The organism is Alkalihalobacterium sp. TH-98 (assembly GCF_057473385.1).
This window is the reverse complement of record NZ_JBYCKM010000001.1, coordinates 1-57,671: the sequence shown is the minus strand read 5'-3', so window position 1 is coordinate 57,671 and position 57,671 is coordinate 1. Positions and strand designations below refer to the sequence as shown.

The following is a 57,671-nucleotide window of genomic DNA, read 5'->3' as shown; positions in this document are numbered from 1 at the left end:
ATAAACAGCTGGTAGATTTATTCTGTATCTTTGGCTTCCAATGTATCAATCGCTTCATTTAATGCTTCTGTATAAAAGACTTCAACTACTTCATCAAGTAAGCCGCTGATTTCCTCTTTAAGCCATTTGAAATTTTCAATGACAAGAGTTGTGCTTACGTTTCTAGAAGTTAAAACTTCATTCAACCATAGAGAGTAGTCTATAAATACTTTTTTATTCTGTAACTTCCATGCCGTATCTAAATACTGAAGGTGGTAATGGTTATCTTCTCTCGTTCGCTTTTTCCCATTTTCACCAAATTGCTCTACTAAGCTTGGGTATTTTGTGTAAAACCTCTTAACAATTTCATCTACAATCTTCTCTTTAACCGCTAAATCGATCATGTCGCAACCACCTTAAAGCGTTGTACGATTGGTTTTATTGAAGCTAATTCATAGTCCGGATATTTCTTCTCCAGTTCATGTATTTGTTTAAAATTATCACTTCTAATCCATTTGAAATAATGTTCTTCAGATTCCCACTCCATTTGTACGGTTAATTCTCCTTTTTTAACATCATTTTGTAATAATTTAAACGAAATAAAACCTTCTTCACGATCTACGGAACGGGAACGATTTTGATATAGTGATATAACTTCTTGTATCTTATCGTCCGGAACGACAACAATAGAATGTACGATATACATATCCATCTCTCCTTTCATAGACCTCTTCACAATTATAGGAAAAGAGTATATTTTAAAAAGCTCTTTATAGTATACTAATAATATTGGAGGAGGTAAAAAAATGTACCCAGAAGAGGCGAAAAAATTAGCTCTCCAATTATTAAAGGGGGATATCCATTCTTCTTGGAAATTAATCCATAATCTTGACCAAATAGGTATGAACAGCTGTTTTATTTATGATCAAGTTTTGCGAAATGCGATGTACTATATAGGTGATTTGTGGAAAAACAATGAGATAACTGTTGCTGATGAGCATTTAGCTACGGGAACAGCGGATATTATATTAACCCGTTATATATTGGAGAAAAAAGGGATGGAACAGAGCAAACGCGCGCTGTTCTTCTGTATAGAAGGGGAGGAGCACGTACTAGGCTTAAAGATGGTTTCCTCTTTCTTTAAGGAAAAGGGATGGGATACGCAGTTTTTAGGTGCGAATTTACCTCTTGAATATGCAGTGTATAGTGCAAAAAAGTGGAAACCTTCTTTGATAGGTATTTCCGTATCGATGGTGCACCATTTACCATTGTTACCTAACTATATAATGGAACTAGAGAAAGTAAATCCAGGCGGAATGATTATGGTCGGGAGCCGTTTGAATGAACAATATGATTTAAGACCGTATTGTTCTCCTAATACGTTACTATACTCTAGTATTCAACAAATTCAATCCTCATTTGTTGAACAATTTATTTTTATTTGATAATAAGGTGGTTTTATCGTGAGTACTCCAAATATTCCAGTTCCTTATTTTATAGTGAATCAAGAGTTAGAGATACTAGAAACATCAAACACAGCAGAAAAAGAGTTTCCCGTTGTTGCCAGTTTCTTAGATTTAATTGATCCTGACAGTAAAGAGAAAGTTATCCAATTGCTTGAAAATGATGGTGAGACGTCTGCAGAAGTAAATATGGAAACACTAGAAGATAAAGCAGTATTATTTGAACTTTTCTTTAAAAAGCAACAAATGAAATATCATGTTGTTGCCATAAAAAAGTCAAAAAACTATTATCTTGTTCAGAAAGAAATTAATCAACTACGTGAACAGTTAGAATTAACGAACTCTCAAATGAATACTTTTCCTTTTTTTGAGGACCCAAAAGGTGATAGCTTTAATAGTAAAGATATGAACTCTTCGATTATTCGTAATAAACTAAATACGATTGAAGAAGTCTTACGAATGGTGAGACCAGACTTTATTGAGAATTATAAAAGTGATTATATTGATTTATTACTAGAACAAGTGAATGAGATTAAAGATTTAATAGAGTAAAAAGATGTCCTAGGAGTTGTTAAACTTTTAGGACACCTTTTTGTTTTCTATTATTAGTATATAGGAAGGCGAATCGTAACCGTTGTTCCTTTTCCGATTTCACTATCAAAGTACATTTTTCCACCGTGATTTTCAATAATTTTTAAACTGACCATTAAACCTAGGCCCGTACCTTTTACTTTTGTGGTATAGAATGGCTGTCCAATTTTCTTCAGTCGTTCTTTTGGGATGCCGTCACCAGTGTCTGCAATTGTGATTTTTAAGGTGTCATTATATTCAACTTCTGTCGAAAGGCGAATTTGACCACCATTGGTAATTGCTTCTATTGCATTCTTCACAACGTTTATGATGACTTGTTTAATCTCATTCGTAACACAACGTATTTCAGGAAGTGTAGGTGAGGTGTCTGTTTTCAACTCAATACTTTTTAAATTTGCTTGAGTTTCGAGCAAGATGGAAACCTCTTCAATAATTTTGGAAAGGTCACAAAAATCATACTTGACATCCTGAGGTCTTGCTAAAAGAAGGAGTTCGGAAACGATCGATTCGATTCGTTCAAACTCTGAAATCATGACAGTGCCATACGTAGTATTATAACTTTGATCTTGATCCATCAACTGTAAAAAGCCTTTTAAAGAAGTTAGAGGGTTTCTGATTTCATGAGCTATGCCTGCAGCAAGTTGGCCTAATGCAGCAAGGATTTCTGAGTCCTTTAAAAGATTTTCTGCATTTTTTCGGATGGTAATATCCTCAGCTATACGCAGGATTTGAATCTGCTGGCCCCATTCATCGACTATTGGTGTAAAAGAAACAGACTCCCATTTCTCATTTCCTTCTTTATCTTTAACCTTTAATTCGCCGCTCCATTGTTTTCCTTGCATGAGAACATTCCATATTTTCGTATAGGGAATGTCACTTGCCATGTTATTATAAAAATCTTTTATATTGGTTTTTAAAATCTCTTTAGTAAGGTAACCGAATGTTTCTTGGAATTGGTGGTTGGCATATTCAATGGTTCCTTCATGGTTTGCAATAAGAATATTAGCTGGGCTTTGTTCCAGTGCAAAAGAAGTAATTTTTAAATCCTCGTTTACTTTCTTGATTTCGGTTATATCCATAAAAGTAATAACAATACCGCGAATGAAATTCTCACTTGTACGGTAAGGCATAATTTTTACATTGTACCAGTTTCCTGTCTTGTCTCGCACTTGACGTTCAATTTTAATTGCTGTGTCCAATACTTTAGTCGCATCTTCTATTATATCGTCGTATTTAAGGTTGTTAGAAATATGAAAGAAAGGTCGTCCAATATCCATTTCAATTAAATTCACTACTTTAGTTACTTCAGGTGTAAAACGTTTAATACGTAACTCCATATCTAAAAAGATCGTTGCAATGTTCGTACTGATCAGGAGGTTGTCCATATCATTTGTTAGAGCAGTTAGTTCGTTAATTTTTTGTTCATGTTCATTGTTGACATTCATTAATTCTTCATTTACAGATTGTAATTCTTCATTAGTACTTTGCAGTTCTTCGTTAGCAGCAATTAACTCTTCATTTGTAGATTGTAATTCCTCGTTTGATGTTTCTAATTCTTCAATTGTCGTTTGCAAGTCTTGTTGTGTGTAATAAAGTTCGTGTTCTAAGTCAATGATTTGTTGATTTAAATCCTTATCACGATGAGTCGGTATGCGTTCATATGGTTGTGCAAGATGTTCAGTAGTTGTCACTTCATTAATTAAAATGATAATAAGCTCTTTTTGGTTTTCCATAAGAAAAGGTTTTGCTGTAAGTGAAATATCCTTTTTTTGTTCTCGGTGTTTAATGGGAATAGATGGATAATGAATTTCTTTATTTTCACTTCTTACTTTTTTAAGAGCGGTACCAATGGCAATTGATAAATCAGTTTGTACTAGTTTATATAAATTAGAACTTCTTAAACTTTTTTGTATTTTAAAGTACTGTCTGACATTTCCTCCAGATAGAAGAATATCATCTTGCTCATTTACAATTAAACAAGGAGTAGTATATCTTTCAATTATTTTGTGATACATCGTATCGAGTGTAGTTTTATTTTTTGAGTCCATATACTGTTGGTATAAATCAACTTCAGGAAAAGCAGACTCTTTTTTGGCGTATTTAGATACGTTAAATGTATTAGCCATATCCCAGTCGCTACTATCAACATATCTAAAGATTTTCCACTTAGAATGAATGACTTCATAAAGGTTTGAAAGTTTACCTATCGTTTCACTTGGACCTAAGAATAAAAAGCCATTTTTATTAAGAGAAAAGTGAAAAAGTGATAACACTTTCTTTTGCAGCTCTGGCTGGAAGTAAATCATCATGTTTCTACAGCTGATAAAGTCTAAATGAACAAATGGAGAATCTTTAGCGATGTTATGTGGCGCAAAGATAATCATATCACGAATTTCTTTTTTTACTTTGTAACTTCGATCTTGTTGCTCAAAGTATTTCGATAATCGCTTGCTTGAAAGCGAAGAGACAATACTGTCTGGATAAACGCCTTGCATCGCTATCTTGATCGAGTTATTGTCTAAGTCGGTTGCAAAAATTCTTATGTTAAAGTCTTCTTGAATATCATCCATATATTCTTTAAACATAATAGCTACGGAATATGCTTCTTCCCCGGTGGAACAGCCAGCAACCCAAATGCGAATGTCTTTTTCTTGTTCTTTTCGCTTTTGTTGAAAGATTTGTGGTAACACTTCTTTTTTAATTAAATGGAAAGCGTCTGGATCACGGAAGAAGTGAGTCACACCAATTAACATATCATGTTGTAGTTTTACAATTTCGTTTGGATTGTTTTCTAGAAACTTACGGTAATCTCTTAATGTTAGACACGTTGAATGAAATAGGTTGACTCGCCTTTCGATCCGACGCAGTACACTATTTTGTTTGTAAAGTGAAAAATCAATATTGCATTTATCTTTGACAAGCTTATAAATTTTAATTAATTCATCTTCTTCTAGTTCAATCTTCTTGTATGTACTATATTTAGAAATGAAGCTTGCCATTTCAATAGGTGATAAAATATAGTTTACAATACCGGTTTCTTCAGCACTTCGAGGCATATCCGGAAATTTTGCGGTCTCTTTCTTTTGCGTAAGGATAATACCGCCTGTTTCGTGGATCGCTTTTACCCCTTTTGTTCCGTCCGTTCCTTTTCCAGATAATATAACGCCAATTGCCTTTTCTTTCTTCATTGTGGCAAGAGATGAGAAGAGGGCATCAATCGGAAAAAATAAGTTTTGTTTTGGATTACTAGATGTTACGAGCAGTCTGCCGTCTTTAACTGTAACCTCGGTACGTGGAGGATTTAAATAAATGCAGTTTGGTTTGATTTCCATCCCGTTTTCCGCTCTAATAATTTCCATGTTAGTATGTCTAGAAAGTAATTCAGGCATAAAACTTTTATATTGATCTGACAAGTGTTGAATTAAAATAAACGCCATGCCGCTAGTTGAACTACTTTCTTTAAAAAATTCTTCAATTGCTTCAAGCCCGCCAGCTGATGCGCCAATACCAACAATAAAGAAATCATTGTTAGGTTTTGGACTATCCAACTTTGCGGGGCTATTCATCACAGTCAATTTTCCCCCACCTCGAATATATAAGAATAATTTTATGAACGCTCATTCATTCAAACGCACAAAAAGGCCCATTGGCCCTAATTATTTCGTGCCTCTATTATATATGTAAAACCCGTTTTTTTTAAGCGTTTCGACAATAAATGTCATTACCAATTCTATAATCGTTCGTTTATGCTTATTAGATTGATATAACATAGTATAAAAGTAATGTAGTGTTACCAATTCAATGGTAAAGCTTTTTAATACTTTGATTAAAAGCAGCATAGGGTAAAAGAGGAAAGGGTAATCATGTAATCTACTAAACTAGTCTTTTACTAGATTAATATGAGGTGAATGGAGTGAGTAAGGAAAAACAGTCGAATGTCACGAAAGTAGATCATCTTATTTTTATTCTTGTAACAGTTATGTATTGGTTTACGATTTATAGTTACGTTCCTATATTATCAGCCTACTTAGATTTTTTAGGAGCGACCTATATGTTCATTGGTGTTGTAGTAGGAAGTTATGGCTTGTTACAAATGCTTATTCGGCTGCCACTTGGGATCTATTCTGATGTCATTAAACGTCGGCGACCTTTTATTATTTTTGGAATTGCAATCGGGAGTATGAGCTGTTTTGGGTTTATATTGACGGATCAATTAGGGTGGACGTTACTTTTTAGAGCCTTGGCTGGAGTAAGTGCTTCAACATGGGTGGCTTTTACTGTTTTATATGCGAGTTATTTTTCAAAAAATGAAATTACGAAGGCGATGGGTTGGATTAGTGTCACAATGGTTCTCGGTCAGTTGGTGAGTATGATTTTCAGTGGAGTTGTTGTTGATAAATACGGTTGGATGGTTCCATTTTGGATTGGTGGTATCGCAGGAATTATTGGATTAGTTTTATGTATTTGGCTGAAAGAAGAAAAGGAGGGTGTTAATAGAAAGCCTATAGATGTAAAAGAGCTAGTTATGATTGTTAAAGAGCCACAGTTAATTAAAGTAACACTTCTGTCCGTTTTAGCCTACAGCATCATCTTTATTACAATCTTTGGGTTTTCACCAAATTACGCGCTGCAGCTCGGTGCTTCGACTGTAGGATTAAGCTACTTAGTTATTGTTTTTGTCGTTCCACATGCTTTTGCCGCAATTGTTATTGGAAAGTGGTTAAGACCTCAGCTCGGTCATTGGGGAACGCTATTTGTTGGCTTCATGTTAAGCGCTTTGATGACAGGGATAATTCCATTTGTTTCTTCCTTTAGTCTATTACTTTTCACACAAGCTATTAATGGTTTTGCGTTAGGGGTTGTACTTCCGTTACTTCTCGGGATGTCGATTGAATCAGTCGAGGACGAAAAACGAGCAACTGCGATGGGATTCTATCAAGCCGTATATGCTGTGGGGATGTTTGTCGGACCTTTTGTAGCAGGATTGTTAAATTCTATATTTGATCTTTCGGCTGGCTTTTATTTTGGTGGCATAATCGGAATTATAGGCGTTCTATTAGTAGTTGTTTGGAAACGTGCCGAGGAAAATAAAGTAGAAGCAAAAAGACAGAACGCTGCAGTAAAGTAGTTTTATAAAGGGTTATTCAAAAGAAGAAACTGTTGTTTTGTATGTGATTTGGTCAAAAAAGCATAATCCCCTGATCAACTAGCTGGCCCATTAGTATAGCAGGGGACACTCTAATTTAACTAACTTCTTTATATTTATCTTCCCATTTTATTCGCCATTTATTTCGTCTTTCCATTCGATTGCCTTTATAAAGGTGTTTGTACTTTTTCCAATGTGTTTTCCATTTGCTTCTTCTTTCTGTTCTCATCTTTTTGTCTTCCCTTCTGTCAATTTTCTTAGGTCCCTTTTTAGTTTCTACAGTTATTGGACGTTCCCTTTGACAAGGATTGTCTGTTATCGTCTAATTTTGCAGACTTGCCTTGAGAAAGGATAAATTAAGTGATAAATTGCCAAATTGTGATGTATTTGTTTAGTGAAAAAAGACATTCTAGGTCACAATATAAGGGGTGGCTTCATGAAGAGTGAAGACGATTAAGTTAGTTTAGGGAGGTGTGTCCATCTGTTTGTGCCTGTACAAGCATCATTTTTTCAACAAAGTACTCTTGAGTTATCGAAAGCATTGCTTGGAAAATTACTTATAAAGGAAACACTCCAAGGAGTCGGCGCTGGCTGGATTGTTGAAACGGAAGCATATATTGGGCCGGATGACCGTGCTGCACATAGCTATAACAATCGACGCACAAAACGAACGGAAGTTATGTTCGGACCACCCGGCTATGTATATACATATGTAATGCACACTCATTGTCTTGTTAATGTTGTGAGTGGTAACGTTGGTCATCCTGAGGCTGTTTTAATTCGAGCCATAGAGCCCCATGTAGGTATTGACTTAATGTACAAGCGACGAAGAAAGGCCAAAAAAGACCGAGACTTAACGAGTGGCCCCGGAAAATTAACGAAAGCACTTGGGATTGTTAAAGAAGATTATGGTCGTCCGTTTTTTAAGCCACCATTGTGGATAGCTGAAGGTAAATCATTAGCAATGGAGGAAATTGCAGTTGGTCCAAGGATAGGAATTGATAATAGTGGTGAAGCAAAACATTATCCGTGGCGGTTTTACGTGAAAGAAAACCCTTTTGTAAGCCGGTAGCAGCAATTTAAGTGCCAGGTACCTTTAACGCTTCAGTGGGATAAAGGTACCTGGCACCTCTCTTTTTATAGGAGGATATGGAGCTTGAGTGAGCGGCAAAAGCCTTCAAGTCCGGGGTAAATCGTTTCGTGGGTAATGTTCATTTGTGCGAGCTTATACCAATAATCTTGAAGGTTTTCTTTGTTAAAGATCAGTTTGTACGTTACATCTTTCCCATTCAGCTTGTTATCTTTAATGTTATATACTTTTAGGATATCATCCATTGTCTTATTGATAACACTCGGTACGAGAAACACACCTTGTTGAATTCTAAGTCGTTCATTTTTTTGATAAGGATCGTAACGAAAAATAAATAATTCTGAGATCGTTTCTGGAGAAAAAATGGCTCGTTTATATTGATAGAATTCGTCACCATAACGGTCTTTATCGTATTTCTCAAGTTCTCTGACATTTAATGCATAAATACTAAAGTTATCCTCAGCGCCATCTAAAGCAAAAAAGGCTGCTATGTAAGGTGATCGTGTCCAATCCAGTAATCGAGTGGGCGTCCCATAATCCTGCATGACAGACAGAGGTTCCAGCCTGAAATTAACCCAGTCTTTTTCGCTTTCTTTACTGGGTACTTGGAATTCTAAAGAAGAATATAAGTGCGCAGACGAATAAAATTCGTTCACCATTTTATTTTCTATCGTGACACAATCTTCATTAGTTGGTTGTTTATTAACTTTTTGAATTTCTCGAAACAACGAAGATTGTAAATCCCAAACAGAATTTCTCTGACCTCGAAAAATCCATTCATTATAATGTAGATGAGAGATGACCTCATTAAACTCATGCCAGCTTTCAATCTTTATTTCTTTCCACATAAGGATAGCCTCCAAAAAAATCTATGGGGGTAAGGTGAATAGTTCAGTACATCTTATTTTGTTCTTGTAAGTAAAATTACATACAGTACGAATGGCAATTAAAACACCATCACCATTTAAACTGGAGAAACTAATTTTAAACCGATCGTGGCACCAATAATAATAAATATGAAGAATAGACGATACACGTTTTTCGGTTCCCCGTAATAAATAATCGCTAGGATGGCTCCTCCAGCAGCCCCAATGCCAGTCCAAACCGCATATGCTGTAGACATCGGTAGAGTTTGCATCGCAAGGGCAAGAAATAGGAAACTTCCGCCAAAAGCAGAAAGTAAATATACTAATGCTCGCCAATTGCGATCTCTATGAAGTTTATTGATCATTACAACTCCGATCATTTCTGATATTCCAGCTATAGTCAGGTACACCCACTCCATTATGCTTCGTCTCCTTTCACTGTTGTCTCACTTGTACTAACAACTTTGAGACCAATGACACCAATTAATAAAAATAAAATAAGAATGATTGTTACAGGTTGAAAGGGTTCATTAAAAATGATGATATCAGCTACTACTGTACCAACGGTTCCTAACCCTACAAAAACAGCATAAACCGTACCAACAGGAAGTCTGCTGGCCGCCATTATCATTAAATAAAAACTAACAAAAATAGCAATGGCTGTTGCAATCCAAGTCCATAAATTATAGGAATGCTTCAAGCCAATGACCCAAAGGACTTCAAAAAATGCAGCAATAAAAACCGTAAACCATACTTTTGACATCTAATCACCTCTTATTGTTCAATATAAAAAACCCGAGAAGATATTAAAAAGTAATATCCTCCCGGGCTTTTGTCCCTCCGTGAACACAGTTACAAGAACTGTGCGTTTTCTCTCGGACCAGACCAGATTGCCTGCGGAACCCTAGAAACCACTTCATATAATTACTTTAATTTTACCTTAAGATAGAAGGGTTTGTAAATGTAGAAATAGTATTTATGTATTGATATCCGATATATATGGTTAACTGAAATCTTAAATGTAAGCGTTTGAATACTATTAATTCTGAAAATTAATAAAATTTAATGTTATTTTTAGAAATTTATAGTATACTACTTGATAGTTGTTACAATTAGCAAGCTTTGGTTATAAAAGGGAATAAGTAGATACGACCTTATTCACTACGAGGGGGAGTATGTATGGGGCGGAACGCTAAACGAGAAAATGGAGACCTACATGTAATTTTGTATTTTTTTGACCATTGCATACTAACCGGTTAGTTTGTTGATTGTGTAACTACTCGTATTACATTTAGGAAATTCTTTAAATTTTCGAAGGAGAGTGAATGAAATGGGAAAAACGTATGAAAACTTTATGTCGCTAGAGGATCTCTTGCCAAAATTTAAAACGGTGGAAGAGGAGCGCAATCATTTAAAAGAACGTCTTGCAGCAGCGTTTCGATTGTTCTCTAAGTTTGGTTTTGATGAGGGGGTAGCAGGACATATTACAGTACGTGATCCAGGGGAAAAAGACCATTTTTGGGTAAATCCATTTGGAATGCACTTTAGTCAAATTAAAGCATCTGATCTTATTCTAGTTAATCATGAAGGAGACGTAGTTGAAGGAAAACGCCCTGTTAATCGCGCCGCCTTTGCCATTCACTCTCAAATTCATGCAGCTCGTCCTGACGTTGTCGCAGCAGCTCATGCTCATTCGACGTATGGTAAAACGTGGGCATCTTTAGGGAGATTACTAGATCCTATTACTCAAGATGCATGTGCTTTTTACGACGACCATGTTTTATTCGATGATTACACAGGAGTTGTCTTAGATACGGAAGAAGGCGAAAGAATTGCAAAGGCATTAGGGCAGCATAAGGCTGCAATTTTGCGAAACCATGGCTTGTTAACGGTAGGAAAAACAGTTGATGAAGCAGCATGGTGGTTTATTACGATGGAACGTTCTGCTCAAGCACAATTGATGGCCGAAGCAGCAGGTACTCCAGTTTTAATTGATAAGGATTATGCAAAGATAACAAGTAAACAAGTAGGTTCGGACTTAGCCGGATGGTTTAGTTTCCAGCCGCTTTGGGATCGTATTATTAAAGAGCAACCTGATTTAGTTGATTAATAATCATAAAAATTAGTTACCAATCATACTTAAAGGAATTCGTTACTCAGTGGAAGCTCAGTTAGCTTTGCAGTATGAAGTGGATAAATTATTGTATCCAACCATGGAGACTAGACTGATAAGTCGATAATTTTATCACTAATATGTAAGCGCTTCCGTGAGCTTCTGATGTTGTAAAGGGACGAATTCCTTACACTTTTAGAGTAAACTACTCAGCAGCTTATCATACCTAGTAAGGGAGGAAAATATATGAATCGATTTAATAAAACTACATTAGTAATGTTCATAACAATAATACTTCTCATTATGGCAGCTTGTTCGTCTAATGAAAGTTCTGGAGATAATGAGATTGGAGAAGGTAATAGTAATGGTAATTCTAGTAATGGAGAAACCTACACAATCACAATGGCACACGTAGCTTCCGAAGCTATTGGTTTACATCAAGCATTTCTCAAATTTAAAGAGGAAGTGGAAGAACAAAGTGAAGGGCGCCTAAAAGTCGAAATTTACCCTAATGCTCAATTAGGCGGGGAGCGCGAAATTCTGGAAGGGGTTCAAAACGGGGACATTACAGCAACAATAACTTCGACTGGAGTAGGAGCAAACTTTGTTCCTGAAGTAGCAGTTTTTGATATCCCATACTTATTCACATCTAAAGAACATGCCAGACACGTATTTAGAACAGATGGTCCTTTGTTTGAAAAGATAGCACCATACTATGAAGAGAAGGGTTTTAAGTTGATGAGTTTTACTGACCAAGGGTTCCGTATCTTATCTACAAATGGGGTCCAGGTTACGTCAGTAGAAGATGTTAAAGGATTGAGAATTAGAACGCTAGAAAATTCAAATCATATAGAAGCTTGGAGAGCGTTAGGCGCGAATCCAACACCGATTCCTTTTAATGAAGTGTATACTTCATTACAACAAGGAACCGTAGATGCACAAGAAAACCCGTATGAGCTAACAGTATTAATGAAATTCCATGAAGCACAAGAACACGTAACGAACATCAAGAGTATATTCCAATCTCTTCAAGCTGTCATTAACAAAGATTTTTATGATAGTCTTCCAGACGATCTTCGAGCTCTTGTTGATGAAGGGTTTGCATCAGCTGTCCAATTTGGAACAGATTTCTTAGATGAAAAAGATGCAGAGTACATCCAAGTATTAAAAGATACTGGTTTAACAGTTAATGAAATTTCTGATGATGAGTTAGAGAAATTCAGAGAAAAGACAAGCCCTGTTATCGAAACGATTCGTGGACAAGTTGGAGATGAGTTAGTTGATTTAATGATTTCAGAGGCTGAAAACTATTAATATTATTAGTTGCAAATAAAATATGGGGCTGATTGTTGTTTAATAGGAAGCAAAAGTTTATTAGGGGGATCCTTTTATAAATTTTGTGCGCACTATTTACGATCAGCCTCATATTAAAACTTTCGAGTTTGGATGTGATCCTAATGAAATACATCAAGTGGATAGATAAACATTTTGAAATGGTACTTATTTCTATTACCATGTGTAGCTTAATTGTTATTATGTCCTCTCAAGTTTTTATGCGGTATGTGATGAATGCTTCCCTTTCTTGGCCGGAAGAGATTAGTAGATATTTATTTATTTGGATCGCTTTTATCGGCATAAGTTATGCGACAAAAGGAGATCTTCATTTAAAAATAGATATCCTGTTAGAATATGTAAGTCCTAAAATTCAATCCATGTTTGCCGTTTTACGAGATATTGCTATTTTTTTATTTAGTGTAATTATGGTAATTGGCGGGATTGACGTTTATAACAATCTTTCTGGTACGATGCAAACGAGTGCAGCGTTAGGAATCCCTTTTAAATATGTCTACTTGGCCCTGCCGGTTGGTTTTGGATTAACGGCTTTACGAATCATACAAAAGTACATCATAAAAGTCACACAGAAAAGTAATCTAGCACCGGAAAATAAGCAATCTGTAGAACTATAAGAAAAAAGAAAGGGAGATTCTATGATTATATTATTATTTCTACTCTTAATAATTTTATTGGCATTAACAATACCCATTGGAATATCCCTTGGTTTTATTACCATTTTATCAGGGTCTGTTTTAGATATTAGTGTCAACCTTTCTTACATCGTACGCAACATGGTCTCATCCTTAGATAGTTATCCATTGTTAGCCGTCCCGTTATTCATTTTATCCGGTACAATTATGGCTAAAGGTGGAATGTCAGAACGGTTATTTAATGTATTTATTTACATGTTCGGAAACCGTACAGCCGGAATTCCGATTGCAGCGATTACTACATGCCTCTTTTACGGAGCAATATCGGGTTCAAGTCCGGCTACTGTGGCTGCGGTTGGAGCAATGGCTATTCCGATTTTAACTAAACTCGGCTATGATCGAGGTTTTAGTACAGCGATGATTGCTACGTCTGGCGGGTTAGGCGTTATTATTCCACCTAGTATTCCATTTATTATTTATGGGATGTCGGCCAATCAATCTGTCGGTGACCTATTTATTGCTGGGATTTTACCAGGTATTATCATTGGGTTAGCGTTAATGATTTATGCGTATATTTACTGTAAAAATAAAGGAGAAAATAAAGAGCAAATTATGGCTGTCTATAATGATATGAAGAAAAATGGTTTCTTTAAGACGTTTAAAGATGGCTTTTTTGCCCTAATGGCTCCAGTTATAATTTTAGGCGGAATATATGGTGGGATTGTTACACCGACAGAAGCGGCAGTTATCGCAGTTGTCTATGCACTCGGTATAAGTGCATTTGTGTATCGTACTGTCAATTTAAAAAATTACTTATTAATTCTCCAGGAGTCCATTAAGGTTACCGTACCTGCCATATTAATAGTAGCAGTGGCGAGTGTTTTTGGTAGAGTTTTAACTTTATTGAAAATCCCTCAATCGGTTGCATCTATGATGACATCTTTAACAGAAAATAAAATTATAATTCTTCTTTTAATTATCCTTTTTTTATTGATCGTAGGAATGATTATGGAAACACTTGCATCTATTTTAATCCTGACACCAATCTTCTTACCTGTCATTATGCAAGTAGGAATCGATCCAATTCATTTTGGTGTAATCATGATTATTGCTTTAGCGATTGGTTATGTAACACCACCAGTCGGCGTTAATCTGTATATTGCTAGTGCAATGACGAAAATTCCAATTACTGTTATTGGAAGAAAAGCTGTTCCTTTTATTGTTGCGTTTATTATTTCGTTATTGGCGATCGCGTTTATCCCGCAAATTAGTCTTTTCTTTATTTAGAAAATGAAACATCTTAAAACTGGAGGGGAAATTATGAAAATATGTGTTGTTGGTGCAGGTGCAGTTGGCGGATATTATGGTGCAGCCCTAAAAAATGCAGGGTTTGACGTGACGTTCATTGCTAGAGGTGGCCATTTAGAAAAAATGAATGAAAAAGGACTTGAAATTCGATCACCTCAAGAGACATATACGGTTTATGGAGAATTTACAAATGATATTAAAGCTGTTGAAAAAGCAGATCTTATATTATTTACGGTAAAATCCACAGAAACGAGAACGTTAGCTGAAGAGATTGCTCCTTATTTAAGAAAGAATGCGTCTGTATTAACACTTCAAAATGGGGTAGATAATGAAGAAGTGTTGGCTGCAGTGTTAGGAGAAAATCGGGTCGTTGCTGGAGTTACATACGTATCGACAAAAGTGGTTGAACCAGGTGTAATTCAGCGTTTTCATGAAATACAAACCATTGTTATGGGGGCGTTATCGGATACGAATAGTAGTGCTACGACATGGAAGGATTTATTTCATCAAGCAAACGTAGATGTTGAAATTGCTGACTCCATTGTAGAAAAAAAATGGGCCAAATTACTTTGGAATGCCACATTTAATCCATTATCTGCAGCTGCATTAGCTTCTGTAGGGGATATCCTTGATGAAAAACATCTACGTGCGACAGCTGAAACTATTTTAGAAGAAGCACTTAGTGTAGGGCGAGCTTTAGGTATTACTTTTGAACAAGAATGGGTGGATCAAATTTTTCCGTTGTCCGAAGTGGCGAGAGCCCATAAAACGTCCATGCTACAAGATCGGGAAAGCGGAAAGAAGATGGAGGTTGAATCCCTTTGCGGATATTTTGTCCGTAAAGGAAGCGAGTTAGGTGTTCCAACACCGACTATACGCATCCTTTATGCAATCCTCTCCTCAATTAATGAGCAAGTTGGAAATAAAGTTTCAACGACGAAATAATAATTGATGAGTAAATACCCATATCAGAAGATTTGGGTATTTTTATTTTTTACTCTAAGATAATATAAGCTCTGTTTTTATGAATAAGGAGTGTTTTGTTAAGTGGTATAGCTCATTTACATGATAGGTAATACTAAGACTACTAATTCCAAGTGATTGAGGAGTGTAAATAATCATGCCACGTAAACCGAAACCAGCAGAAGAGGATACAGAAGAAGTAGTAGAAAGTTTGGAAGAGAAAGGTGATGAAGTTAGCAGGCTTACGCGTTTGTTAGCAGCAGTCCTTAATTATCTTTCTGATGATGAGGTTGAAGAGATAGATATTGAATACCTTTTTAATCACACTGAAGGATTGCGAGAGTGGTGGGAACAATACCGTGAAAGTAATCGTAAAATAATTGAAGATGACATCAAAAATTCTTTAGGTGAACTGTCTTTGAAAGACTTAGAAAGCATTTATGAGAAGATCAAAGAAAAGGAAAAGTAAGTGTGCTTGGATACCGGGATGTATGAGTAGCTGAGTGATTGAGATGGAGCGATCTTTCTCCTAGTTAAAAGTAAGGTAATCTTATCAAGCACTTTTTTCATTCTATATGAGCTGCTAATGGTCTCATTAAGATGGGATTAGATATGATGTTCTCGATATGGTAAAATTATCAAAATGAGAACGAGATAGGAGTGACCCTAAATGTCAATGACTTGTATGTCTATCCAAATTGGAAAACCAATGACAATTAATCATAACGGAAAAGAATTAAAAACAGGTATATATAAAGCACGAGTTGAAGGGTCAGTTTTTATAGGAAAACTGAATGTTGAGGGCGATGGACAAGCTGATTTGAAAAATCATGGTGGAAAAGATAAGGCTGTATGTGTCTATCCTTACGAGCACTATGCTTATTGGAAGCAAGATCTTAATAAAGAAATGAAAAATGGTGCATTCGGTGAGAATTTAACGGTCAAAGGAATGGTAGAGAAAGAGGTATACATAGGGGATACATATAAAGTTGGCGACGTCGTCGTTCAAGTGAGTCAACCGCGCCAACCTTGTTTTAAGTTAGCTAAAAGAAATGAAGTTGATGACCTTGTCGTGCGAGTCCAAGAAACGGGCTATACTGGATACTACTTCCGTGTGTTAGAAGAGGGTTTTGTGGAAGAAAATGATCCAATCGAATTGATTGAACGTCATCAAAATGCTGTAAGTATCGACTTTGCAAATACAATTATGTTTAAGGAAAAAGATAATATTGAAGGGATAAAAGCAGTTCTAGCTGTAGACGAACTATCAGATAGTTGGAGAGAGACATTGCAGAAGCGGTTATAGAGTAAGTGGGTGAAATGGTCAATTGTAAACGGACTTGAGGGTTTAATAGTTGTAATTGATGTGTTTCTTTTAAGTTTCAAGCAAATTGATGTATTCAATTTTTAAGCGGTTTTCTACAATAATTATAATCAAATTTATTTCAGAAAAGTGTTTAGATGCTGCAGAAGTCGGGTACTTGTAATATAACGTTACAATAAATTCTATTTTAAACGATAACTTCCTAGATCCAACTATAAGGGAAAATGATATAGCATTAGGAACGGGAGGAAAGAGTTGTGTTATTTAAGGTACGCGAATGGAGACGGTTATCTAAAAAGGAGCAGTTACTCATATTGTATGGACTTGTTTCACTAAATGGGAAGAAAAAGCAAGAAGCTTAAAAAAGTTCTAGATATAAAGAAAAAGAGATTGACCTTCTTGTAGAAGGTCAATCTCTTTTCTTATGCCAACAGCTGTTTAAGTTTTTCATTTCGGTTTTGTTGCTCTTCTTTTGAAGCTAAATCATATTTTTTTAGTAAATGAAACATTTCATTCAGTTGAGTTTGACTAAGAGGCTCATTTAAAAATTGTTCAGTAACCTCATATAGTTCAGTGGGTAAAAACGCTCGTTGTTGCTCTAACTTTTTACGCACATCTTCTAAAGGATGATCCAATTTACACGAACTCATAACATCCACTCCTTTTATTTGCTGAAATGCGGTGCCAGGCACCTTTAATACGTTACTGTAATGATGGTGCCAGGCACCTTTAATACTGTGATAGAATAAAGGTGCCTGGCACCGGGTGTTAACCGCCGATGTGGGACATTTCGATTTTTTTTCGTTTGTGTTTCAGGCGGCTGCGATCGACAGAATATTGATCTTTACGCCCTTCCCAAATATTTTCAATATGTTTTGATACTTCTTCATCTGAAAGTGAAGAGCGAACAACTTCACGTAAATCGTGACCGCTTGAAGAGAACAGGCACGTATAAAGTTTTCCTTCTGCCGAGATTCTGGCACGGTTACAGCTTTTACAAAATGCATCGGTCACTGAAGAGATAACACCAATTTCATCCACTGAATCAACGTAGCGGTATCGAGTTGCAACTTCACCGACATAATTTGGATCAATAGGTTCGAGTGGCATAACTTCATGGATATCGTTAATAATTTGCTTTTTTGAATAAACATCATCAAGGCGCCACTCATTTGTATTTCCAACATCCATAAATTCTATAAACCTAAGAATATGGCCATGTTCTCGGAAAAATTTAGCCATAGGAACAATTTCTTTATCGTTCATACCGCGTTTAACGACCATATTGATTTTAACTGATAAGCCGGCCTCCTTAGCTGCTTCAATACCATCAAGAACAGCTTTGACCGAAACTCCTCGACCGTTAATTTTACCGAATAAATCGTCGTTCAACGAGTCTAAACTGATAGAAACTCGCATCAAGCCAGCTTCTTTTAAAGCTTTTGCATATTTAGGTAAAAGCACACCGTTTGTTGTCATTGCAATATCTTCGATGCCGTCAATTATATTAACCTTCTCAATAAGTTGAGGCAAGTCTTTCCGCATTAACGGTTCGCCACCGGTAATTCTTATCTTTTTAACACCAAGAGAATTCACGAACAATCTAGTTAATCGTTCAATTTCCTCAAAGGATAAAATCTCATGCCGTTCTAAAAATGGATAGTCGGGTCCAAACAGTTCGGCAGGCATGCAATACGTACAGCGAAAGTTACATTTGTCTGTCACTGAAATACGTAAATCTCGCAATGGCCGTTGTAATTGGTCATAGACACTTTGGCTTTTACTCACGATAGCAGCCTCCTCTACAAAAAATTATAAAAATATGAGTGTTTATCTCAGTACACACTTAATTTAAGAGCTCACATAGCTGGTTAAGACCTGATGTATAGTAAAATGAAAGTTGATTTAACTTCTAACCTTCAACAATACGATGCGGATGAGAATAGACGTTAAAAGAAGATCCGCGGATAAACCCAACCGCTGTAATATTTAAGTCTTGTGCAAGTTTAATTGCTAAGTCAGTAGGGGCAGATTTCGAAAGGACAATACCGACACCGATTTTTGCCGCTTTCGTTAAAACTTCAGATGAAATCCTCCCGCTAAAAACAAGTACTTTATCTCGAACTGGAATTCGATTTATAATACAGTGACCAAAAAGCTTATCAAGTGCATTATGACGCCCGATATCTGAACGTTCAACAATAATTCCATTAGGATCACAAATTGCAGCATTATGAACACCGCCCGTTGTTTGAAAGACAATACTATTTTGTTGCATTTTTCTCATTAAGTCTAAACATTGTTTAGCTGTAAGCGTAGTAGTCGAAGTTGACGTTTTCGCTGTACGAACATCATTATGAAAATAAAACTGTCTACTTTTACCACAACAAGAACCGATAAACCGCTTTGAATAGTATTGTTGGCTTGTTATTTGATTTGCATGCAAATCAACGTAAGCAAAGCCTTTACTTTCATCGATATTCATACTTTTTACATCATCTTTTGTACGAATAACTCCTTCAGAAGCAAGAAATCCAATGACCATTTCATTAAAATGAGTGGGGCTACAAACCATCGTTGCAAATTCATCATTATTCACATGAATCGTTAACGGGAATTCAGTAACGATTTCATCATCTGTATGGTTGAGTTGGCCGTTTTCATATTTTACAATGGGCCATTTTGTACTCATTTGTCCGTCCATTCCGTTCCACCCCAAGTATTTTCTTAATTACTAAACAATATAAACACATTCTTATCTATTAGACAAGTTAAATGTATTACCATTAATCTATGTAAATGTCACCCGACATTATTAAAGATTTTTTTAGAAATTATTACATGATGTGCTGAAATTGTAATAAATAATTGTTGAAATTGTAATGAAATCGAGTTATATTATTACTGTTCATAAATCTGTAACATTTAAGATCTGAGATAGCGATCCTGTCATCGGTTTAAATGTTAACTAGATTAACGCGAATACGTTGGTTATAAAGTAGAGTTCCTGCTTGCCACTAACCGTCGCTGTATACTTACTTAGATTGAAGTGTTTCGTTGAAAACGTTTTCGATCAAAATGTAAGGTACTTGCGGCGGTTTTATTATTGTCAAAAATAGATGAGAGAGAAGCGAAAGGAAGATGAAAGTGGGAAAGACAAAAAATCGTTGGTTAATCGCTTTAGCCGCGGTAGGGATCCATATTTCTATCGGGTCGGTTTATGCGTGGAGTGTATTTACAAATCCACTTCAAGAACAGTTCGGATGGAGTTTAAGTGCAATATCATTAACATTCAGTATTGCTATTTTATTTTTAGGATTATCAGCAGCATTTATGGGGCACTTTGTAGAGAGGCACGGACCTCGTAAATCAGGGCTCGTTTCAGCAACATTCTTTGGAATTGGCTTAATCGGTGCTGGACTAGCAATTAACATGGAAAGTTTAACTATGTTTTATATCACTTACGGAGCTTTAGGTGGTATCGGATTAGGTGTTGGTTATATTACACCAGTTTCAACACTTGTAAAATGGTTCCCTGACCGTCGTGGTCTTGCAACAGGCCTTGCGATTATGGGATTTGGTTTTGCCGCTATGATTGCCAGCCCGATTATGGCGAACTTAATTGGTTCAGTTGGTATAGCGAATACGTTCTTTATTTTAGGGGCTGTTTATTTTGTAATTATGACCGCTTCAGCACTTTATCTTGAGCGTCCGCCAGAGGGCTGGATGCCAGAAGGATTTAAACAACAAGTCGCCTCGGGTGCTAAAAAGCCAGCAACCGACTTATCTCAATTAACAGCAAACGAAGCTATTAAAACAAAACGCTTCTACTATTTATGGGTCATGTTATTTATCAATGTAACATGTGGTATTGCAGTTCTTTCTGTCGCATCTCCGATGGCACAAGAAATTGCAGGTCTATCAGCGGCAGCTGCAGCAACAATGGTAGGTTTAATGGGATTATTTAATGGAATTGGCCGTCTTGGTTGGGCATCGATTTCTGACTACATTGGAAGACCAAATGTTTACACAGCATTTTTTGCTATTCAAATCGTAACATTTTTATTGTTACCGAGTATTACTCATGCAATTTTATTCCAAGCCGTACTATTTTTAATTTTAACTTGTTACGGTGGCGGATTTGCTTCTATTCCGGCCTATATCGGCGATCTTTTTGGAACAAAGCAACTTGGAGCCATCCACGGTTACATTTTAACAGCATGGGCTGCTGCTGGACTAGCTGGTCCGATCATTGCTTCCTATGTACGTGAAACGACAAATAGTTATGCAGGAACACTCTATATCTTTGCAGCGATGTTTGTTGCAGCATTAGCCGTATCTTTAATTATTCGCCTAGATATTAAGAGACTGAGAGAAGAACAAAATGCAGCTCAAAACAAGCTGGCAAGTTGACATTTAATGTACAGAAGACTACTCTTTTAAATAGAATAATTAAAAGGGTTGACGTTCATGAACAAATATGAAGCTGAATTTAGTAATTTAGTACGTTCTTTTCGAAAAAAACATATGGGGAAAGGGCCAAGCAAAATCAATACAAAGTTTTGCAAAAACTGGGCGATTTGCGAGATGGAAGGAAACCTTTCTCCAATTGAAAAATTTATCGCAACAGCGGACGAAGGTAAGCAAATGCTTCGTGCTGCGAGAACAGAGATGGTCAAAGAAATGTACCGTAAAAACCCGCCAGCTGAGATGGAAGAGTTTTTAGAATGTAATTTTGTCGAACTCTTTGTTGATATTAATATTGAAAAAGATTTAGGCATGTCCATCTTTGTATTTGATGAAGATATAGAAGAGAAGTTTTGTAAACCGAATAGCTAGGTTTGGTACTTAGCAGCGATCCTGCCGAAGACTCAACCACCGATTTACCTTTTTCATTATAGAAATAGGAATTTCGGTGGTTTTTTATTTCTAAAATACAATGAATTTAAATAAGTAATAAATAATAGGTTATGCAAGAATTTAAGGAGTGTTAATCATGGGAAAAACAAAACATCCAGGACCAATGAAAAAAGCGAAAATGCCAGACCCGAGTCTTTGGGTAAGTCCAGTTCCTTTTGGATTAGGTAAAATAAAACCAAAACATATTCGCGATTCTATTAAAGTGGCTTGGGAAAATAAAGACAATTTAGGTTATGCTTCAAGGATTATATCTAAGGGAGTATGTGATGGCTGTGCATTAGGAGTTGCTGGATTATACGACCAAACCTTAACAGGCCCCCACTTATGTACAACAAGATTAAACGTTCTTCGTTTAAATACAATGCCAGCTATTAAGGAAGATATTTTACATGCTGATATCGACGAGCTAAAGAAGTATGACAGTACAGAGCTGCGTAAGTTAGGTAGAATTCCATATCCATTAATCCGAAGAAAAGGAGAGAGGATGTTTTCACGCTTAACTTGGGATGACGCTATGGATATGATTGCGGACAAGATGAAAAAATTAAATCCGAAACAGTATGCGTTCTATTTAACTTCACGTGGTATCACTAATGAATCGTATTATGTAGCGGGTAAAGTAGCGCGTTTCTTAGGAGCAAATAATATTGATAATGCATCACGTATTTGTCACTCGCCGAGTAAAACGGCTTTAAAGCGTTCGATTGGAGTAGGAGCATCTACTGTAAACTATCAAGATTGGATTGGGACAGATGTTCTTCTATTCTGGGGAAGTGTAGCGTCTAACGCTTCACCTGTATCTTCAAAATATATGTTAGAAGCGAAGAAAAGAGGAACAAAGATCATTGTCATCAATCCATATCGAGAGCCAGCGATGGAAAATTATTGGATTCCTTCGAATATAGAATCAGCACTTTTTGGAACGAAACTTGCTGACGATTTCTATCAAGTCAACATCGGCGGAGATATTGCGTTTATGCACGGTATTATGAAGCATTGGTTCGAGATGGAAGAATCAGCTCACGGTTCTGCGATTAACCATGAGTTTGTTGAAACGCACGTGAACGGTTATGAAGAGTTAAAAGCAAATGTTGTAGCACAAAACTGGGAAGAAATAGTTAAATCGTCTGGTATTTCGAAAGAAAGAATTATTGAACTAGCAGAGTTACTAGCAAAAAGTAAGAATGCCGTATTTGCTTGGGCACTCGGGTTAACAATGCACTCGTTTGCAACAGATAACATTTCACAAGTAGCCAACCTTGCACTATTACGAGGGTATTTAGGGCGGAAACATGCTGGTTTAATGCCATTCCGTGGTCACTCTAGTGTACAAGGTAGTGGAGAAATGGGAGCGGATCCTTTCGTTCTTCCTGGTGGAGACTTTTATGGTGACAATATTGAACGTATTGAAAAGCTGTGGGGTTTTACGCTTCCGAAATGGCAAGGAGATACGGTAGGGATTACACTTGAAAATATCGTTCTTCCAGAAGGACACGAGCGAAAAGTGAAGTTATATTATATGTCGGGTGGTAATTTCTTAGAAACGATGCCAGACCCTAACTTTGTTGAAAAAGCTTTATCTGAGCTTGATATCCGAGTGCATCAAGATATTATCTTAAATACTTCCACACTTATTGATGCAAAAGAAGCTGTTATCGTATTACCTGCAAAAACACGCTATGAGCAAGAAGGTGGCGGTACTTCAACTTCTACTGAGCGAATGGTTTATTTCTCTCCTGAAATTGAAGGAAATAAAAATCAAATTGAAGAAGCACGTACCGAGTGGAAAATATATATTGATTTAGCGAAACGTGTAAATCCGATGATGGCACATCTAGTAGACTTCAAAAATGCTGACGAAATTCGTGCAGAAATTGCTAAGGCAAACCCAAGCTATGAAGGCGTACAGTATTTGAAAAAACAGGGAGATGTGTTCCAATGGGGTGGAGCATGGTTATGTGAAGATGGAATTTGTCCAACTCCAGATGGTAAAGGAAGCTTAATTCCAGTCGAAATACCTGATCTCGGTAAGAACAAAGGCCAATACTTGTTAACAACTCGTCGCGGAAAACAGTTCAATTCAATGGTATACAGTACAAAAGACTCATTCAATAATGCAGAACGATATGATGTCTTAATGAATGCTGAAGATGCGAAAGAGTTACGTGTTACGGAAGGTGAAGGTGTTGTCGTTTATAACGGATTCGGAGTATTCCAAGGAAGAGCAAAACTTGTAGATATAGCGCGTGGAAATGTTGAAGTCCACTTCCCTGAAGGAAACTTCTTACTTCCAAGAGGACGTTATGAAAAGTATGCTCGTATTCCAGATTACAATATTGTCGTTTCTGTTGAAAAGGCGGACCGCTTCAATGCTCGAAAAGACCGCAAGTATTTAGAAAAGCCAATCGAAGATCTAGAAACAACTGTTGGATAATTAAAGAAGAAAGAGGTTTAGCGTCTGCTAAACCTCTTTCTGATTCAAATTTGTAACGAGCATGCATTTAAGCGTTGCTTCGTGAAAAATCGCCACTTTTTCCTCCGGACTTTTGCATGAGGAATGTCTCACCAATAATCATGCCTTTATCAACGGCTTTGCACATATCATATACAGTTAATGCGGTTGCAGAAGCTGCTGTTAAGGCTTCCATTTCTACACCAGTTTTACCTGTTGTTTTAACCGTAGCTTCAATATGCAGCTCGTAGTGGTCAGGTTCATTTGTTTCCCACTCAAATGAAATATCCACACCTGTTAATTGCAATGGGTGGCACATTGGGATCCAATTGGCTGTATTTTTAGCTGCCATTACTCCCGCAACTTGAGCAACAGCTAGGACATCGCCTTTTTTAAATGATCCTTCGATTATCTTTGTATAAATTTCATGATTTACTTTTATACTTGAATGAGCGACAGCTTTTCTAGAGCTAATTTCTTTTTCGGAGATGTCGACCATTTTGGCACGTCCCTGTTCATTAAAATGGGTAAGTTTACTCATAGTTTTTTCCTCCTTAAATGACTGTTACAATTTTAACATGAACAGGTATTTAATTGCTAAATTACAATGATGAAATATGTAAATTAATATGTTGTGGTATAATTTTGTATACAAACCTATTTGGAAAGAGGGTAGCATATGTCTACATTTGAACATAAAAAGGAAGCACCTAAATCAGTAAATTGTATGATTATAACCGTTTCAGATACAAGAACAACTGAAACGGATAAAAGTGGTGGATTAATAAAAACATTACTCGAAGAAAAAGGCCACGTTGTTACAGAATATCAAATCGTAAAAGATGAATATACAGGAATTCAAGCTTTGTTAAAGCAAGCAGAAACACGATCTGATATAGATGCAGTTCTATTAAATGGAGGAACAGGAATTGCTTTGCGTGATACTACATATGAAGCAGTGAAAGATCTATTGCATAAAGAAATGCCAGGGTTTGGAGAAATATTTCGATACTTAAGCTATGCTGAAGATATCGGAACAGCCGCAATTTTAAGTCGTGCGGTTGCAGGAGTATTCGGAACGAAAGCGGTCTTTTCGATGCCAGGATCATCAGGTGCGGTAAAACTAGCGATGAGTCGAATTATTATTCCTGAATTAGGGCATGTAATTCGAGAAATTCGTAAAGACTTAAAATAAAGGATTGATTATCTTTACGTAATGTATGGTCGTATAGGGAGTTGTTTCAAGAAAGTTTAAAATATTATCCCTATTACAACAGTAAAAAATAGTTCAATTTATCTAGAATGAATACTAATTTATCAATTTTGTGCTATAATTGGACTAACTATCTATTCAATAATTTAAGGGTAACCCACTTATGATTTGAATGAAAGGGCTCAACACAAACATGTTAAAGCAAATGCTTAAAAACCAAATAGATATAGAAAAAGGGCTGGCAAACAAACTTATAACTATTTCAGGCCTCAAGAGTAAATCTTCTTTATACAAATTTCTCAATGAAAAAGATCGAGAATTCGATAACATCGAAGGCTTGTTAGCTATTATACGTTATCTGTTTCCTGAACAGGAATTTGAGATTATGGAACGATACTTCAGGGAAGTAAATCCGAATGGTAAAACAGCCAGGATAAGTCTTGAATATGCCTCGGTCAATCGCTTAAATGATTTAAAACAATTCATGATTGATAAGCTGAAAGAAAGTAAAAATGCAGAAAGCCGTGAATGGGCTAAAGTATATGAACTCGATCAACAAGTGATGCAAGGGCAGCTGTCACCGAGTGAGGCTAATATACTATTTGATGAATTAGTATTAAAAACACAAGAAATGAAGGTATTATCAAAAGTATTTATGATATATAATTATTACGATATGAAAAAGGTAGACAGATGTGAACAAGTCGCCGTACTAATAGAAGACGGTATTAACGACATTAAGAAATATCCTTTCTTAAGAAAGTCTTTAAAATGCCGAATTGGTCTCATTAACATGCATATCGGAAGTCGCGAGGAAGCTATCAAAAATGGTAATATTGTCGTTGAAAATGCAGTCAGTGAATTAACCAAGGCTGTTGCCTTTCAAAATATAGGCTTGTTTTACATAAATGAAAATTATGAAAAAGCTTATTCCTATTTGCTTAGAGCATATGAAGTATTTTTGAAATATAATTCAGATAATATAGTTGGAACAAAACAAACTATAAATTTTCTTCAAAACTATTGGCATAAAGAACCAGACTTTTTAGATTTCAAGTCAAAAAGCGTATACGATCTCCATGAAATTGCGTTCTACTATATCCAAAAAAAACAGCAAGAAAAAGCACTAGAGATACTTAATAAGGTTGATTTAAATTCTCAATCCCATTTTTTAAAGGGATTTCATTACTTTTATCTTGGATTGATCTCACAAAATCGGGAAGATTTCTTTCAGTCTGTAATTGAATTTAAATATGCTAATCAAAAAATGTATTGTCATTTTCCTTTACTTGAGTTGAAGAAGCTGGGTGAGGATGAGCTGACATTAAAAGTTCTAGAAATTTAATAAGAATGCAAGACGAATGACACTTTCTTAAAGGGAAGTGTCATTCGTCATTTATCGACAAGTTTCCTGTTTTTTAAATTTAAAAAATCGGAAACACGAAGAATATTTGACAAACCTAGACATATATTTGAGTAGGCTAATAAAGATTTTTGTTTTTAGGGGGAGTTAGCAAGATGAAGATTGGAACAAAAGTTAGATACAACAATAAGGTTTATACAATTTTTTGGATCTATGATAGTGGTTTTTGCGAGATACAAGAGGAAGATTATTTTCAGGTTGTTTTAGCGAATTTATCTGAATTAGAAATGCTTCCAAAAAACGAACTTAATGTAATCGATTAATACATTCTTCTAATCTCATAAGTAACCTATCTGTATTTTTCGTTTCCTTATATTCAATCATTTTCTTTAGTGATGGTTACTTTTATATGGTTTTTTATGTTGATTTTTGATGTTTCATGTTTTATGTTTCATCACGTAAAGCTAAACTATCGGGTCAATTTTACTTTTTTACAATTAATATAGCTATAATTCCCCTAGTAAATTATTCTTTATGTTCTTAGTTTATTACTAGTAATAGACTATAAGAGTAGTTATAAACTCTTTCTCAGTTTAACCAGCAGTCTTCGAACAGAACCCCTTTAATCTACCTATCATTTAATACGAATGATTGTTACTGATTACTCCGTTGCAGTAGTCAACAATTGAAAGGTTTTATCGTTCACACTATTGTAAAACTCATATGAAATAGAGAAGTTTAAATTACCCTGCAATATTAATGAAACCTTGTTTAGTGTATAATAAATATGTCGAAATTAATGGAATTCGAGCGTGCTGCTTTCCATATTTTTAGTTAAAAAATTAGCTATCATTGTAGATTTAGGAGGATAACATCATTGGTAGAAAGACGAACCCCAATACCTGTAAAAGATGCTGTGAATAAAATAATGGACCATGTCCATCGAAATGATGAGGTGGAATATGTAGCGATTGATGAATGCCTCGGTCGTTATTTAGGAGAGCCTTTAAAAGCTGACCACGATGTACCACCTTTCGATCGGTCACCTTATGATGGTTTTGCGATTCGAAGTGAAGATACACAGGTCGCAAACTCAGATGAACCAGTAATATTAGAAGTGATTGAGGAAATTGGTGCAGGAACAGTCGCCAAATCAGCGCTTCAAGCAAAGCAAGCGATTCGTATAATGACAGGAGCACAAATTCCTAACGGGGCGGATGCCATCATTATGTTTGAACTTGTTAAAGAGGTTCAAGAGAACGGAAGATCATACATACAAATTAAACGTAAAGTCGTATCGGGTGATAATATATCTAGACAAGGTGAGGATGTCAAAAACGGTTCGGTGTTACTTGATAAAGGTACGAAAATTAATGAAGGAACGGTCGCACTATTAGCGACATTCGGTTATGCGAGGGTTCCCGTGTTTAAAAAGCCAGTTGTAGGAATTATTGCTACCGGTTCAGAGTTATTAGAAGTTAACCAACCGTTGGAACCAGGAAAAATCCGCAATAGTAATGGATATATGATCGCAGCGCAAATTCAAAAGATCGGAGCAGAACCGAAATTTTATGGGAAATTAGCGGATGACTTTGATACTTGCTTTGAAAAGATCAAACAAACATTAGCCGAAGTCGATGTGTTGGTAACTACTGGTGGTGTTTCTGTTGGTGACTTTGACCATTTACCAGACATTTATAAAAAGCTGGAAGCTGAGGTTTTATTTAATAAAATCGCGATGCGTCCAGGCAGTGTAACAACAGTTGCCGTAAAAGACGGTAAGTTCTTGTTTGGTCTTTCCGGAAATCCATCGGCTTGCTTTGTCGGTTTTGAATTGTTTGCTCGTCCCGCTATCCTTAGTTTAGTAGAAGCTGATTATGTGCATTTACAAAAGGAAAAGGCCATACTTGATAAAGACTTTCCAAAGCCAAATCCATTTACACGCTTTGTTAGAAGCAGAGTATCGATTGAAGGTGGAAAGCTGATTGTGGCACCAGTCGGTTTGGATAAATCGGGTGTCGTTTCTTCCATTGCCTATGCGAATGCTCTTCTTATGCTACCGGGTGGTACGAGAGGATTTGAGCGTGGTATGGAGGTTGAGGTTCTGCTTCTAAATGGAGAAGGTAGTACTTCAACTTGGGAGAAAGAATGAAAATCATCCAAGTTGCAGGTTACAGTAATTCAGGGAAAACAACGTTAATTGAAAAATTAATTACAGGCCTAAAGAGTAAGGACATAAGTGTTTCAGTTATTAAACATCATGGGCATGAAAGTCGCTTAGCGGCACTTGATACTGGAAAAGACTCGGCAAAGTTTCGTGAATCTGGTGCTACGGGTACGACGGTTGTTGCTGGCAATTCCGTGCAAATGCAATTTAATAAGGAAGCGAATTGGTCGATAGAAGATGCCCTTATGTTTCAACAGTTCCTAAAAATTGATATTGTAATCATTGAGGGATTTAAAAAGGAATCCTTTCCCAAGGTTGTCATTGTAAAAAAAGAAGAGGATATCAAGTTGTTAGAACAACTTGAAAACATACAAGCCGTTCTGTTGTGGAAGAATATTGAACTACCGACTACATTAAAGGTTCCTATTTTTTTATTAGATGATTTTGAGTCTTTTTTTAGTTGGTTTATGAATGGTGTATTGGAGGAAAGAAATGAGTGAACAGCTTTTTGAAATTATAAAAGAACCAATCTCAATTGAAACGATCGTCAATAAAGTAGTCGACCGTAATGCAGGTGCGATTAATACTTTTATTGGTACAGTTAGGGAGATGACAGGTGAGAAGAAAACTGTCTACCTTCGCTATGATGCTTATGAGACAATGGCCATAAAAAAACTAGCTCAAATTGGTGATGAAATTCAGAAAAAGTGGCCACAAGCAAAAGTGGCGATTACTCATCGCATTGGCGATTTAGAAATTACGGATATTGCGGTTGTTATAGCTGTATCAACGCCTCACCGAGCAGACTCTTATGAAGCTAGTCGCTATGCTATTGAAAGAATAAAAGAAATTGTACCGATTTGGAAAAAAGAGCATTGGGAAGACGGGCAAGAGTGGGTCGGCGACCAATTGGAGAAAGTAAACTATGAAACAGGTAAGCCGGAAATTAAAGAGGTGTAACGATGAAGGTTTTGTTATTTGCACAATTAGAAGAAATTGTTGGTGAAAGAGAAATCGAAATAAAAAGTGAACCGATTACAGTTCGACAGTTAAAAGAGATATTATTGGAAAAGTATCCGAACTTACGGTCATTAGATAGTACGATTGTGGCGGTCAATGAGGAATATGTTAAAAATGATACACTACTAAAAGAAAACGATGTTGTTGCTTTAATACCTCCGGTAAGCGGTGGGTAAGATCAATGATAAAATACACCTAAAACCAACATCCATCACTTGATGGATGTTGGTTTGTTCATATAGTTAACTAGAACTCAAATCCTCTTTCTCATTAATATTACGAAATGCCTCATGATGGTTCAACTCGTGTTCCTCTATAAACACGGTCTCAACGGCCTGAAATAACATTCCTATCTTCAAACAATTTTCTTTTAAATTCTTTTCAATCATAGGTAAGCATCGTCTGTTGTACATAGCAATTAACGGTTGTTTTCTTGCTGCAACTATAGGAACAATTGCATCTTTATCAGGATAACGCTCAGTATATGAGCGTAGCTGCTGGAGTACTTCCGAATGAATATAGGGAGTATCGCAGGGGAGAACCATATACCATTCGGAATAAACATGTTTCATAGCACTATAGATGCCTGCAAGGGGTCCATCGCCTCGAAACTGCGCTTCATCTAAAATGACATCATATGTAGTTTGACTTTGAATCTGTTGAATAAGATCAGGCTGGCTCACAATAACTATGTCTTCTACGCTTTCTTGTAAAGCATCTAGGCTGTATCGAAAAAATGGCTTTCCATCAAGTTCATATAAAGCTTTAGGCTCACCGAAACGTCGTGAGGCACCACCAGCTAATAAAATTCCAACAACATGATTAGATTTCATAGGTATTCCTCCCTAATATCTTTACACTTCATTATTTCATACGATCGGAAATTTTACTATAAGCCATAAAAAAAGCCCTTCACTTAGTAGTGAAAGGCCATGTTCTTTTTATTACGGGCTTAGATTAACATTTAACTTCTGCATTTTTTCTCGAGTAGAAGTACCAGTTGATAACTAAGCTGATTACGTAATAACCGATAAAGATAAATAGAGCTAAGTTAGCATATCCAGTTGTATCAATTGACCAACCGAAGATTTTTGGAATAAAGAATGCACCGTATGCAGCAAATGCAGCAATTAACCCTAGTACAGGTGCGGCAAATTTTTCTTCAAAAATGAATGGTACCATTCGGAAAGTAGATCCATTTGCAATTCCAGTTCCAGCAAATAACACTAAGAATGAAACTAAGAAACCAGTAAAGTTATTAATATTTAAGAAGTAAATGACACTAGATGTTGCAAGAATCATCGCGACAATCGTCCAGAAAGTTACCTTTGCACCACTATTCACCTTGTCAGAAAGCCAACCACCGAATGGACGGATTGAAGCACCAACTAATGCACCTAAGAAAGCAAACTTCATAACATCGATTTCCGGGAACTCAGAACGGATTAATAATGGAAATGCCGCTGCAAACCCGATAAATGAACCGAAGCACATAACATAAAGCCAAGTCATAATCCACATATGTTTCATTTTTAATACAGAAAGTTGACTCTTAATGCTGGGTTTTGCTACAGGAAGTTCATCCATAAAGAAAAACGTAACAATAACAGAAGCGACAATTGGAATTACCCAAATAAATGCTGCATTTTGAATATAAACGACGCTACCATCTGCTAAAGTTTGACCTCCTCCAGTTAGAGCACCAATAAATCCTAAACCGATTACGATTGGAGTTAAGAACTGAACTACACTAACTCCTAAGTTTCCAATACCAACGTTAATTCCGTTGGCTGTACCTTTTGCTTTTTTCGGATAATATGGGTTTAAAGTAGCTGTTGAAGACGCTAAGTTACCTCCACCCAGTCCACATAAAGCAGCAAGGATGACCATTGTTTGAAAACTTGTTTCAGGGTTTTGAACGGCAAACCCAATACCGATTGCAGGAATTAAAAGAACAACAGTTGTAAGTAATGTCGTTTTCTTACCACCAATCAAGCCTGGCATAAAAGTATAGAATAAACGTAGTGTTGCCCCAGTTAATCCAGGTAAAGCGGCTAATGTAAATAATTGACTACTTGTAAAATTGAAACCTACATCGTTTAATCGAACAGCTGTAACTGACCATAATTGCCATACACAGAAGGCTAAGATTAAAGAAAATACGGATATTAATAAGTTCTTTCTTGCAACTTTCTTTCCTTTATTTTCCCAAAAGCTTTCATTTTCTGGCTCCCATTTCGTAATTTTCGCCATGATCTATTCCCCCAAATACTATTGTTTAATTTTCTTCACATCGATGTTTCTTACAAAACTGATGATACAATCAAACGAAAAAGTTGAGTGTGATTTTTTTCACAGGAAATAAATAAAAATTAAACATACTATCGACATATAACAATGAATAGAAAAATATTAAACTGGACGATTATATAGAAAGAACTAGTATAACTTCGTAAATAAAGTTTAAGAACGATAAGTTCAACTATCAAAAAAATAGTTATTACAAATTCATGAACAAGACTTTTTCACAAAATAGTAATTTTTTAATTCATAGGGTGTGATTTTTATCACAGTTTTCGCAAGTTCCTAATTGATATACTGAGATCATAGAAATATAAAACAACTAGTGATGGATGCTCCTATTTGTGAAATAGTGAGCAAGTGGAGGTCTTAAAAATGGAGAAAAAGAAATTAGTCATGATAGGAAATGGAATGGCGGGCGTTAGAGTCATTGAAGATCTATTAAAAATAAACCATGATTTATTTGAAATAACGATTTTTGGTAAAGAACCACATCCTAATTACAACCGGATTCAACTATCAAACATCCTGCAAGGTGAAATGAACTTTGAAGATACGATCATCAATAATTGGGACTGGTATAAAGATAATGGAATTCAGTTGTATACGGATGAAATGATTACAAAAGTAGATCCGCAACAACAGCTAGTATATTCAAATAAAGGACAAGTTCTACCGTATGATGAACTGATCATAGCTACTGGTTCAAAACCATTTATTTTACCTATTCCTGGTGCCGACCTTTCAGGAGTCATTGGTTTTAGAGATATAGAAGATTGCGTGACCATGAAGAAAGTCGCTAAGATGCATAAAAAAGCAGTTGTAATTGGAGGAGGACTTCTTGGACTTGAAGCTGCAAAAGGGCTACTGCATTTAGGAATGGAAGTGGATGTCGTTCATTTAGTGGAACACTTAATGGAAAAACAGCTAGATGTAGTTGCTTCAAGTATGTTGAAACAAACATTAGAAGAGCAAGGAATGAACTTCCTCATGCCAAAATCAACGACTGAAATTGTGGGAACCCATCGAGTGGAGGGTGTTCGATTTTCAGATGAAAGTGAAGTGACAGCAGACTTAGTCGTAATGGCTGCTGGGATTGTTCCAAACATAGATTTTATTAAAGGGGGTGACATTTATATCAATCGTGGCATCGTAGTTAATGACTTTTTAGAAACGAATATCCCTCATGTGTATGCTGTAGGGGAATGTGCAGAACACCGAGAAGTTGTTTATGGACTAGTTGCTCCGTTATATGAACAAGGAAAAGTATTAGCCAATCGTTTGTGCGGGGTCAAAGAAGAAGGTTACGAAGGATCATTGTTAGGGACCCAGCTCAAAGTAGCTGAAATAGATTTGTTCTCAGCTGGAGAAATTTATGATGATGCATCAACGAAATCGATAAAAGTTCATAACGAATATGAAGGAGTCTATAAGAAGGTTTTAGTTAGAGATAATCGAATTGTCGGTGTCGTCTTATATGGTGATACAAAAGATAGCTCAAGATTATTTAGAATGTTAACGAACAAAGAAGATATTTCAGACCAAGCGACAATTTCTTTCTTACAACCGCCAGGAGCGGATACGACGAATGACGTTGGGGCGATGCCAGATAATGAAGTTATTTGTGGTTGTAACGGAACGACTAAAGGAACGATTGTCGATGCCATTCAACAACAAGGACTTGCAACAATTGAGCAAGTAGGTGGTTGTACAAATGCAGGACGATCTTGCGGGCGCTGCAAACCATTAATTGGTGAAATTCTAGAACATGCATTAGGTTCTGACTATGAATTAACTGCTCAAAAAGAAACATTATGTGGGTGTACAACTTTTAGTCGAGATGAAGTCATAGCTGAAATTAAAGATAAAGGATTAACTTCACCAAAAGAAGTCATGATGGTTCTGAACTGGAGTGAAGAGCAAGGTTGCTCAAAATGCCGTCCAGCGTTAAATTACTATCTCGGTATGATTAATCCAGAATATAAAGACGATAGAAATTCTCGTCTTGTAAATGAAAAATTACATGCTAACATTCAAAAAGATGGAACGTATTCAGTTGTTCCTAGAATGTACGGTGGAGTGACGACAGCTGAAGATTTAAGAAAGCTTGCAGATGTAGCTGATAAGTATAATGTTCCACTCGTCAAATTAACAGGTGGACAACGAATTGGTTTATTCGGATTAAAAAAAGAACAACTTCCTCAAGTTTGGGAAGAGCTAGGTATGCCGTCTGGATATGCTTACGGAAAGACACTTCGTACAGTGAAAACGTGCGTAGGTTCACAGTTCTGTCGATTTGGGACTCAAGATTCGATGAGTCTCGGTATTGAATTAGAAAAACGCTTCGAACGTCTTGATACACCACATAAAGTCAAAATGGGTGTATCCGCTTGTCCGAGAAACTGTGCAGAATCCGGAATTAAAGATGTCGGGGTTGTTGGAGTTGATGGCGGTTGGGAACTGTATGTCGGTGGAAACGGGGGTACAGACTTACGTGCTGGAGACTTCTTCTGTAAAGTCAAAACGGAACAAGAAGTATTTGAAATGACGGGTGCCTTTTTACAGTATTATCGTGAAACAGCAAAATATTTAGAAAGAACCTCTCAATGGGTGGACCGCCTTGGATTAGACCACATTAAAGAAGTAGTAGCCGATGCTGAAAAACGAGCTAAATTAAACGCAACGCTGCAAAAAACAGTGAGTCGATATGAAGAGCCGTGGCAAAAAATCAATGAGGATGAAAGTATCCGTCAAGCCTATTACAAAACAACAACTATACCAGTGCCAGTTCAGTAGAGAGGAAGATTAGAATGATGAAAACAAGACAAGCTATTAAACTTTGTTCATTTCATGAACTGCCAGAGATGATTGGTCAAGTATTTTCTGTCAGCGGGAAGGAGATTGCTCTCTTTCGCCTGACAGATGGTACGGTTCGTGCGATCGAAAATACTAGTCCACACCCTAAAGGAGGCATCCTTTCTGAAGGTCTTGTCAGCGGTCAATTTGTGTTTTGCCCGATGCATGACTGGAAAATCTCATTAATTGATGGAAAAGTACAAGCTCCTGATGAAGGTCAGGTTAAAACTTACACGATTGAGGTTGAAGAAGGAAATGTAAAGCTTATTTACGAGGAACAATAGTAGATAGAGGGGGCTGTTGAATTACGACTATTTCGTGAACAGAACAGTCCTTGACATCATTTTGTGATTTTTATCACAGTATTCAATTCTACTGCATTGTTATACTAGATCTATAGATTAAATTAGAAAAAATTAGAAAACGACGCTAATGAAAAATGAGGTTGTATCTTTTGAGGATGTAATTAACCAATCACTTCGTCTAGCGTTACATTGCAACTTTATGAGGGAGTTGAAAAAGATGAGTCATCCGAACAGTTTTAGAAAAGGAAATTGGAATCAAGAAATTGATGTTAGGGATTTCATTCAAAAAAATATGACACCTTATGATGGTGATGACACGTTTCTTGTTGGGGCAACTGAAAACACTAAAAAATTATGGGAACAAGTGATGGAGCTTACAAAAAAAGAACGTGATAACGGTGGAGTATATAATTTAGACACTGAAATCGTTTCTACAATCACATCACATGGACCAGCTTATTTAGATATAGAGAAGGAAACAATAGTCGGTTTCCAAACGGATCAACCGTTCAAACGTTCATTACAGCCATACGGTGGTATTCGCATGGCAGCAACAGCTTGTGAAGCATACGGTTACAAGATGGATCAAGAAGTAGATCGCTTTTTTACAGAGCATCGAAAAACACATAATCAAGGTGTATTTGATGCATATACAGACGAAATGAAACTGGCGAGAAAAGTCGGGATCATTACAGGTTTGCCGGATGCTTATGGGCGTGGAAGGATTATTGGTGATTACAGACGAGTTGCTTTATACGGTGTGGATTTCTTAATTAACGAAAAGAAACAATCACTTCAAGAAATGGGCAAAAAAATGTCTGAAGAAGTGATTCGTTTAAGAGAAGAGATTTCTGAACAAATTAAATCGCTTCAAGAATTGAAAACACTTGCTGTTTCTTACGGTTTTGACATTTCAGAGCCAGCGACTACGGCAAAGGAAGCTTTCCAATGGTTGTACTTTGGATATTTAGCTGCAATAAAAGAGCAAAATGGAGCAGCGATGAGCTTAGGACGAGTCTCAACGTTCCTCGATATTTATATTGAAAATGATATAAAAGAAGGTCGCTTAACAGAAGAAGAAGCACAAGAATTAGTCGATCATTTTGTCATGAAACTGCGTCTCGTTAAATTTGCAAGAACACCTGATTATAACGATCTCTTTAGTGGCGATCCGACATGGGTAACTGAATCAATTGGCGGGGTTGGAATAGACGGTAGACCATTAGTAACAAAAACGTCGTTCCGTTTCATTCACACGCTATCAAACTTAGGTCCAGCACCAGAACCGAATTTAACTGTGCTTTGGTCAACGAACTTGCCAGAGAATTTCAAGCGCTATTGTGCGAAAATGTCAATCCAAACAAGTTCACTTCAATACGAGAATGATGATCTAATGCGTGTAGAATTTGGTGACGATTATGGAATAGCTTGTTGTGTATCTGCGATGAGAATTGGCAAGCAAATGCAATTCTTTGGTGCAAGAGCAAACTTAGCAAAAACGCTTTTATATGCGATTAACGGTGGTGTTGATGAAAAAGCGAAGATTCAAGTGACACCGATGTTTGAAAGAATTATGAGTGAATATTTAGACTATGAAGAAGTAATGTCTAAGTTTGATCATGTCATGGAATGGTTAGCTGAGCTCTATGTTAATACATTAAATATCATTCATTTTATGCATGACAAATATAATTACGAGCGCATTGAAATGGCTCTTCATGACAATGAAATTTTACGGACGATGGCGACAGGAATTGCAGGTCTATCTGTAGTAGCTGACTCATTAAGTGCCATTAAGCACGCAAAAGTAAAAACGGTGCGTGATGAGAACGGAATTGTCGTTGATTATATCGTTGAAGGGGAATACCCTCAATACGGAAACAATGATGATCGTGTCGATGAAATCGCTCAAGATATCGTCAGACGTTTTATGAAAAAGTTGAAAAAGCATGAAACGTATCGTCAATCTACAACGACAATGTCCATCTTAACAATTACTTCTAATGTGGTTTATGGGAAGAAAACAGGAAATACACCAGACGGAAGAAAAGATGGCGAGCCGTTTGCACCGGGCGCAAATCCTCTCCACGGAAGAGATAAAAAAGGAGCACTCGCTTCATTAAATTCGGTGGCTAAATTACCGTACCAACATTCACTAGATGGAATTTCAAACACATTCTCGATCGTTCCTAAGGCGTTAGGTAAAGAATCGGAAGACCGCACGACAAACTTAGTTGCTATCTTAGATGGGTATTCAGAGAAGAACGGGCATCACTTAAACATCAACGTCTTTGACCGCGAAACATTATTAGATGCAATGGATCACCCTGAATTATACCCGCAATTAACCATTCGTGTATCAGGGTATGCGGTGAACTTTATTAAACTAACAAGAGAACAACAATTAGATGTAATCAACCGTACATTCCATGACTCTATTGGAGGTAAGAAATTAGTAACACCAGTATAAATAAGTGTGAAAAAGATCCAGCATAAAAGGATCTTTTTCACATAAAAAGATATAGGTGTCACATAAAAAGGGAGGTACCAGGCACCTTTAGTCGGCTAAAGGTGCCTGGTACCATTTAAGTTTGGTAATACTATATTCTAAAAATATCATCATGAATCTATTCAAAAGGGGCTTCTAATTATGAAAGGTTACGTGCATTCAGTAGAGACATCAGGTATGGTAGACGGGCCCGGAATTCGTTATGTCATTTTCATGCAAGGCTGCTTGTTACGATGTCAATTTTGTCATAATCCTGATACGTGGGAACAAAAAAAAGGTGAACCGGTTGATGTAGACGATCTAATTCAGGACATTGAAACGTATATCCCGTATTTAAAACGATCGAACGGTGGGGTTACGGTCAGTGGAGGAGAACCACTTCTGCAAATTGATTTTTTAATTGCCTTATTTAAACGATGTAAAGAATTAGGGCTTCATACAACGATCGACACGTCTGCAGGCTGCTTTTCAAAGAGTCAGTCGTTCCTTAAGTCGTTAGATGAACTTCTCCAATATACAGATTTGTTCTTACTAGATATAAAACAGATCGATAATGAAAAGCATAAAGAGTTAACAACGGTTCCAAACACACACATTTTACAGTTTGCACAGCTTCTTGCTGAAAAACAACAGCCTGTTTGGATCCGCCATGTGCTTGTTCCAGGAATAACGGATGCAGACGCAGATTTAGAAAGACTTGCTACTTTTATCGATACTTTATCAAATGTTGAGAAGGTGGAGATACTCCCATATCATCAAATGGGCGTTTATAAATGGGAGCAATTAGGGTTAGAATATCCACTTTCTCACGTAAATCCACCAGAAGCAGAAGTGGTAGAGCGAGCAAAGCAAATTCTTGGTATATAATAAAAGAGCGGCTGACAATAGGTCAGCCGCTCACTGTTTTTCCTTACTCGGTAGCATGAATTCGCTGAATGTACTTTCCGTATTTTTCAGCATGTTTCTCATAGACAGGCTCTACGAGTTGACGGAAAGCATTTAGATCTAGATCTTCGCTAGAAATGATTTCTACTCCGTTATCAATTAAATTTTGCTTTTGCTCAGCTTCTAATTCTTGAGAAATGTTACGTTGTATTTGTGCATATTCTTTTCCAAGATTTATAATTGCTTCTTGAACGTCTTCGGGTAACGAGTTGTATACGTCATGATTTATTAATAGTGTCGCAGATGCATAGTATAATCCTACTTCAGAAAGATATTTTGTTTGTTCGTACACATTAGTACTCCAAATTACTCCGTAAGAAAAATCAGATCCATCAATAACCCCTTGTTGAAGACCGCCGTATACTTCTGGGAAAGCCATCGGTGTAGCATTTGTCCCTAAAGCACTATATGTATCTAGTAATAGTTCGCTTTCAATTGTTCTCATTTTTAATCCTTTTAAATCTTCTGGAGTCATAATTGGTTTTACATTATTCGCTAAATGCCGTTGGCCATTTTCCCAAAAGGCAATTCCTTTTAACCCAGAGTCGGACATGATCTCTAATATTTCTTGACCTACTTCACCATCTAATGTCTTATAAGCATGCTCTAAATCTTTAAATAGAAACGGGAATTCAATGGCTGTTACTTCTGGAACAAAGTTGCTGACTACACCCGTTGTAATCACACTCATATCTATAGTTCCTAATTGGACTCCTTCTAATAACTCTCTTTCGCCTCCTAAGGAACCGTTACCGAAAATTTCAAATTGTACTTGTCCATTTGTAGCTTCTTCAACAGCTTCTGCATAAGCCTCAAACCCGAGTGCATAAGCCTCCCCAGGTGGTGCAATATGTCCGACCTTTAATGTAATAACTTCAGTTACATCACTTTTTTCACTTGTGTTCGATTCATTTGTTACACTGTTTGAACCGCTACAAGCGGTTAGTCCAACAAGACAAACAACCGAAGAGAGAATAGTTACTAACGACTTCTTTTTCATCATAGTTGCCCCCTAGATTTATGTATGTATATCAGTTGTGTAAAAACCGCCTTACACTTTAACACCTAAAAGCGTTGAAGTGTAAAGTTGTTTTCTATTATATACCACTATTTAATAAAATGCATCAATATTTTGACTTTTGTAATTATTTTTAGTTTATTAAAGTTTATGATCAGTGATATTTCTCACAGAATAAACGATCATCATTTGATAAAGTAAGGTTAAAGGAAGTGATGATATGAATTTAGTTGATCGATTTGATCGGAAACATGATTACTTAAGGATTTCGGTTACAGATCGATGCAATCTCCTTTGTCATTATTGTGTTCCTAACGGGGTTCATGGTTGTACAAGTTTTCAACATCTACTTACAGACGACGAAATAGTGAATATCGTTCAAGCTGGAGCACAACTAGGTATAAAGAAAATTCGTATAACAGGAGGAGAGCCTCTAGTACGTAAAGGCCTTCCACAGTTAATAGGGAGATTAAAAGAAATTCCTGGTATAGAAGATATAGCCCTCACGACGAATGGTATCTTCTTAGCAAAGTATGCTCAAGCGTTAAAGGAAGCTGGTTTAAACCGAATTAATATCAGTCTTGATACTTTAAATGAAGAAAAATATACGAAGATTACGAAAAACGGAAAACTGAAAGATGTGCTAGAAGGAATTCAAGCAGCTATCGATCATCAGTTACATCCTATCAAGTTAAATGTAGTTTTATTAAAAGACTACAATGTAGATGAGATAGAAACCTTTTTAAAGTGGACGATGAAAGAAAATATACAAATTCGCTTTATTGAATACATGCCGATTGGAGACCGACAGTCCGAATGGACCAAACAATATCAATCCCTGTCGATTGTAAAAGAGATAGCTGATAGGATCGGCTTATATACTGAGCACGAAAGAAAACAACTGGCAGGACCAGCACGAACATTTTCTTTTGAAAATGCGAAAGGAAGCTTTGGCTTAATTCATCCGATATCGAATGAATTTTGTGCTAGTTGTAATCGATTGCGACTGACTGCAGATGGACATCTGAAATCGTGTTTGTTCTGGGAAGCAGAAGTTCCTGTAAAAGCAATAGCCCATAATCATCACGAACTTATTGATGCCTATAAGCGAGCATTGTTTTTAAAGCCGAAAAGTCATGAAATGGGGCAAACTATGTATGAACAAGGGACCCCAACTGTAAGAGCGATGTCGGCTATTGGTGGTTAAACCTTTTATTTTCACTGACAATCAGTAAAGGACCCAACTGAATTAATTTTTTATGGGAGCTTTACGTTATTCCTCATAGTCAGATCTACACATTGAGGCCGACTCGTCTATTGAGTTGGCTTCTTTTTTTAGGTTTCAAAAACAAGTAATGACTGTGTAAATGAGATGAACTAGAGGGTTTCCACATAGTGTGATGGTATAGGTGATGTTGAACAAGAGGGCTAACCTCCTGATAAGAAAGAGTATTTAACCAATAAGAAAAAGCCGGTCCCCTGTCTATAGGAAAACGGCCTTTTCTGCAAGTTTTAAATTAATTTATTGCTGTTTTTGGATTTAGTAACACTCTATCAATGTTATTGGCGAGTTTATTAAAATGAGCAAACAAATTTGTAGTTTCATCATAAATTGATGGAACTTCACCATTGTCATTGGGGAGAGCCATAGGTAGTGAAGCTAATAGTTTAGTATCTAAAGTCTTAGCTAATGTCTCCCCGCCACCTTTTCCAAAAAGGTAATACTTCTCATCTTGACCAGGAGGAGAGAAATAAGACATATTTTCAATGACACCTAAAATTTCATGATTAGTATTTTGTGCCATTGTCCCTGCTCGTTCAGCTACATGTGTTGCTGTCGGGTGAGGAGTTGTAACAATAATCTCCTTACATTCAGGAACCATATGATGGAGGTCAAGCGCGACATCTCCAGTCCCTGGTGGCATATCCAAAATCACATAGTCAAGTTTACCCCAAATCACGTCTTTAAAAAAGTGTTCGATCATTCGTCCAAGCATTGGACCGCGCCAAACAATGGGGTTATTTCCGCGCACCATAAACCCAGTAGACATAACACTTAATCCATGTGAGCCGACAGGAATGATTTTATTATTAATCGTTTTGGGTCGATCTGTGATATTTAACATCTTAGGTACACTGAATCCATAAATGTCTAAATCTATGATAGCTACATTTTTATTTAATCGAGATAAAGCAAGAGCTAGATTTACGGATACCGTTGATTTTCCTACGCCGCCTTTTCCGCTAGTCACCGCAATTACATTTCCAGTAATCATCTTTTTCACTCCTAATTATTAATGTACAAACCAATATAACTCTATTTTAGTACCTTTCTTTTAATTAAGATGTGACTTTTCTCACAACGGAACATTATGAATATAGTTACAATCTAGTAAAACGATGATGATTATTAGAGGTGATTATATGAAGAAAACGAGCGTAACAATGAAATTAGGCTTGATTATTTTTACAACGATTTTTATTTCAATGGCGATAATTTCCATATCAAATTATCGTATTATTTATGAAAAAGTAAAAGAAGCAGCGGCTATTGAATTGTACGGATGTGCGAATATAACAACAGGGCTATTAAACCCGACGGATATTGAACAACTTGCACATGGTGATTTATCAAAGTCCGCAGAAATTGGCCAATTGATTAGCTGGACGGTTGATCATAAAGACATATTTGAAACACAATACATCCTTTCACTTGAAGGAAAGGTATTAGCAGCAGATGTAAATTTGCAAGCACAAGGATTTCAAGCAGGCGATATGTTTTATTTAGATGAAACAGCTTTACATATGATGATGTCAATGGGCCATCCCCATTATTCAGACATTTATGAGTTTGGTGGAATGAAACGACTTACAGGCTACGCACCAATCTTTAAAGATCACGATCCGAGTAAAGAAATGATTGCAATTAGTGCTATAGATTTTGATGCAAGCATAGTTCATGAGAGAACGTGGGATATGGTAAAAGGCGGTATTCTATTCGGAATTATTCCTTTACTAATTACGACACTTGTGACTATTTGGTTTGTTAGTCGAACAATGAATCCTATTTCAGAATTTATTGTGTATGCGAAAAAAATCGCACAAGGAGATTTAACCGCGCCACGTTTAATGATTAACCGGAGAGATGAAATTGGTGAATTAGCTAATGATTTTAATTCGATGGTGGATCAGTTGCAAGAAATGGTTGGAGATGTTTCTGATAGTTCATACCAAGTTGCAGCTACATCTGAGCAATTATCTAAACAAGCCAAACAAGTGACGACAACAACGGAGCTGAATTCAGATCGTATTAAAAGTATTCAAGAAGATTCGCAACAGCAAGTAAGGAAATCAAACCATATTAATGAAGTTATTACTGAAATATCGAATGACATGGATAACGTGCTGAAACGAATGAAAGAATCCTCTGAGATTTCCAAAAGCGCAAATGAAAAGGCTGATACAGGTGATGAAGTAATTAAGCGTGCCATTGAGCAAATGGAAAGGATCAAACAAAATTCAGTTTCAATGAAAAAAACAATGAATGGTCTTGATCAAAAATCAGAGCAAATTAACGAAATTATATCTATGATTACAGCTATAGCAGATCAAACCAATTTATTAGCATTGAATGCTGCTATTGAGGCTGCCCGTGCAGGAGAACACGGGAAGGGATTTGCGGTAGTTGCAGATGAGGTTCGAAAACTCGCAGAACAGTCGTCTGCAGCCACAAAAGAGATACGAGAGTTGATATCACAGATACAACAAGGAACAACAGAAGCTGTCAAAACATCATCTCATGGTGACCAAACGGTAACAGACGGAATAGAAGTGATGTATCAAGCGGGTAATTCGTTCCATGAAATTGCAGAATCTATTAATGTGATTACTAGTGATGTCTACCATATTAGTAATACGTTAAAAGAAATGAATGAAGAAATCCAAAAAATCGTAGAATTAACAAAAATAATTGTCGACATATCAGAAAGGCATGCGGACCATACAGTCTTTGTTGCGGACTCGACTGAGCAACAAACTGCAGCGATGCAAGAAGTGAGTGCCGCTTCGAGTCAATTAACGAGGATGTCAGAGAGGCTGCAAGAGAAAATCAATCACTTTAAATTGAGAGAGTGATTGTGATAGAGTTCACAGTCAAAACGGATCTTTTCTTTTATAGTCAAAGTAGAGGCATTGATTTTTCTGTAAAAGGAGAGTGGCTGAAATTGACTATAAATATAAATACAAATGCAATTCACCGGAATTATAACGAATTTCCTTTCATCGTGATTTGGGAAGTCACACGAGCATGTGCTTTAAAATGTCTTCATTGTCGTGCGGAGGCTCAATATAAATCGGACCCAAGGCAGTTATCATTTGAAGAGGGAAAGCAATTAATTGATCAAATTGCAGAGATGAATAACCCGCTTTTTGTCTTTACAGGCGGTGACCCGCTTATGAGACCAGATTTATTTCAATTGGCACAGTATGCGATCCATGAAAAAAATCTTGCCGTCTCCATGACACCGAGTGCTACACCTAAAGTGACGAAAGCGGCAGTTGAAGAGGCGAAGCATGTGGGATTATCGCGGTGGGCATTTAGTTTGGATGGATCCAATGCAGAAATTCATGATTATTTCCGCGGAACAAATGGGTCGTTTGACCGTACAATGAAAGGTATATCTTACTTGAAAGAATTAAACATACCTATTCAAATTAATACAACGGTCTCAAACTATAATATCAATGACTTGGAACGAATTAGTGAAGGCGTTAAAGATATGGGAGCTGTCCTTTGGAGTTTATTTTTCTTAATTCCAACAGGACGCGCTCAACCAAAAGATATGTTAACGCCGCAGCAACATGAAGAAGTCATGAAATGGCTCGTTGAGGTGCAGCAAAAAATGCCGTATCATGTGAAGGCGACTGAAGCTCCTCATTACCGGAGGGTGTTTTTGCAAAATAAACAGGCAACAGCTTCTAATAGGGGTGGGATCCATTCAGATACGGGTTCGATGGATTTACAGAAACCTCAGAAACGTACAGACTTATTAGGTCGTGCTCCCAAAGGGGTTAATGATGGAGATGGTTTTGTTTTTATTAGTCATATTGGTGATGTCTATCCAAGCGGCTTTTTACCCGTTAAATGTGGGAATGTTCGTGAACAATCATTGTTAAATATCTATCAACATTCTCCTGTCATGAAAGATTTACGTGATAAATCTTTACTAAAAGGAAAGTGCGGTCTGTGTGAATACAAAGGAATTTGCGGCGGTTCACGGGCACGTGCCTTTGCTGTGCATGGTGATTACTTGGAAAGTGACCCGAGCTGCGACTATATACCTGCTGCATTAACATAATTGAGCTTTAGAGAAACAAGCTTTAATCGGTTGATTGGGGCTTGTTTCGTGTTATGGGATCTGAGAAGGTCTCAAGGGATCTTCCAATTGTGTCATAAAGTTCACAGATCGTCTAAATTTAATTCTTACTTCCTCAAATACTGCGTCAGATCAACGAATAGCAGCGCCTAAAAATCCACTGCCATTATTTTGTCACTATATTTTCTTACCTCGTGTGAAAAAACTCACAGTCCTAAAATCGAGCTGCCTCTACAATAAGTTTAACAAAACAAATTGTGATTTAACGTAGAGGAGTGACAAGGATGACTCAGTTTGAAAAGTCCTTTTATTCAAAAACAAGTATGTATGCTTTCATTGTAGTTTTACTATTAATTATCTCGATGTGGATTGGTACAAAGCAGTTTAGCCATGTGGACATGATGTTGTTTGGTTATTTAATTTCATCATTTGTCTTTGCGATTGGGATGACCGTTAGAATATGTGCTTGGTCGATGCGACCAGCGACTCACCAAGTATTAAAAAGAACGATCCAAAACTTAAAAGCGAGAAAAAGACAAAAACGTAACTTTAAATCTGTGATGCAAACATTAGTCGATAATATTTTATTCCAAAAATTTATTTTCAAGCGCGGCATTTATCGGGGCATTCAACACTGGCTTGTAGCTTGGGGCTGTATCGGATCTTTTGCGATTACATTTGGACTGACGTTTGGCTGGATGCACTTTAAACTCGTTGATGCCACGACATACCAACTTGTAGTGATGGGGTACCCAATGATCAAGATGGCAGCAGATGGATTATTCGCAGAATTAGTTTTTAATGGCCTAAACATTACCGCTTTAATGGTATTAGGTGGAGTCGTCATGATGATGATCCGACGCCAAAGAGACAAAGGTGTTCAAGTGACACAACGGTTCGAATTTGACTTGTTTCCTTTATACATGCTTCTAGCGGTAACAGTATCTGGTTTATTTTTAACAGTTTCTTATAAATTTTTAGGTGGCTTTATTCATTCATATTTAGCTCTTTTTCACCAATTTACGGTTGTTATTTTCTTAGTATATTTCCCGTTCGGAAAGCTGTTCCACTTACCAATTCGTCCATTAGCTGTGGCGGTTCCTATGAACTACCAAGAACAATTGAAAGTCGATACTCGACCATGTAAAAAATGTGGTACTACTTACAGTAGTGACGATCAAATTGATGATGTTAAAGATATTTTAGGAGCGCAAGCATTTGACTTACAACTAAAAGACGGTTCCTATTTAGCGGACTACTGTCCATCGTGTCGAAGAAGAATGCGTGTAATGAGCCAATTAAATCTAGAAAATGCAGCAGGTAATCCATTTGGACCGATCCAAACGAATAACGGCATTCACATTCCAGGGTTTGGCCGCAAACGTTCTGAAGACTTTTATGATGAAACAAGAGAAGGGGAGAAATAAAATGACTGACTATCTTGTAAAAGAAGGCGTACAAAACTTACAACATGAAGGAGAAAAATTAATTTCAACACACTGTTGTTACTGCGGCATGCAGTGCGGCATGCACATTCGCCTAGATGAAAAAACAAATAAAGTCGTTGGGGTAGAGCCTCGTTACGACTGGCCAGTAACACTTGGAAAGCTTTGTCCTAAAGGGGTAACCGCTTATCAAACAATCGATCACGACGAGCGAATTACAAAACCACTTATCAAAAAGAACGGACAATTTGTTGAAGCAACTTGGGAAGAAGCGCTTGATCTGATTGAGAAAAACTTTAAAAAGCTGCAAAAAGAACACGGTAAAGATGCACTGAGTGTATTCGGTGGTGTATCGATGACAAATGAAAAATGTTACCTTGTTGGGAAATATGCTCGAGCTGTACTAGGTACACGTTATGTTGATTACAACGGTCGCTTTTGTATGAGTTCAGCTGCGGGTGGATTTATGCAAACATTAGGAACAGATAGAGGATCAACATTACCTTGGCCGGAATTAGAGCATACGGATTGTTTCTTTATGGCTGGTTCAAATACGGCTGAATGTCATCCAACAAGTATTCAATGGTTATGGAAAGCGAGAGACAAAGGAGCGAAAATGATCGTTGCTGATCCTCGTGAAACTCCAACTGCTCGAATTGCCGATGTACATCTTGATCTTAGACCTGGAACAGATGACACATTAGCAAGTGGAATGCTTCACCTACTCATTAAAGAAGGTTATGTAGATGAGGCGTATGTCAACGAACGCTGTAATAACTATGAAGAATTAAAACAAGCAGTAGAAGGTTTTACACCTGAATTCACATCAAAAATTACGGGTATCTCTGTAGAAAAAATTGTGAAAGCCGCTCACATCTTTGGTCGTTCTCCTCGATCAGTTGTCATGTTTGCACGAGGTATTGAACAGCAATCCAAAGGTGTAGACAATGTTAGACTTTACACGTCAATGGCGCTTCTAAGAGGTCAAATTGGTAAGTTCGCATCAGGTGTAGCAACATTTACTGGTCAAGCGAACGGTCAAGGTGGACGTGAACACGGTCAAAAAGCAGATGCACTTCCAGGTTACCGCAAAATTTCTGATCCAGAAGCAGTTAAATATGTTTCGAGCGTATGGGGAATTGACCCTGCTGATATGCCGAAAGAAGGGGTATCAGCCTACGAAATGTTTGATGAAATTGAGGAAGGTCGTATTCGCGGAATGCATGTAATGTGTAGTAATCCAGCGGTTTCAGCACCTAACCTTCAACATATATGGAATGGATTTAATAAATTAGACTTTTTAGTTGTAAGTGACTTCTTTATGTCAGAAACTGCTGAATTTGCAGATGTTATTCTTCCAGTAACATCTTGGGCAGAAGACGAAGGGACAACGACTAACCTTGAAGGTCGAGTCATTCGTATTCGTAAAGTAAAAGATCCGATTGGAGAATCGAAAACAGATTGGCAAATTATGAAGGTGATCGCAGAGCGAATGGATAAAGGACATTTATTCAACTACAACAATCCGCGTGAGATCTTTGATGAGTTCCGCTTAGCTTCAAAAGGAGGAAAAGCTGATTATTACGGGATTACGTACGAGAGGATTGACCAAGAAGACGGTGTATTTTGGCCATGTCCTTCAGAAGATCATCCGGGAACACCAACGATGTTTAAAGAGAAATTCGGAACGCCTGATGGGAAAGCAATACTTCCAATTGTTAACTATCGAGACTCAGGTGAAGTTCCCGATGAGGAATATCCGTTGTATTTGACAACAGGACGTGTGGTTTTCCACTTCTTATCAGGAAGTCAAACGAGACGAACTGAATTTTTAATGCAGCAATGTCCGATACCTTATGCGGAGATGCACCCAGCACTTGCAAGTCAATATGGCCTCGTAAATGGAGGCAAAGTGAAATTAATGACGAGACGTTCAGAAATGGAATTAGAAGTTCGATTGACGAAAGCAATTCGTGAAGATACAGTGTTTGTTCCTTACCATTGGGGCAAAGAACTTGCGGTTAATGTATTAACAAATCCAGCATTAGATCCAGTTTCGAGAATGCCTGAATTTAAAGTATGTTCGGTAAAAATGAAAAAGGCCTAAATGGGATAAGGAGTGTATTGGAATGAAAAAAGTTATGTATTTAGAATTTGAAAGGTGTATTGGCTGCCGCTCATGTCAAGCGGCATGCCGTGAATGTGGCGGTCACGATGCAAAAGAAAGAAACTACGTTGAATATGTCGACTTTATGGAAAGTAGACAAACGTTCCCTATGTTATGTATGCAGTGTAAAGACCCAGCTTGTGCACGAGTATGTCCGGCAAATGCAATTCAAATAACAGAAGAAGGTGTCGTCCTTTCGGCAATGGAAGAAAAGTGTATCGGCTGTCGTAACTGTACGTTTGGATGTCCATTTGGTATACCGAAATTCGACTTTGAAGAAAATAAAATGTATAAATGTGATATGTGTTATGACAGAACACAATACGGGATTTCCCCGATGTGTGCATCAGTTTGTCCTAGTGATGCAATCCGTTTTATTGACTTTGACGAAATGCAAGCTTTACGTAGACGTCGTACACAGATGAACTTAATCGAAGGAAAGAAACCTTCAGAACAAGATAAATGGCAATACGTGCCTGAATTTTTCGGAGTATATTCAGATTAATGATTTTCTAAGACCAGAGGAGGGATAAAGATGACAGATAAGAAGAAACTCGGTCGAAATCAAAAAGATAGTCAAGATGATATGGTTAATCTTGTCGATAATATTGATCGTGATGACGATTTAAAATTTAACCGTCGCGCCTTTTTAAAAACAGCTGTTGGTGCCTCAGTAGCGTTAGGACTTGCAACAGTACCATTTTCAGTACGAGCGATGCTCGGTTTTGCTGAAGACGATTTTGAACGAACGGAAATAGCCAAAATGGTGAATGTACCAAAAGGAAGTTCAATTACATTTAACTACCCAACAGATAAGGATCCAGCCATTCTTATTCATACGAAAGCTGGTGAGTGGTTAGCGTATAATAGTGCTTGTCCACACTTAATGTGTCCGGTTTTTTATGAACCAGAAAAAGAAGAATTAGTTTGTCCGTGTCATAAAGGATATTTTGACTTACACAGTGGGCAACCGATGGCTGGCCCGCCGCAACGAGAGTTACCTCTAATTGAAATCGAATTAGATAATGGGGTCGTGTATGCAGTGGGAAGGAAAATTCGCCATGGGTAAAAAAATATGCTGGGCCATCATATTAATAACAATTGCTGTGAATGTCGTGATGCTACAATGGACGATTGAAGCATATTTAGGTGTCGAGTATGAAAAGATTTACACTTATACAATTGTTGGAGTCGTTTCATCGGTTATTGCTTTTTTAACGTACTTAAAGTGGCGAAAATTAGAATACACCAATTAGTGAGAAAGCCAACATGTGCCAACTAAAATGGTCTTTTGAGGACATTTTAAGCAACTTTGTTGGCTTTTTTACCTTTTCTAAAGACGTTTTACGTTCTGTATTGTGTCAATTTTATTAAGGGTATGTTAATCGCATTGAAAATTATTATAACAAAAGGCCGGAGTAGGGAAAAATACACCTAAGTAATTCAGGGTATTCACCGATTGATAATACATAGTAGCTAACGTATCATCAGAAGTAAGAAATTTGCATAAGTACTGTATCAATAGTAATTACAAAGGAAAAACTAATCGATGCGAAAAGGTGGTTAACGATCGAGAAGTGGGTTTAATAAAAGTGAGGCATTTCATAAAATAAAACACTTATTATTAATCATTTGTAGAATTTACACATAAATGCAACTAGAAAAGTAAAATTGGAGTGAAGTAATGTGGAGAAGCGAACGGTAGAAATGAAAAGGTTTTTTAGTGAAATGTCCCCTGAAAACCAACGAATTCTTTTAGATGTAGGTACGGAAATAACAGCCGATGAAGGTACTGTCTTATTTGTTGAAGGCGATTATCCAGAATTCGTATACTTAGTTCGTTCAGGCCAAGTTAGCTTAAGTAAGATGACGATTGACGGAAAAGAGTTTTCTGTTCATTTAAAACAAAAAGATGAACTAGTTGGCGAAGTTGGTTTATTCAACGAAATGGCAATCAGTGTAACGGCTAAAGTTGTTGGAAAAGCTAAATTAGTACGCTTTGAACGTGAACAATTAGAAAACTTATTTTGCCAAAATGGTGAAATTGCCATGGCATTCATGAAGTGGTTCACAAGACACACCCAATCGACACAAGCTAAATTCCGAGATCTTTTACTTTGCGGTAAAACAGGGGCTATTTACTCAACATTAATCCGCTTCTCTAACTCTTATGGGATTGATCATGAAGAGGGCGTAAAAATAAACGTGAACTTAACGAATCAAGATTTGGCTAATTTCATTGGTACATCAAGAGAAAGTGTAAATCGTATGCTAAATGACTTAAAAAAAGAAGAGGTAATAGAGTTAGACGATGGCTATATCGTTATAAAAAACATCCAATTCTTAAAGGATTATTTGCATTGTGGCGATTGTCCAGTAGAAATATGTACAATTTAAAAGAGAGGTTGACTTTTGCTTTTGCATTCCTCGTTATGAGGTTTGCGTTTGCAAATTAAGTCAGCCTCTTTTTATGTTAGGGACCTACTTTATAGTCTTTACTTAGAAAAACTCACCAGTTGCAGCAATGGACAGATTATTTTGCGTAAACACCTTTTCTCCAAAACGAGTCAACAAGGTAATACTTTTAATTTGAAATGCTTTTTCATCATCTAATACGTAGTCAACTAAAATTCCGTCTGTTAATTTTTCATTGCCAGTGAAAACTTCTACTTTTTGCCCTTCCATTGAACGATGCTTCGCTTTTAGTATAAACTCCCGCCACTGTTTGAATTGATTATAAATAAAGGCTTGCCCACCATCTGGTAAATACCCGATAAAAGCACATTGATCATCAAGCTTTGGCTCTCGACAGTGAAGGAGGAGCTGCTCAATTAATTCATGAATTTTTTCTAATTCTACTAAGTTTAATTCAGGAGGAAAAGAAAGAACCCAACAACCTTCTTCTGGATGATGCACGATTTTTAAGGCATGTATGTTATTAAATTTTATTTGCAATTGATCAGTGGAGTGACGTAATACATATCCATCAATTGTAACGTTCATTGGATTAAGCTCTGTGTAATAAATCGTAACGTTTAACATGAAAACATCCTTTCTAACTCACGTCATATCTTCACTTTAACAAAATATAAAACGGGTGACAGTGCGAAAAATCACACGGTAAATAGGTGTGATGGATATCACTTCGTCTTTTATTGTGATCTATTACACTAAGTCTAATGAAGGGGTGAACCCTTTTAGAAAATTAGTTGAAAGGCGAGATGACCATGAAATTATATATTCCTCGTGAGCATGGTGCGTGGGCAATGTTAATTATTCCGTACCTATTAGGATCTTTGTTTAGCAATACAACTTGGACTCATTTCATTTTCTTCATTGGAATATTAAGCTTTTACTTTGCAACAGGACCTGTTCTATCTTATATTAGGAAACCAAAATTAGGGAAATCCGTCGTTCCAGCACTTTTACTTTATTTTTTAATAGGGAGCCTTTTTATTATCCCTGTGTTGGTTGAATATCCATTTTTACTCCTATTATTTTTAATGATCAGCCCTTGTTTCCTCATAAACATCTGGTTTGCCAAGCAGAAAAAAGAACGATTGTTTATTAATGATGTTATTGCTATTATCGGTTTTTCGTTTTTAGTATTAGTTGCTTTTTATATTGGTAATGGTGAAATTCCAACACAAGCTTATTACATCATGTTGTTAAATATTAGTTTCTTTATTGGCAGTGTCTTTCATGTGAAAACGTTCATTCGTGAACGAGGTAACAAACGTTTTCATAAGCTATCCAATTTCTATCATGGAGTATTAATTATTGTACCCGTTTTACTTGGTTTGCCGTTTGTTGCGTTAGCTTTAGCGGTAAGCTCATTAAAAACTTGGTTTATGCCAAAAAAACCAATCAAACCAATCACGTTAGGACTTGTTGAAATAGGCAATAGTGCCGCTTTTGTATTGCTTTTAGTACTATTCCTCTAGAAATCCACTTTAGTCTGTTAAAGGTAGCAGGTACCTTTAACAGACTAAAGTCTTAGTAGTGTCCAACCGCGTCCGTTGTTCGGTCTTTTTCGTATACCTCTTCAGCTATTCCTATTTTCCAAAACTAAAAAGCATCTTTCTGTGTTAGATATCATTTCCGAGTTTTAAGTTGATTAAAATTATGAAAAATGCGGATAAATAGATTGATTTTCACAATCTGCTCGTCTAGAATTGAAATGTTGTGTCTTATTTCTATTTAGTCATACAATATGACATGATAATTTCACCATTGTAGGGGAAATTAAAAGTAATAAAGGTGTACATATGATTTTTATAGATACTTTAAAGGTTATTAATAGTAATTCATAAGGAAGGAATATTTAATTCCTTAAATTAATAGTGAAAGATAAGAGAGGCCATTATTGATGAACACAAAACCGAAATCTACATTAGTTATTTTTGGAGCAACTGGTGATTTGGCGAAAAGAAAGCTTTATCCATCAATTTTCAACTTATTTAAGGGGAATAAATTATCTGAAGAATTTGCTGTCGTTGGGTTAGGGAGAAGGTCTTGGTCAAATGAAACCCTCCGTAATACAGTTAAGCAATCACTAGGGCAAAATGAAGATGCAGAGCTAATCGAAAAATTTTGTGAGCATTTTTATTACATGCCATTTGATGTTCAGGAAAAAAATTCATACCACGAATTAAATGTTCTGTTAAGTGAATTAGATACCAAACACCATATTCCAGGGAACCGAATTTTTTATATGGCGATGGCACCCGAGTTTTTTGGAACGATTGCGTCTAACCTTAAGTCAGAAGGATTAACTGAAACGAACGGTTGGACAAGATTAATTATTGAAAAACCATTCGGACATGACTTACCATCCGCACAACAATTGAACCGTGAAATTCGTGAAGCTTTTTCTGAAGATGAAATTTACCGAATTGATCATTATTTAGGAAAAGAGATGGTCCAGAACATTGAGGTTATTCGTTTTGGTAATGCTATTTTTGAACATCTGTGGAGTAATCGATACATAGAGAATATTCAAATTACATCAAGTGAAACATTGGGCGTTGAAGACCGCGGCGGGTATTATGAAAAGTCAGGTGCCCTTCGTGATATGGTGCAAAATCATATGCTGCAAATGGTATCCTTACTAGCAATGGATCCGCCATTACGTTTAACGCCTGAAGAAATACGTAGTGAGAAAATTAAAGTACTTCGTGCACTTCGTCCTATTCCACATGAGAAAGTCAGTGACTATTTTGTCCGTGGCCAATATGGTCCTGGTGAAAGTAACGGAAATGAAGTAGCAGGCTATCGAAGTGAAAGTAATGTAGACCCTAAATCTTATACAGAGACATATGTTGCTGGAAAGTTAGTGATTGACAGTCATAGATGGGCTGGAGTACCTTTCTATATTCGTACTGGTAAGAGAATGCGTGTGAAATCAACAGAAGTTGTCATTCAGTTTAAGGATTTACCGATGAATCTTTATTTAAATAAAGAAGAAAAAGTTCATCCGAATTTGTTGATCATTCATATTCAGCCTGATGAAGGGATTTCATTAGTGTTAAATGGTAAAAAGATGGGGATGTCTGGCGGCAGTGTACCGGTTCAACTTGATTATTGTAATGATTGTGTGGATACCGGAAATACTCCTGAAGCTTATGAGCGCCTTATTTATGATTGTATGCTTGGCGATGCAACGAACTTTGCCCACTGGGATGAAGTCGATTTATCGTGGACATATATCGATATGATTTCAAAGGCTTGGGAAAGCCGAGAGATAGATATCCATACTTATGAGTCAGGTTCAATGGGACCAAAAGCTGCAGACGAATTACTAGAAAGAGACGGCAACCATTGGTGGTCCATTAATCATATAAATAAATAGAAAGAGGTCTTAAAAGATGAAAGTGATTGATATTAGTGTACCAATCTATGAGGGTATGCCTGTATATAAAAACAAGCCTGAGAAACAACCAAAGCTACGTACGGAAACGAATGGTTATGTAACTGAATCAAGACTTGATCTAGACGTTCATTCAGGTACTCACGTTGATTCGCCATTACATATGGTTGTTGATGGTAAGACTTTTGAAACGATTGAATTAGAAAAATTAGTAGGACCTTGTAAAGTTTTTGATTTAACGCACGTTAAAGATCGAATTACAGCTGCGGATCTAGAAGGCTTAGATATTGTAGAAAATGACTTTGTTTTATTTAAAACAAAAAACTCATTTGATGAAGAATTTAACTTTGATTTTATTTTCTTAGCTGAAGACGGCGCAAAACTCTTAGCGGAAAAAGGAATACGTGGCGTTGGTATTGATACTTTAGGGATTGAACGCAGCCAAGAAGGGCATCCGACCCACAAAACATTGTTTGGAAAAGATATCATTATCATTGAAGGTTTACAATTAAAAGACGTTGAACCTAAAGGATATTTAATGGTAGCGGCTCCGTTGAAGTTAATTGGAACAGATGCATCTCCAGCTCGTGTATTACTACTGGACGGGGTAACATTCTAAAAGAAAAGTCCAACGAGAAGCTTTTAGGGCAAGGACGCCCTAAAAGCTTCTTTTTTGATTGTAAAAAAGAGGACCTCTCACCGTTAACGATGAGAGGTCTGTTTAAGAATTTTATTTTTCTAACCAGTTTGTATGGAATGTGCCTTCTTTATCGATACGTTGATACGTATGAGCTCCAAAATAGTCTCGTTGTGCTTGTAAAAGGTTAGCAGGGAGTCTTTCACTGCGATAACTATCAAAATAAGATAGTGCACCAGATAATGCTGGAACCGGAATGCCGCTTTGTACTGCAAGTGAGATAATATCTCTTAAAGCCCCTTGATATTGATCAGAAATCTCTTTGAAATATGGATCTAAAAGAAGATTTGATAAGTTAGGGTCACGGTCGTATGCTTCCATTATATTTTGTAGGAACCCAGCACGAATAATACAACCATTTCTGAAAACCATCGCAATTTTACCGTATTGAAGATCCCAATTGTATTCTTCTGAAGCTGCTTTTAGTTGAGCAAAGCCTTGAGCGTATGAACAAATTTTACTGAAATAAAGAGCTTGTCGGATGGACTCAATAATCTCTTCTTTATTTCCTTTAAATTTCGGTTGGCTTGGCCCTGATAAAATAGTGCTCGCTTTCACTCGTTCTTCTTTCATTGCTGATAAGAAACGAGCGAATACAGATTCTGTAATAATCGGAAGAGGTACTCCTAAATCTAATGAACTTTGACTCGTCCATTTTCCAGTTCCCTTTTGACCTGCAGTATCTAATATTAGATCAACAATCGCTTCGCCTGTCTCGGGATCCTTTTTCGTAAAAATATCTGCTGTAATCTCAATGAGGTAACTATCCAGTTCACCTTTATTCCATTCAGCAAAAATTTGATGAAGTTCATCATTCGATAAGTTTAAGCCTTCTTTCATTAAGAAATAAGCTTCGCATATTAATTGCATGTCACCATACTCAATTCCGTTATGAACCATCTTAACGTAATGACCTGCGCCATCAGGACCAATATATGTACAACAAGGGTCACCATCTACTTTTGCAGAAATACCTTCTAACATCGACTGGACTAAATCATATGCTTCTTTTTGTCCTCCAGGCATAATTGCCGGCCCTTTTAATGCGCCTTCTTCACCACCAGAAACACCTGCACCAATAAAATGAATACCCTTTTCAGCAAGGTATTGATTACGCCTCATCGTATCTACAAAATATGTATTTCCACCATCGATTAAAATATCTTTCTCAGACAGGTAGGGTAATAACGACTCGATAGCTTTGTCTGTAACAGCACCAGCTTGAACCATTAATAGTATTTTTCGTGGAACTTCAAGTGATTCTACAAATTCCTCTATACTATATGTACCTACAATATTCTTTTCACTATGTTCAGCAGTAATATTCTTTACAGTTTCTGATGAGATATCATAAATGGAAACAGAGTGTCCTTTACTTTCAAAGTTTAAAGCCAAACTTTTTCCCATGACGCCTACACCTAAAACACCGATTTGTTGTTTTGACATTAAATTTTACATCCTTTCTATGTTCACTATCATGACACTAGCATGACAACATTAAAAATAATACCGAACTATTGTCTTTATGTAAAACGTAATTTCTTATTGAAGTTCTCTTTTTACCAGTTTTAAAATTAGTTTTCCTAATTTACGTTTTGTTGCATTACTCGGGTAAATAAACTTAGTGATATTCTTTTGCTTATAGTTTGCTAACTAGCAGATCTTTTATTACAGATTAGACAATATAAATTTCCGATATTTATTATAGGGGAAAGAAAGTAAATACTAAATCAATTAATATATGGGTAAAATTGGAGTGTTAAATCCTGTTGCTTATTAGTATAAAATTTGATATATTACTTTCTATCGCCACTGAGCGATCTATTTGAAGCACATGTTGATTGCTATTATTTTATAAAAAGTTATTGCATTAAAGTTAAAAATTTGTTATGATGTATTTTGTCGCTTCGTTAAGTCTGAAGTTGATAATTAAAACTTACCAAAAAATAGTTGTTGATTAAATGTTGCTAGCGTGATAAGATATAATTCTTGTCGCTGGAACGACAAAAAAAGTTCTTTGAAAACTGAACAAAAAGCCAAGCGAAATATGAGATACATGATATCTCGTCAGTGTTTTAAAACGTCACAGTGATGAAGAATCTTCGATTAAGAACGCGACGACAATCGCAACATCGAAGCCACCACATCCTGTGGAAGTGAGCTATATCAAACACTTTTATGGAGAGTTTGATCCTGGCTCAGGACGAACGCTGGCGGCGTG

The 57,671-nt window shown here is 36.7% G+C and carries 54 protein-coding genes and 1 riboswitch; of the genes, 37 read left to right on the top strand and 17 right to left on the bottom strand.

Annotated elements, in window-relative coordinates; genetic code table 11:
• Positions 1-17: 17 nt before the first annotated feature.
• A complete protein-coding gene (locus AC2VNP_RS00270; protein WP_486915004.1) occupies positions 18-383 on the bottom strand; it encodes a globin family protein in 366 nt (121 codons plus the stop codon).
• A complete protein-coding gene (locus tag AC2VNP_RS00265) occupies positions 380-685 on the bottom strand; it encodes an antibiotic biosynthesis monooxygenase family protein (protein ID WP_486915002.1) in 306 nt (101 codons plus the stop codon). The genes AC2VNP_RS00270 and AC2VNP_RS00265 overlap by 4 nt, the downstream gene beginning before the upstream one ends.
• A 100-nt stretch (positions 686-785) precedes the next feature.
• Here AC2VNP_RS00265 and AC2VNP_RS00260 point away from each other — a divergent pair, with 100 nt between their 5' ends.
• A complete protein-coding gene (locus tag AC2VNP_RS00260) occupies positions 786-1,424 on the top strand; it encodes a cobalamin B12-binding domain-containing protein (RefSeq protein WP_486915000.1) in 639 nt (212 codons plus the stop codon).
• An 18-nt stretch (positions 1,425-1,442) separates the two neighbouring features.
• Positions 1,443-1,994, top strand: coding sequence for a hypothetical protein (locus AC2VNP_RS00255; protein ID WP_486914998.1), 552 nt, complete (start codon positions 1,443-1,445; stop codon positions 1,992-1,994).
• Between the two features lie 53 nt (positions 1,995-2,047).
• Here the strand turns inward: AC2VNP_RS00255 and AC2VNP_RS00250 are convergent, their stop codons facing one another.
• A complete protein-coding gene (locus tag AC2VNP_RS00250; protein ID WP_486915016.1) occupies positions 2,048-5,599 on the bottom strand; it encodes a CheR family methyltransferase in 3,552 nt (1,183 codons plus the stop codon).
• 347 nt (positions 5,600-5,946) lie between these two features.
• Here AC2VNP_RS00250 and AC2VNP_RS00245 point away from each other — a divergent pair, with 347 nt between their 5' ends.
• Positions 5,947-7,161 (top strand): MFS transporter, encoded by a 1,215-nt coding sequence (locus AC2VNP_RS00245; RefSeq protein WP_486914996.1) that lies wholly within the window; start codon positions 5,947-5,949, stop codon positions 7,159-7,161.
• A gap of 115 nt (positions 7,162-7,276) precedes the next feature.
• Here AC2VNP_RS00245 and AC2VNP_RS00240 read toward each other — a convergent pair whose 3' ends face one another.
• Positions 7,277-7,408, bottom strand: a complete 132-nt coding sequence (locus tag AC2VNP_RS00240) for a hypothetical protein (protein WP_486914994.1) — start codon at positions 7,406-7,408, stop codon at positions 7,277-7,279.
• Positions 7,409-7,666: 258 nt separating this feature from the next.
• Here AC2VNP_RS00240 and AC2VNP_RS00235 point away from each other — a divergent pair, with 258 nt between their 5' ends.
• Positions 7,667-8,251, top strand: coding sequence for a DNA-3-methyladenine glycosylase (locus AC2VNP_RS00235; protein ID WP_486914992.1), 585 nt, complete (start codon positions 7,667-7,669; stop codon positions 8,249-8,251).
• Between the two features lie 65 nt (positions 8,252-8,316).
• Here AC2VNP_RS00235 and AC2VNP_RS00230 read toward each other — a convergent pair whose 3' ends face one another.
• The 3 genes from AC2VNP_RS00230 to AC2VNP_RS00220 form a co-directional block, all read right to left on the bottom strand.
• Complete coding sequence (locus AC2VNP_RS00230; protein WP_486914990.1) at positions 8,317-9,117, bottom strand: FRG domain-containing protein; 801 nt, start codon at positions 9,115-9,117, stop codon at positions 8,317-8,319.
• A 116-nt stretch (positions 9,118-9,233) separates the two neighbouring features.
• Positions 9,234-9,554, bottom strand: coding sequence for a DMT family transporter (locus tag AC2VNP_RS00225; RefSeq protein ID WP_486914988.1), 321 nt, complete (start codon positions 9,552-9,554; stop codon positions 9,234-9,236).
• On the bottom strand, positions 9,554-9,898 hold the full coding sequence (locus AC2VNP_RS00220; RefSeq protein WP_486914986.1) for a DMT family transporter: 345 nt from the start codon (positions 9,896-9,898) through the stop codon (positions 9,554-9,556). Before AC2VNP_RS00220 ends, AC2VNP_RS00225 begins: the two co-directional genes overlap by 1 nt.
• 56 nt (positions 9,899-9,954) lie before the next feature.
• Positions 9,955-10,054, bottom strand: a riboswitch (guanidine-I (ykkC/yxkD leader).
• Positions 10,055-10,465: 411 nt separating this feature from the next.
• On the opposite strand from AC2VNP_RS00220, the gene AC2VNP_RS00215 reads away from it, so the two are divergent.
• The 7 genes from AC2VNP_RS00215 (at position 10,466) to AC2VNP_RS00185 (ending at position 16,810) form a co-directional block, all read left to right on the top strand.
• On the top strand, positions 10,466-11,245 hold the full coding sequence (locus AC2VNP_RS00215) for a class II aldolase/adducin family protein (protein WP_486914984.1): 780 nt from the start codon (positions 10,466-10,468) through the stop codon (positions 11,243-11,245).
• 249 nt (positions 11,246-11,494) lie between these two features.
• A complete protein-coding gene (locus AC2VNP_RS00210) occupies positions 11,495-12,562 on the top strand; it encodes a TRAP transporter substrate-binding protein (protein WP_486914982.1) in 1,068 nt (355 codons plus the stop codon).
• Between the two features lie 143 nt (positions 12,563-12,705).
• Positions 12,706-13,215, top strand: a complete 510-nt coding sequence (locus tag AC2VNP_RS00205; protein ID WP_486914980.1) for a TRAP transporter small permease — start codon at positions 12,706-12,708, stop codon at positions 13,213-13,215.
• Positions 13,216-13,236: 21 nt separating this feature from the next.
• Complete coding sequence (locus AC2VNP_RS00200; RefSeq protein WP_486914979.1) at positions 13,237-14,520, top strand: TRAP transporter large permease; 1,284 nt, start codon at positions 13,237-13,239, stop codon at positions 14,518-14,520.
• 3 nt (positions 14,521-14,523) lie between these two features.
• Positions 14,524-15,486 (top strand): ketopantoate reductase family protein, encoded by a 963-nt coding sequence (locus tag AC2VNP_RS00195; RefSeq protein ID WP_486914977.1) that lies wholly within the window; start codon positions 14,524-14,526, stop codon positions 15,484-15,486.
• Between the two features lie 175 nt (positions 15,487-15,661).
• Positions 15,662-15,973, top strand: a complete 312-nt coding sequence (locus AC2VNP_RS00190; RefSeq protein WP_486914975.1) for a hypothetical protein — start codon at positions 15,662-15,664, stop codon at positions 15,971-15,973.
• Positions 15,974-16,174: 201 nt separating this feature from the next.
• On the top strand, positions 16,175-16,810 hold the full coding sequence (locus AC2VNP_RS00185) for an MOSC domain-containing protein (RefSeq protein ID WP_486914973.1): 636 nt from the start codon (positions 16,175-16,177) through the stop codon (positions 16,808-16,810).
• Between the two features lie 440 nt (positions 16,811-17,250).
• Here the strand turns inward: AC2VNP_RS00185 and AC2VNP_RS00180 are convergent, their stop codons facing one another.
• The 3 genes from AC2VNP_RS00180 to fdhD all read right to left on the bottom strand — a co-directional run bounded on the left by AC2VNP_RS00180 (position 17,251) and on the right by fdhD (position 19,532).
• Positions 17,251-17,478: a hypothetical protein gene (locus AC2VNP_RS00180; protein WP_486914971.1), complete on the bottom strand. Its 228-nt coding sequence runs from the start codon at positions 17,476-17,478 to the stop codon at positions 17,251-17,253.
• Between the two features lie 118 nt (positions 17,479-17,596).
• On the bottom strand, positions 17,597-18,619 hold the full coding sequence (moaA, locus tag AC2VNP_RS00175) for a GTP 3',8-cyclase MoaA (protein WP_486915014.1): 1,023 nt from the start codon (positions 18,617-18,619) through the stop codon (positions 17,597-17,599).
• A gap of 121 nt (positions 18,620-18,740) precedes the next feature.
• Complete coding sequence (fdhD, locus tag AC2VNP_RS00170) at positions 18,741-19,532, bottom strand: formate dehydrogenase accessory sulfurtransferase FdhD (RefSeq protein ID WP_486914970.1); 792 nt, start codon at positions 19,530-19,532, stop codon at positions 18,741-18,743.
• Between the two features lie 443 nt (positions 19,533-19,975).
• Between fdhD and AC2VNP_RS00165 the strand changes: the two genes are divergently transcribed.
• From AC2VNP_RS00165 to AC2VNP_RS00155, 3 genes are all read left to right on the top strand, one after another.
• Positions 19,976-21,241 (top strand): L-lactate MFS transporter, encoded by a 1,266-nt coding sequence (locus AC2VNP_RS00165; RefSeq protein WP_486914968.1) that lies wholly within the window; start codon positions 19,976-19,978, stop codon positions 21,239-21,241.
• 57 nt (positions 21,242-21,298) lie between these two features.
• Positions 21,299-21,667, top strand: a complete 369-nt coding sequence (locus AC2VNP_RS00160; RefSeq protein WP_486914966.1) for a Na-translocating system protein MpsC family protein — start codon at positions 21,299-21,301, stop codon at positions 21,665-21,667.
• Between the two features lie 157 nt (positions 21,668-21,824).
• A complete protein-coding gene (locus tag AC2VNP_RS00155; protein WP_486914964.1) occupies positions 21,825-24,182 on the top strand; it encodes an FdhF/YdeP family oxidoreductase in 2,358 nt (785 codons plus the stop codon).
• 67 nt (positions 24,183-24,249) lie between these two features.
• Here the strand turns inward: AC2VNP_RS00155 and moaC are convergent, their stop codons facing one another.
• Positions 24,250-24,741 carry a cyclic pyranopterin monophosphate synthase MoaC gene (gene moaC, locus AC2VNP_RS00150; RefSeq protein WP_486914962.1) on the bottom strand — a complete coding sequence of 164 codons (492 nt, stop codon included), beginning with the start codon at positions 24,739-24,741 and terminating at the stop codon, positions 24,250-24,252.
• 138 nt (positions 24,742-24,879) lie between these two features.
• Here moaC and AC2VNP_RS00145 point away from each other — a divergent pair, with 138 nt between their 5' ends.
• From AC2VNP_RS00145 to moaD, 7 genes are all read left to right on the top strand, one after another.
• The gene (locus tag AC2VNP_RS00145; protein ID WP_486914960.1) at positions 24,880-25,395 is read left to right on the top strand and encodes a MogA/MoaB family molybdenum cofactor biosynthesis protein; all 516 of its coding nucleotides are present in this window, start codon (positions 24,880-24,882) and stop codon (positions 25,393-25,395) included.
• Positions 25,396-25,606: 211 nt separating this feature from the next.
• A complete protein-coding gene (locus AC2VNP_RS00140) occupies positions 25,607-26,758 on the top strand; it encodes an AimR family lysis-lysogeny pheromone receptor (RefSeq protein WP_486914958.1) in 1,152 nt (383 codons plus the stop codon).
• Between the two features lie 173 nt (positions 26,759-26,931).
• Positions 26,932-27,099 carry a hypothetical protein gene (locus AC2VNP_RS00135; protein ID WP_486914956.1) on the top strand — a complete coding sequence of 56 codons (168 nt, stop codon included), beginning with the start codon at positions 26,932-26,934 and terminating at the stop codon, positions 27,097-27,099.
• A gap of 554 nt (positions 27,100-27,653) precedes the next feature.
• The gene (locus AC2VNP_RS00130) at positions 27,654-28,928 is read left to right on the top strand and encodes a molybdopterin molybdotransferase MoeA (RefSeq protein ID WP_486914954.1); all 1,275 of its coding nucleotides are present in this window, start codon (positions 27,654-27,656) and stop codon (positions 28,926-28,928) included.
• Positions 28,925-29,443 carry a molybdopterin-guanine dinucleotide biosynthesis protein B gene (gene mobB, locus AC2VNP_RS00125; protein ID WP_486914953.1) on the top strand — a complete coding sequence of 173 codons (519 nt, stop codon included), beginning with the start codon at positions 28,925-28,927 and terminating at the stop codon, positions 29,441-29,443. Before AC2VNP_RS00130 ends, mobB begins: the two co-directional genes overlap by 4 nt.
• Entirely contained in the window at positions 29,436-29,903 is a 468-nt protein-coding gene (locus AC2VNP_RS00120; protein WP_486914951.1) for a molybdenum cofactor biosynthesis protein MoaE, read from the top strand. Before mobB ends, AC2VNP_RS00120 begins: the two co-directional genes overlap by 8 nt.
• Before the next feature lie 2 nt (positions 29,904-29,905).
• On the top strand, positions 29,906-30,139 hold the full coding sequence (moaD, locus tag AC2VNP_RS00115; protein ID WP_486914949.1) for a molybdopterin converting factor subunit 1: 234 nt from the start codon (positions 29,906-29,908) through the stop codon (positions 30,137-30,139).
• A 66-nt stretch (positions 30,140-30,205) separates the two neighbouring features.
• Here the strand turns inward: moaD and AC2VNP_RS00110 are convergent, their stop codons facing one another.
• Both AC2VNP_RS00110 and AC2VNP_RS00105 read right to left on the bottom strand, forming a co-directional pair.
• Entirely contained in the window at positions 30,206-30,796 is a 591-nt protein-coding gene (locus AC2VNP_RS00110) for a molybdenum cofactor guanylyltransferase (protein WP_486914947.1), read from the bottom strand.
• 124 nt (positions 30,797-30,920) lie between these two features.
• Entirely contained in the window at positions 30,921-32,216 is a 1,296-nt protein-coding gene (locus tag AC2VNP_RS00105; protein ID WP_486914945.1) for an MFS transporter, read from the bottom strand.
• 423 nt (positions 32,217-32,639) lie between these two features.
• Here AC2VNP_RS00105 and nirB point away from each other — a divergent pair, with 423 nt between their 5' ends.
• The 4 genes from nirB to pflA all read left to right on the top strand — a co-directional run bounded on the left by nirB (position 32,640) and on the right by pflA (position 38,801).
• Positions 32,640-35,060: a nitrite reductase large subunit NirB gene (gene nirB / locus AC2VNP_RS00100; RefSeq protein WP_486914943.1), complete on the top strand. Its 2,421-nt coding sequence runs from the start codon at positions 32,640-32,642 to the stop codon at positions 35,058-35,060.
• Positions 35,061-35,077: 17 nt separating this feature from the next.
• Positions 35,078-35,404, top strand: coding sequence for a nitrite reductase small subunit NirD (gene nirD, locus AC2VNP_RS00095; RefSeq protein ID WP_486915012.1), 327 nt, complete (start codon positions 35,078-35,080; stop codon positions 35,402-35,404).
• A 238-nt stretch (positions 35,405-35,642) separates the two neighbouring features.
• On the top strand, positions 35,643-37,895 hold the full coding sequence (pflB, locus tag AC2VNP_RS00090) for a formate C-acetyltransferase (RefSeq protein WP_486914941.1): 2,253 nt from the start codon (positions 35,643-35,645) through the stop codon (positions 37,893-37,895).
• Positions 37,896-38,072: 177 nt separating this feature from the next.
• Positions 38,073-38,801 (top strand): pyruvate formate-lyase-activating protein, encoded by a 729-nt coding sequence (gene pflA, locus AC2VNP_RS00085; protein ID WP_486915010.1) that lies wholly within the window; start codon positions 38,073-38,075, stop codon positions 38,799-38,801.
• A gap of 43 nt (positions 38,802-38,844) precedes the next feature.
• On the opposite strand, the gene dctP is transcribed toward pflA, so the two are convergent.
• Positions 38,845-39,882 (bottom strand): TRAP transporter substrate-binding protein DctP, encoded by a 1,038-nt coding sequence (gene dctP, locus AC2VNP_RS00080; protein ID WP_486914939.1) that lies wholly within the window; start codon positions 39,880-39,882, stop codon positions 38,845-38,847.
• Between the two features lie 235 nt (positions 39,883-40,117).
• Between dctP and moaA (AC2VNP_RS00075) the strand changes: the two genes are divergently transcribed.
• Positions 40,118-41,104 (top strand): GTP 3',8-cyclase MoaA, encoded by a 987-nt coding sequence (gene moaA / locus AC2VNP_RS00075; RefSeq protein ID WP_486914938.1) that lies wholly within the window; start codon positions 40,118-40,120, stop codon positions 41,102-41,104.
• Positions 41,105-41,414: 310 nt separating this feature from the next.
• On the opposite strand, the gene AC2VNP_RS00070 is transcribed toward moaA (AC2VNP_RS00075), so the two are convergent.
• The gene (locus tag AC2VNP_RS00070) at positions 41,415-42,173 is read right to left on the bottom strand and encodes an Mrp/NBP35 family ATP-binding protein (protein ID WP_486914937.1); all 759 of its coding nucleotides are present in this window, start codon (positions 42,171-42,173) and stop codon (positions 41,415-41,417) included.
• A 148-nt stretch (positions 42,174-42,321) separates the two neighbouring features.
• Between AC2VNP_RS00070 and AC2VNP_RS00065 the strand changes: the two genes are divergently transcribed.
• The 8 genes from AC2VNP_RS00065 to AC2VNP_RS00030 all read left to right on the top strand — a co-directional run bounded on the left by AC2VNP_RS00065 (position 42,322) and on the right by AC2VNP_RS00030 (position 51,281).
• Positions 42,322-44,031 carry a methyl-accepting chemotaxis protein gene (locus AC2VNP_RS00065; protein WP_486914935.1) on the top strand — a complete coding sequence of 570 codons (1,710 nt, stop codon included), beginning with the start codon at positions 42,322-42,324 and terminating at the stop codon, positions 44,029-44,031.
• A gap of 89 nt (positions 44,032-44,120) precedes the next feature.
• Positions 44,121-45,254: a TIGR04053 family radical SAM/SPASM domain-containing protein gene (locus AC2VNP_RS00060; protein WP_486914934.1), complete on the top strand. Its 1,134-nt coding sequence runs from the start codon at positions 44,121-44,123 to the stop codon at positions 45,252-45,254.
• Between the two features lie 302 nt (positions 45,255-45,556).
• Positions 45,557-46,699, top strand: a complete 1,143-nt coding sequence (locus AC2VNP_RS00055) for an MFS transporter (protein WP_486914932.1) — start codon at positions 45,557-45,559, stop codon at positions 46,697-46,699.
• Position 46,700: 1 nt separating this feature from the next.
• Positions 46,701-48,824 carry a formate dehydrogenase subunit alpha gene (fdhF, locus tag AC2VNP_RS00050; protein ID WP_486914930.1) on the top strand — a complete coding sequence of 708 codons (2,124 nt, stop codon included), beginning with the start codon at positions 46,701-46,703 and terminating at the stop codon, positions 48,822-48,824.
• 22 nt (positions 48,825-48,846) lie between these two features.
• The gene (locus AC2VNP_RS00045; protein WP_216831315.1) at positions 48,847-49,389 is read left to right on the top strand and encodes a 4Fe-4S dicluster domain-containing protein; all 543 of its coding nucleotides are present in this window, start codon (positions 48,847-48,849) and stop codon (positions 49,387-49,389) included.
• 30 nt (positions 49,390-49,419) lie between these two features.
• Positions 49,420-49,953: a QcrA and Rieske domain-containing protein gene (locus tag AC2VNP_RS00040; protein WP_418201376.1), complete on the top strand. Its 534-nt coding sequence runs from the start codon at positions 49,420-49,422 to the stop codon at positions 49,951-49,953.
• Positions 49,946-50,140 carry a hypothetical protein gene (locus AC2VNP_RS00035; RefSeq protein ID WP_216831317.1) on the top strand — a complete coding sequence of 65 codons (195 nt, stop codon included), beginning with the start codon at positions 49,946-49,948 and terminating at the stop codon, positions 50,138-50,140. The genes AC2VNP_RS00040 and AC2VNP_RS00035 overlap by 8 nt, the downstream gene beginning before the upstream one ends.
• A 430-nt stretch (positions 50,141-50,570) precedes the next feature.
• Complete coding sequence (locus tag AC2VNP_RS00030) at positions 50,571-51,281, top strand: Crp/Fnr family transcriptional regulator (protein ID WP_486914927.1); 711 nt, start codon at positions 50,571-50,573, stop codon at positions 51,279-51,281.
• Positions 51,282-51,383: 102 nt separating this feature from the next.
• Here AC2VNP_RS00030 and AC2VNP_RS00025 read toward each other — a convergent pair whose 3' ends face one another.
• Positions 51,384-51,926: a hypothetical protein gene (locus tag AC2VNP_RS00025; protein ID WP_486914925.1), complete on the bottom strand. Its 543-nt coding sequence runs from the start codon at positions 51,924-51,926 to the stop codon at positions 51,384-51,386.
• Between the two features lie 185 nt (positions 51,927-52,111).
• Here AC2VNP_RS00025 and AC2VNP_RS00020 point away from each other — a divergent pair, with 185 nt between their 5' ends.
• From AC2VNP_RS00020 to AC2VNP_RS00010, 3 genes are all read left to right on the top strand, one after another.
• On the top strand, positions 52,112-52,828 hold the full coding sequence (locus tag AC2VNP_RS00020) for a YwiC-like family protein (protein ID WP_486914923.1): 717 nt from the start codon (positions 52,112-52,114) through the stop codon (positions 52,826-52,828).
• A gap of 425 nt (positions 52,829-53,253) precedes the next feature.
• Positions 53,254-54,735, top strand: coding sequence for a glucose-6-phosphate dehydrogenase (gene zwf, locus AC2VNP_RS00015; RefSeq protein WP_486914921.1), 1,482 nt, complete (start codon positions 53,254-53,256; stop codon positions 54,733-54,735).
• 16 nt (positions 54,736-54,751) lie between these two features.
• Entirely contained in the window at positions 54,752-55,372 is a 621-nt protein-coding gene (locus tag AC2VNP_RS00010; protein WP_486914920.1) for a cyclase family protein, read from the top strand.
• A 111-nt stretch (positions 55,373-55,483) separates the two neighbouring features.
• Here the strand turns inward: AC2VNP_RS00010 and gndA are convergent, their stop codons facing one another.
• Positions 55,484-56,896, bottom strand: coding sequence for an NADP-dependent phosphogluconate dehydrogenase (gndA, locus tag AC2VNP_RS00005; protein ID WP_486914918.1), 1,413 nt, complete (start codon positions 56,894-56,896; stop codon positions 55,484-55,486).
• Between the last annotated feature and the right edge of the window lie 775 nt (positions 56,897-57,671).

Coding starts and splice junctions, on each gene's coding strand:
- AC2VNP_RS00270 (WP_486915004.1), bottom strand. CDS start 383: ATGATCGATTTAGCGGTTAAAGAGAAGATTGTAGATGAAATTGTTAAG.
- AC2VNP_RS00265 (WP_486915002.1), bottom strand. CDS start 685: ATGTATATCGTACATTCTATTGTTGTCGTTCCGGACGATAAGATACAA.
- AC2VNP_RS00260 (WP_486915000.1), top strand. CDS start 786: ATGTACCCAGAAGAGGCGAAAAAATTAGCTCTCCAATTATTAAAGGGG.
- AC2VNP_RS00250 (WP_486915016.1), bottom strand. CDS start 5,599: ATGAATAGCCCCGCAAAGTTGGATAGTCCAAAACCTAACAATGATTTC.
- AC2VNP_RS00240 (WP_486914994.1), bottom strand. CDS start 7,408: ATGAGAACAGAAAGAAGAAGCAAATGGAAAACACATTGGAAAAAGTAC.
- AC2VNP_RS00230 (WP_486914990.1), bottom strand. CDS start 9,117: ATGTGGAAAGAAATAAAGATTGAAAGCTGGCATGAGTTTAATGAGGTC.
- AC2VNP_RS00225 (WP_486914988.1), bottom strand. CDS start 9,554: ATGGAGTGGGTGTACCTGACTATAGCTGGAATATCAGAAATGATCGGA.
- AC2VNP_RS00220 (WP_486914986.1), bottom strand. CDS start 9,898: ATGTCAAAAGTATGGTTTACGGTTTTTATTGCTGCATTTTTTGAAGTC.
- AC2VNP_RS00215 (WP_486914984.1), top strand. CDS start 10,466: ATGGGAAAAACGTATGAAAACTTTATGTCGCTAGAGGATCTCTTGCCA.
- AC2VNP_RS00210 (WP_486914982.1), top strand. CDS start 11,495: ATGAATCGATTTAATAAAACTACATTAGTAATGTTCATAACAATAATA.
- AC2VNP_RS00205 (WP_486914980.1), top strand. CDS start 12,706: ATGAAATACATCAAGTGGATAGATAAACATTTTGAAATGGTACTTATT.
- AC2VNP_RS00200 (WP_486914979.1), top strand. CDS start 13,237: ATGATTATATTATTATTTCTACTCTTAATAATTTTATTGGCATTAACA.
- AC2VNP_RS00195 (WP_486914977.1), top strand. CDS start 14,524: ATGAAACATCTTAAAACTGGAGGGGAAATTATGAAAATATGTGTTGTT.
- AC2VNP_RS00190 (WP_486914975.1), top strand. CDS start 15,662: ATGCCACGTAAACCGAAACCAGCAGAAGAGGATACAGAAGAAGTAGTA.
- AC2VNP_RS00185 (WP_486914973.1), top strand. CDS start 16,175: ATGTCAATGACTTGTATGTCTATCCAAATTGGAAAACCAATGACAATT.
- AC2VNP_RS00180 (WP_486914971.1), bottom strand. CDS start 17,478: ATGAGTTCGTGTAAATTGGATCATCCTTTAGAAGATGTGCGTAAAAAG.
- fdhD (WP_486914970.1), bottom strand. CDS start 19,532: ATGGACGGACAAATGAGTACAAAATGGCCCATTGTAAAATATGAAAAC.
- AC2VNP_RS00160 (WP_486914966.1), top strand. CDS start 21,299: ATGAACAAATATGAAGCTGAATTTAGTAATTTAGTACGTTCTTTTCGA.
- AC2VNP_RS00155 (WP_486914964.1), top strand. CDS start 21,825: ATGGGAAAAACAAAACATCCAGGACCAATGAAAAAAGCGAAAATGCCA.
- moaC (WP_486914962.1), bottom strand. CDS start 24,741: ATGAGTAAACTTACCCATTTTAATGAACAGGGACGTGCCAAAATGGTC.
- AC2VNP_RS00145 (WP_486914960.1), top strand. CDS start 24,880: ATGTCTACATTTGAACATAAAAAGGAAGCACCTAAATCAGTAAATTGT.
- AC2VNP_RS00140 (WP_486914958.1), top strand. CDS start 25,607: ATGTTAAAGCAAATGCTTAAAAACCAAATAGATATAGAAAAAGGGCTG.
- AC2VNP_RS00135 (WP_486914956.1), top strand. CDS start 26,932: ATGAAGATTGGAACAAAAGTTAGATACAACAATAAGGTTTATACAATT.
- mobB (WP_486914953.1), top strand. CDS start 28,925: ATGAAAATCATCCAAGTTGCAGGTTACAGTAATTCAGGGAAAACAACG.
- AC2VNP_RS00120 (WP_486914951.1), top strand. CDS start 29,436: ATGAGTGAACAGCTTTTTGAAATTATAAAAGAACCAATCTCAATTGAA.
- moaD (WP_486914949.1), top strand. CDS start 29,906: ATGAAGGTTTTGTTATTTGCACAATTAGAAGAAATTGTTGGTGAAAGA.
- AC2VNP_RS00110 (WP_486914947.1), bottom strand. CDS start 30,796: ATGAAATCTAATCATGTTGTTGGAATTTTATTAGCTGGTGGTGCCTCA.
- AC2VNP_RS00105 (WP_486914945.1), bottom strand. CDS start 32,216: ATGGCGAAAATTACGAAATGGGAGCCAGAAAATGAAAGCTTTTGGGAA.
- nirB (WP_486914943.1), top strand. CDS start 32,640: ATGGAGAAAAAGAAATTAGTCATGATAGGAAATGGAATGGCGGGCGTT.
- nirD (WP_486915012.1), top strand. CDS start 35,078: ATGAAAACAAGACAAGCTATTAAACTTTGTTCATTTCATGAACTGCCA.
- pflB (WP_486914941.1), top strand. CDS start 35,643: ATGAGTCATCCGAACAGTTTTAGAAAAGGAAATTGGAATCAAGAAATT.
- dctP (WP_486914939.1), bottom strand. CDS start 39,882: ATGATGAAAAAGAAGTCGTTAGTAACTATTCTCTCTTCGGTTGTTTGT.
- moaA (WP_486914938.1), top strand. CDS start 40,118: ATGAATTTAGTTGATCGATTTGATCGGAAACATGATTACTTAAGGATT.
- AC2VNP_RS00070 (WP_486914937.1), bottom strand. CDS start 42,173: ATGATTACTGGAAATGTAATTGCGGTGACTAGCGGAAAAGGCGGCGTA.
- AC2VNP_RS00065 (WP_486914935.1), top strand. CDS start 42,322: ATGAAGAAAACGAGCGTAACAATGAAATTAGGCTTGATTATTTTTACA.
- AC2VNP_RS00055 (WP_486914932.1), top strand. CDS start 45,557: ATGACTCAGTTTGAAAAGTCCTTTTATTCAAAAACAAGTATGTATGCT.
- fdhF (WP_486914930.1), top strand. CDS start 46,701: ATGACTGACTATCTTGTAAAAGAAGGCGTACAAAACTTACAACATGAA.
- AC2VNP_RS00045 (WP_216831315.1), top strand. CDS start 48,847: ATGAAAAAAGTTATGTATTTAGAATTTGAAAGGTGTATTGGCTGCCGC.
- AC2VNP_RS00040 (WP_418201376.1), top strand. CDS start 49,420: ATGACAGATAAGAAGAAACTCGGTCGAAATCAAAAAGATAGTCAAGAT.
- AC2VNP_RS00035 (WP_216831317.1), top strand. CDS start 49,946: ATGGGTAAAAAAATATGCTGGGCCATCATATTAATAACAATTGCTGTG.
- AC2VNP_RS00025 (WP_486914925.1), bottom strand. CDS start 51,926: ATGTTAAACGTTACGATTTATTACACAGAGCTTAATCCAATGAACGTT.
- AC2VNP_RS00020 (WP_486914923.1), top strand. CDS start 52,112: ATGAAATTATATATTCCTCGTGAGCATGGTGCGTGGGCAATGTTAATT.
- zwf (WP_486914921.1), top strand. CDS start 53,254: ATGAACACAAAACCGAAATCTACATTAGTTATTTTTGGAGCAACTGGT.
- AC2VNP_RS00010 (WP_486914920.1), top strand. CDS start 54,752: ATGAAAGTGATTGATATTAGTGTACCAATCTATGAGGGTATGCCTGTA.
- gndA (WP_486914918.1), bottom strand. CDS start 56,896: ATGTCAAAACAACAAATCGGTGTTTTAGGTGTAGGCGTCATGGGAAAA.